The organism is Pseudomonas sp. LBUM1671, from assembly GCF_059695685.1.
Window position 1 is genome coordinate 5,979,254 of sequence record NZ_CP166782.1, and the last position, 57,310, is coordinate 6,036,563.

At 59.7% G+C, this 57,310-nt stretch carries 50 protein-coding genes, 1 other RNA gene and 3 pseudogenes (2 of these 54 cut by a window edge); 17 read left to right on the forward strand and 37 right to left on the reverse strand.

Going from position 1 to position 57,310, the window contains the following annotated elements; all coding sequences use genetic code 11:
• The 7 genes and pseudogenes from ACA060_RS27690 to ACA060_RS27720 form a co-directional block, all read right to left on the reverse strand.
• Positions 1–608: the 5' portion of an ABC transporter permease subunit gene (locus tag ACA060_RS27690; RefSeq protein WP_178082364.1), read on the reverse strand. Its footprint begins 274 nt before the window's first position; only the first 608 of its 882 coding nucleotides appear in the window; it begins with the start codon at positions 606–608; its stop codon lies beyond the left edge, outside the window.
• A 35-nt stretch (positions 609–643) separates the two neighbouring features.
• Positions 644–1,786, reverse strand: coding sequence for an ABC transporter ATP-binding protein (locus ACA060_RS27695; protein ID WP_109635704.1), 1,143 nt, complete (start codon positions 1,784–1,786; stop codon positions 644–646).
• A 73-nt stretch (positions 1,787–1,859) separates the two neighbouring features.
• Entirely contained in the window at positions 1,860–2,957 is a 1,098-nt protein-coding gene (locus ACA060_RS27700; protein WP_497314358.1) for a polyamine ABC transporter substrate-binding protein, read from the reverse strand.
• Positions 2,958–3,193: 236 nt separating this feature from the next.
• Positions 3,194–4,306: a polyamine ABC transporter substrate-binding protein gene (locus ACA060_RS27705; protein WP_497314360.1), complete on the reverse strand. Its 1,113-nt coding sequence runs from the start codon at positions 4,304–4,306 to the stop codon at positions 3,194–3,196.
• A 169-nt stretch (positions 4,307–4,475) separates the two neighbouring features.
• Positions 4,476–5,840, reverse strand: a complete 1,365-nt coding sequence (locus ACA060_RS27710) for an aspartate aminotransferase family protein (protein WP_109635710.1) — start codon at positions 5,838–5,840, stop codon at positions 4,476–4,478.
• A gap of 58 nt (positions 5,841–5,898) precedes the next feature.
• Complete coding sequence (locus ACA060_RS27715) at positions 5,899–7,257, reverse strand: glutamine synthetase family protein (RefSeq protein WP_266009438.1); 1,359 nt, start codon at positions 7,255–7,257, stop codon at positions 5,899–5,901.
• Between the two features lie 103 nt (positions 7,258–7,360).
• Positions 7,361–7,675 (reverse strand): annotated as a pseudogene (locus ACA060_RS27720) (gamma-glutamyl-gamma-aminobutyrate hydrolase family protein); the annotation flags it as partial.
• Between the two features lie 278 nt (positions 7,676–7,953).
• On the opposite strand from ACA060_RS27720, the gene ACA060_RS27725 reads away from it, so the two are divergent.
• Positions 7,954–9,330 (forward strand): glutamine synthetase family protein, encoded by a 1,377-nt coding sequence (locus ACA060_RS27725; RefSeq protein ID WP_109635714.1) that lies wholly within the window; start codon positions 7,954–7,956, stop codon positions 9,328–9,330.
• Between the two features lie 228 nt (positions 9,331–9,558).
• Entirely contained in the window at positions 9,559–10,197 is a 639-nt protein-coding gene (locus ACA060_RS27730; protein ID WP_109635715.1) for a TetR/AcrR family transcriptional regulator, read from the forward strand.
• Between the two features lie 201 nt (positions 10,198–10,398).
• Here the strand turns inward: ACA060_RS27730 and ACA060_RS27735 are convergent, their stop codons facing one another.
• The 9 genes and pseudogenes from ACA060_RS27735 to ACA060_RS27775 all read right to left on the reverse strand — a co-directional run bounded on the left by ACA060_RS27735 (position 10,399) and on the right by ACA060_RS27775 (position 18,676).
• A complete protein-coding gene (locus tag ACA060_RS27735; protein WP_003229256.1) occupies positions 10,399–10,614 on the reverse strand; it encodes a TOBE domain-containing protein in 216 nt (71 codons plus the stop codon).
• 33 nt (positions 10,615–10,647) lie between these two features.
• A complete protein-coding gene (gene ssuB, locus ACA060_RS27740; protein ID WP_109635717.1) occupies positions 10,648–11,454 on the reverse strand; it encodes an aliphatic sulfonates ABC transporter ATP-binding protein in 807 nt (268 codons plus the stop codon).
• Positions 11,451–12,233 (reverse strand): aliphatic sulfonate ABC transporter permease SsuC, encoded by a 783-nt coding sequence (ssuC, locus tag ACA060_RS27745; protein ID WP_497314363.1) that lies wholly within the window; start codon positions 12,231–12,233, stop codon positions 11,451–11,453. Before ssuC ends, ssuB begins: the two co-directional genes overlap by 4 nt.
• An 8-nt stretch (positions 12,234–12,241) precedes the next feature.
• Positions 12,242–12,796, reverse strand: a pseudogene (locus ACA060_RS27750) (LLM class flavin-dependent oxidoreductase); the annotation flags it as partial.
• Positions 12,788–13,747: pseudogene (locus ACA060_RS27755) on the reverse strand (sulfonate ABC transporter substrate-binding protein); the annotation flags it as partial. The pseudogenes ACA060_RS27750 and ACA060_RS27755, both read right to left, overlap by 9 nt.
• 90 nt (positions 13,748–13,837) lie before the next feature.
• Positions 13,838–14,431, reverse strand: a complete 594-nt coding sequence (ssuE, locus tag ACA060_RS27760; protein WP_497314365.1) for an NADPH-dependent FMN reductase — start codon at positions 14,429–14,431, stop codon at positions 13,838–13,840.
• A 252-nt stretch (positions 14,432–14,683) separates the two neighbouring features.
• Positions 14,684–15,322, reverse strand: a complete 639-nt coding sequence (locus ACA060_RS27765) for a peroxiredoxin (protein ID WP_497314367.1) — start codon at positions 15,320–15,322, stop codon at positions 14,684–14,686.
• Positions 15,323–15,615: 293 nt separating this feature from the next.
• A complete protein-coding gene (locus ACA060_RS27770; protein ID WP_109635725.1) occupies positions 15,616–16,959 on the reverse strand; it encodes an OprD family porin in 1,344 nt (447 codons plus the stop codon).
• Positions 16,960–17,347: 388 nt separating this feature from the next.
• Positions 17,348–18,676, reverse strand: a complete 1,329-nt coding sequence (locus ACA060_RS27775) for an OprD family porin (protein WP_497314369.1) — start codon at positions 18,674–18,676, stop codon at positions 17,348–17,350.
• A 362-nt stretch (positions 18,677–19,038) separates the two neighbouring features.
• Between ACA060_RS27775 and tauA the strand changes: the two genes are divergently transcribed.
• Positions 19,039–20,028: a taurine ABC transporter substrate-binding protein gene (gene tauA / locus ACA060_RS27780; protein WP_497314371.1), complete on the forward strand. Its 990-nt coding sequence runs from the start codon at positions 19,039–19,041 to the stop codon at positions 20,026–20,028.
• A 110-nt stretch (positions 20,029–20,138) separates the two neighbouring features.
• Here tauA and argA read toward each other — a convergent pair whose 3' ends face one another.
• Positions 20,139–21,437: an amino-acid N-acetyltransferase gene (gene argA / locus ACA060_RS27785; protein ID WP_102594801.1), complete on the reverse strand. Its 1,299-nt coding sequence runs from the start codon at positions 21,435–21,437 to the stop codon at positions 20,139–20,141.
• 152 nt (positions 21,438–21,589) lie between these two features.
• The gene (argE, locus tag ACA060_RS27790) at positions 21,590–22,768 is read right to left on the reverse strand and encodes an acetylornithine deacetylase (RefSeq protein ID WP_497314374.1); all 1,179 of its coding nucleotides are present in this window, start codon (positions 22,766–22,768) and stop codon (positions 21,590–21,592) included.
• Positions 22,769–22,925: 157 nt separating this feature from the next.
• On the opposite strand from argE, the gene ACA060_RS27795 reads away from it, so the two are divergent.
• The gene (locus tag ACA060_RS27795) at positions 22,926–24,293 is read left to right on the forward strand and encodes a CYTH domain-containing protein (protein WP_497314376.1); all 1,368 of its coding nucleotides are present in this window, start codon (positions 22,926–22,928) and stop codon (positions 24,291–24,293) included.
• 121 nt (positions 24,294–24,414) lie between these two features.
• Here the strand turns inward: ACA060_RS27795 and ACA060_RS27800 are convergent, their stop codons facing one another.
• On the reverse strand, positions 24,415–24,879 hold the full coding sequence (locus tag ACA060_RS27800) for an Lrp/AsnC family transcriptional regulator (protein WP_109635733.1): 465 nt from the start codon (positions 24,877–24,879) through the stop codon (positions 24,415–24,417).
• Positions 24,880–25,004: 125 nt separating this feature from the next.
• Between ACA060_RS27800 and ACA060_RS27805 the strand changes: the two genes are divergently transcribed.
• From ACA060_RS27805 to ACA060_RS27815, 3 genes are all read left to right on the forward strand, one after another.
• Complete coding sequence (locus ACA060_RS27805; protein ID WP_497314378.1) at positions 25,005–25,343, forward strand: ACT-like domain-containing protein; 339 nt, start codon at positions 25,005–25,007, stop codon at positions 25,341–25,343.
• 90 nt (positions 25,344–25,433) lie between these two features.
• The gene (tfpB, locus tag ACA060_RS27810; RefSeq protein ID WP_497314380.1) at positions 25,434–27,218 is read left to right on the forward strand and encodes a type IV pilus assembly ATPase TfpB; all 1,785 of its coding nucleotides are present in this window, start codon (positions 25,434–25,436) and stop codon (positions 27,216–27,218) included.
• A 69-nt stretch (positions 27,219–27,287) separates the two neighbouring features.
• Positions 27,288–27,608: a DUF2388 domain-containing protein gene (locus tag ACA060_RS27815; protein WP_169857239.1), complete on the forward strand. Its 321-nt coding sequence runs from the start codon at positions 27,288–27,290 to the stop codon at positions 27,606–27,608.
• Between the two features lie 174 nt (positions 27,609–27,782).
• Here the strand turns inward: ACA060_RS27815 and gcvP are convergent, their stop codons facing one another.
• The 10 genes from gcvP to ACA060_RS27865 all read right to left on the reverse strand — a co-directional run bounded on the left by gcvP (position 27,783) and on the right by ACA060_RS27865 (position 40,362).
• Positions 27,783–30,656, reverse strand: coding sequence for an aminomethyl-transferring glycine dehydrogenase (gene gcvP, locus ACA060_RS27820; protein WP_497314382.1), 2,874 nt, complete (start codon positions 30,654–30,656; stop codon positions 27,783–27,785).
• A 233-nt stretch (positions 30,657–30,889) separates the two neighbouring features.
• Entirely contained in the window at positions 30,890–31,273 is a 384-nt protein-coding gene (gene gcvH / locus ACA060_RS27825) for a glycine cleavage system protein GcvH (protein ID WP_497314383.1), read from the reverse strand.
• Between the two features lie 49 nt (positions 31,274–31,322).
• Positions 31,323–32,405, reverse strand: coding sequence for a glycine cleavage system aminomethyltransferase GcvT (gcvT, locus tag ACA060_RS27830; protein ID WP_109635741.1), 1,083 nt, complete (start codon positions 32,403–32,405; stop codon positions 31,323–31,325).
• Positions 32,406–32,560: 155 nt separating this feature from the next.
• On the reverse strand, positions 32,561–34,177 hold the full coding sequence (locus tag ACA060_RS27835) for an ABC transporter permease (protein WP_497314385.1): 1,617 nt from the start codon (positions 34,175–34,177) through the stop codon (positions 32,561–32,563).
• A 208-nt stretch (positions 34,178–34,385) separates the two neighbouring features.
• A complete protein-coding gene (locus tag ACA060_RS27840; protein ID WP_109635745.1) occupies positions 34,386–35,390 on the reverse strand; it encodes an extracellular solute-binding protein in 1,005 nt (334 codons plus the stop codon).
• A 160-nt stretch (positions 35,391–35,550) separates the two neighbouring features.
• Positions 35,551–36,768, reverse strand: a complete 1,218-nt coding sequence (locus tag ACA060_RS27845; RefSeq protein ID WP_497318367.1) for a 2-octaprenyl-3-methyl-6-methoxy-1,4-benzoquinol hydroxylase — start codon at positions 36,766–36,768, stop codon at positions 35,551–35,553.
• 9 nt (positions 36,769–36,777) lie between these two features.
• Positions 36,778–37,263, reverse strand: coding sequence for a DUF4442 domain-containing protein (locus ACA060_RS27850; protein ID WP_497314387.1), 486 nt, complete (start codon positions 37,261–37,263; stop codon positions 36,778–36,780).
• Positions 37,256–38,443 (reverse strand): 2-octaprenyl-6-methoxyphenyl hydroxylase, encoded by a 1,188-nt coding sequence (gene ubiH / locus ACA060_RS27855; protein WP_497314389.1) that lies wholly within the window; start codon positions 38,441–38,443, stop codon positions 37,256–37,258. Before ubiH ends, ACA060_RS27850 begins: the two co-directional genes overlap by 8 nt.
• Positions 38,440–39,774, reverse strand: a complete 1,335-nt coding sequence (gene pepP / locus ACA060_RS27860; RefSeq protein ID WP_109635752.1) for a Xaa-Pro aminopeptidase — start codon at positions 39,772–39,774, stop codon at positions 38,440–38,442. The genes ubiH and pepP overlap by 4 nt, the downstream gene beginning before the upstream one ends.
• 27 nt (positions 39,775–39,801) lie before the next feature.
• A complete protein-coding gene (locus ACA060_RS27865) occupies positions 39,802–40,362 on the reverse strand; it encodes a YecA/YgfB family protein (RefSeq protein WP_109635753.1) in 561 nt (186 codons plus the stop codon).
• Positions 40,363–40,489: 127 nt separating this feature from the next.
• Between ACA060_RS27865 and ACA060_RS27870 the strand changes: the two genes are divergently transcribed.
• The 4 genes from ACA060_RS27870 (at position 40,490) to ACA060_RS27885 (ending at position 41,914) form a co-directional block, all read left to right on the forward strand.
• Positions 40,490–40,699 (forward strand): TIGR02449 family protein, encoded by a 210-nt coding sequence (locus tag ACA060_RS27870; RefSeq protein ID WP_003213954.1) that lies wholly within the window; start codon positions 40,490–40,492, stop codon positions 40,697–40,699.
• Positions 40,696–41,013: a cell division protein ZapA gene (locus ACA060_RS27875; protein WP_007942435.1), complete on the forward strand. Its 318-nt coding sequence runs from the start codon at positions 40,696–40,698 to the stop codon at positions 41,011–41,013. The genes ACA060_RS27870 and ACA060_RS27875 overlap by 4 nt, the downstream gene beginning before the upstream one ends.
• 30 nt (positions 41,014–41,043) lie before the next feature.
• Positions 41,044–41,222: non-coding RNA, 6S RNA (gene ssrS, locus ACA060_RS27880), on the forward strand.
• An 86-nt stretch (positions 41,223–41,308) separates the two neighbouring features.
• Entirely contained in the window at positions 41,309–41,914 is a 606-nt protein-coding gene (locus tag ACA060_RS27885) for a 5-formyltetrahydrofolate cyclo-ligase (protein WP_010465002.1), read from the forward strand.
• Between the two features lie 32 nt (positions 41,915–41,946).
• Here ACA060_RS27885 and ACA060_RS27890 read toward each other — a convergent pair whose 3' ends face one another.
• A complete protein-coding gene (locus tag ACA060_RS27890; RefSeq protein ID WP_178082330.1) occupies positions 41,947–42,099 on the reverse strand; it encodes a hypothetical protein in 153 nt (50 codons plus the stop codon).
• A 201-nt stretch (positions 42,100–42,300) separates the two neighbouring features.
• Here ACA060_RS27890 and ACA060_RS27895 point away from each other — a divergent pair, with 201 nt between their 5' ends.
• The 4 genes from ACA060_RS27895 to ACA060_RS27910 all read left to right on the forward strand — a co-directional run bounded on the left by ACA060_RS27895 (position 42,301) and on the right by ACA060_RS27910 (position 47,676).
• A complete protein-coding gene (locus ACA060_RS27895) occupies positions 42,301–42,750 on the forward strand; it encodes an EVE domain-containing protein (protein ID WP_497314393.1) in 450 nt (149 codons plus the stop codon).
• Between the two features lie 122 nt (positions 42,751–42,872).
• Positions 42,873–43,838 (forward strand): HlyD family secretion protein, encoded by a 966-nt coding sequence (locus ACA060_RS27900; protein ID WP_497314395.1) that lies wholly within the window; start codon positions 42,873–42,875, stop codon positions 43,836–43,838.
• A complete protein-coding gene (rbbA, locus tag ACA060_RS27905) occupies positions 43,835–46,558 on the forward strand; it encodes a ribosome-associated ATPase/putative transporter RbbA (RefSeq protein WP_497314397.1) in 2,724 nt (907 codons plus the stop codon). The genes ACA060_RS27900 and rbbA overlap by 4 nt, the downstream gene beginning before the upstream one ends.
• Positions 46,558–47,676, forward strand: a complete 1,119-nt coding sequence (locus tag ACA060_RS27910) for an ABC transporter permease (protein ID WP_109635760.1) — start codon at positions 46,558–46,560, stop codon at positions 47,674–47,676. The genes rbbA and ACA060_RS27910 overlap by 1 nt, the downstream gene beginning before the upstream one ends.
• 90 nt (positions 47,677–47,766) lie before the next feature.
• Here the strand turns inward: ACA060_RS27910 and ACA060_RS27915 are convergent, their stop codons facing one another.
• Positions 47,767–48,174: a flagellar basal body-associated protein FliL gene (locus tag ACA060_RS27915; RefSeq protein WP_109635761.1), complete on the reverse strand. Its 408-nt coding sequence runs from the start codon at positions 48,172–48,174 to the stop codon at positions 47,767–47,769.
• Positions 48,175–48,324: 150 nt separating this feature from the next.
• On the opposite strand from ACA060_RS27915, the gene ACA060_RS27920 reads away from it, so the two are divergent.
• Entirely contained in the window at positions 48,325–49,302 is a 978-nt protein-coding gene (locus tag ACA060_RS27920) for an NADPH:quinone oxidoreductase family protein (protein WP_497314399.1), read from the forward strand.
• A 52-nt stretch (positions 49,303–49,354) separates the two neighbouring features.
• Here the strand turns inward: ACA060_RS27920 and ACA060_RS27925 are convergent, their stop codons facing one another.
• Positions 49,355–49,969, reverse strand: coding sequence for an energy transducer TonB (locus tag ACA060_RS27925; RefSeq protein ID WP_497314401.1), 615 nt, complete (start codon positions 49,967–49,969; stop codon positions 49,355–49,357).
• A gap of 327 nt (positions 49,970–50,296) precedes the next feature.
• Here ACA060_RS27925 and glpT point away from each other — a divergent pair, with 327 nt between their 5' ends.
• Complete coding sequence (glpT, locus tag ACA060_RS27930) at positions 50,297–51,646, forward strand: glycerol-3-phosphate transporter (protein ID WP_109635765.1); 1,350 nt, start codon at positions 50,297–50,299, stop codon at positions 51,644–51,646.
• On the opposite strand, the gene ACA060_RS27935 is transcribed toward glpT, so the two are convergent.
• The 5 genes from ACA060_RS27935 to rho form a co-directional block, all read right to left on the reverse strand.
• Positions 51,622–52,290 (reverse strand): gamma-glutamylcyclotransferase, encoded by a 669-nt coding sequence (locus tag ACA060_RS27935; RefSeq protein ID WP_109635766.1) that lies wholly within the window; start codon positions 52,288–52,290, stop codon positions 51,622–51,624. The two genes, glpT and ACA060_RS27935, sit on opposite strands and share 25 nt — an antisense overlap.
• A 195-nt stretch (positions 52,291–52,485) precedes the next feature.
• Positions 52,486–53,454, reverse strand: coding sequence for a CDP-6-deoxy-delta-3,4-glucoseen reductase (locus ACA060_RS27940; protein ID WP_109635768.1), 969 nt, complete (start codon positions 53,452–53,454; stop codon positions 52,486–52,488).
• Positions 53,454–54,920, reverse strand: a complete 1,467-nt coding sequence (ubiD, locus tag ACA060_RS27945) for a 4-hydroxy-3-polyprenylbenzoate decarboxylase (RefSeq protein WP_007942423.1) — start codon at positions 54,918–54,920, stop codon at positions 53,454–53,456. The genes ACA060_RS27940 and ubiD overlap by 1 nt, the downstream gene beginning before the upstream one ends.
• Positions 54,921–54,989: 69 nt before the next feature.
• A complete protein-coding gene (locus tag ACA060_RS27950) occupies positions 54,990–56,990 on the reverse strand; it encodes an acyltransferase family protein (RefSeq protein WP_497314404.1) in 2,001 nt (666 codons plus the stop codon).
• 142 nt (positions 56,991–57,132) lie between these two features.
• Positions 57,133–57,310 carry the final stretch of a transcription termination factor Rho gene (rho, locus tag ACA060_RS27955; RefSeq protein ID WP_007942421.1) on the reverse strand. Its footprint extends 1,082 nt past the window's final position, so only the last 178 of its 1,260 coding nucleotides appear in the window; the start codon falls outside the window, past its right edge; it ends in the stop codon at positions 57,133–57,135.

Below are 57,310 nucleotides of genomic sequence, written 5' to 3' on the forward strand. Positions count from 1 at the left end.
TTGAACGTGCTCGAACCCAGGTCCGAGGCGGCTTCCAGCAGGCTGTTGTCGTGCTTCACCAGGTTGGCGTAGAGCGGCAGGATCATGAACGGCAGGTAGGAATAAACCACGCCGATGTACACCGCCAGGTTGGTATTGAGGATCTGCAGCGGCTCGTCGATCCAGCCCATGGTCATCAGGAAACCGTTGAGCAGACCGTTGTTGCTGAGGATGCCCATCCACGCATACACGCGGATCAGGATCGCGGTCCAGGTCGGCATCATGATCAGCAGCACCAGCACCGTTTGCATCTCTTTACGGGCACTGGCAATGGCGTAGGCCATCGGGTAGCCGATAAGCAGACAGAGGACGGTGCTGATCAGCGCCATCTTCAGCGAGCCAAGGTAGGCGGCGATGTACAACTCGTCGCCGGCCAGCATCGCGTAGTTGCCCAGGTTCAACAGCACCTGGAGCTTCTGGTCGATGAAGCTGTAGATCTCGGTGTACGGCGGGATGGCGACGTCGGCTTCGGCGAAGCTGATCTTCAGGACGATGAAGAACGGCAACATGAAGAACAGGAACAGCCAAATGAACGGAACCCCGATGACCAGTTGGCGGCCACCGGGAATTATTCGATTGAGGCGGCGTTTGAATTTGCGCATGTTCATGAGCGAAGTACCACGCCGCTGTCGTCTTCCCACCACACATAAACCTGGTCACCCCAGGTTGGGCGCTGGCCGCGGCGCTCGGCGTTGGCGACGAACGACTGGACGATCTTGCCGCTCGGCAGTTCGACGTAGAACACCGAGTGCCCGCCGAGGTAGGCGATGTCGTGGACCTTGCCGCTGGACCAGTTGTATTCGCAGGTCGGCATGGTCGGCGTCACCAGCAGTTTTTCCGGACGGATCGCGTAGGTCACGGATTTGTCCTGCACCGAGGTGCTGATGCCGTGGCCGACGTAGATCTGGCGGTCCAGGTCCTTGCAGGTGATGGTCGCGTAGCCTTCGGCGTCGTCGATCACTTCACCGTCGAAGATGTTGACGTTGCCGATAAATTCACAGACCAGGCGGCTGGTCGGGGTTTCGTAGATGTCGATCGGGCTGCCGATCTGGGCGATCCAGCCCAGGTGCATGATCGCGATGCGCTCGGCCATGGTCATGGCCTCTTCCTGATCGTGGGTCACCATGACGCAGGTTACGCCGACGCGCTCGATGATCTCGACCAGCTCCAGCTGCATTTGCGAACGCAGCTTCTTGTCCAGCGCACCCATCGGTTCGTCGAGCAGCAACAGCTTCGGCCGCTTGGCCAGCGAGCGCGCCAAGGCCACACGCTGACGCTGACCACCGGACAACTGATGCGGTTTGCGCTTGGCGTATTGCGTCATCTGAACCAGCTTGAGCATGTCCGCGACACGGGCATCGACTTCAGCTGCGGGGATTTTGTCCTGCTTGAGACCGAAGGCGATGTTCTGCGCCACAGTCATGTGCGGGAACAAGGCGTAGGACTGGAACATCATGTTGATCGGCCGCTCGTATGGCGGCATGTCGGTGATGTCTACGCCATCGAGGAAAATGCGCCCCTCCGTGGGCCGTTCGAAGCCTGCGAGCATGCGCAGCAACGTCGATTTGCCCGATCCCGAACCGCCGAGCAAGGCGAAAATCTCGCCTTTCTTGATTTCCAGGGACACATCGTCCACGGCAATCGTCTCGTCGAACTTCTTCGTGACCCGGTCGATTTTGACCAACACCTGTTTAGGTGTCTGGTCGCCCTCGAGGGCTTTCTTATAGGCGCCGGAGGCAACTGCCATTTACGAAACTCCCAGAAAAAAAGAGTGCAGTTCGCTCAAGGTGAGCCAACCTTGGATAGTTTGAGCCTTGTCGCTATTTACCCGACTTGACCTTGGTCCAGCTGCGGGTCATCAAACGTTGAATGTTTGGTGGTAATTCGACGGACACGTAGGTCTTGTCGAGTACGGCTTGCGGTGGATAAACCGACTCGTCGGTACGGATGGACTGCTCCATCAACTTGTCCGAGCCAGGGTTGGGGTTCGCATAGCCAACAGAATCACTGACTTGTGCGATCACCTCGGGTTTCAACAAATAGTTGATGAAGGCGTGGGCCTCTTTGACGTTGGTCGCATCCTTGGGAATCGCCAGCATGTCGAACCAGAGCGCGCCGCCCTCTTTCGGAATCGAGTAGGCGATGTTCATGCCCTTGCCGGCTTCTTCCGCGCGGGCCTTGGCCTGGAACATGTCACCGGAGAAACCGATGGCGATGCAGATGTCGCCGTTGGCGAGGTCCGCGATGTATTTGGAGGAGTGGAAGTACGTCACGTAAGGCCGCACCGCCAGCAACTTGGCTTCGGCCTTTTTGTAATCTTCGGGGTTGGTACTGTTAGCGTTGAGGCCCATGTAGTTGAGGACGGTGGGCATCATTTCATCGGCGGAATCGAGGAACGCCACGCCGCAACTGTGCAGCTTCTTGATGTTCTCCGGTTCGAACACCGCGCTCCAGGAATCGATCTTGTCGACGCCGAGCACAGCCTTGATCTTGTCGACGTTGTAACCGATGCCGTTGGTGCCCCACAGGTACGGTACGGCGTACTGGTTACCCGGATCGTTTTGCTCAAGACGCTTGAGCAATACTGGATCGAGGTTGGAATAGTTAGTCAGCAGCTTCTTGTCGAGCTTCTGGAAAGCGCCCGCCTTGATCTGCTTGCCGAGGAAGTGGTTGGACGGCACGACCACGTCATAACCGGTACGCCCGGCCAGCAACTTGCCTTCCAGGGTTTCGTTGGAATCGAAGACGTCGTAGACCGGTTTGATGCCGGTCTCTTTCTGGAAGTCGGCCAGGGTGGTCGCACCGATGTAGTCCGACCAGTTATAAATATGCACAGTGCCGGCGGCCTGGACACTGACAGCGAGTGTCAGCCCGGCTCCGGCGAGCAATGCATTGCGCAACAAAGAAAAAATAGGCAAGTGGAGGTCCTCTAAAATTAGTTGGGCCCAAGTTGCCCCGCGTTACATGACAGGCATGGCTGCCCAGCAACAAAACCGGCGCGCAACTTACCCTCGAAAAACCGTTCCAGCAAACTTTATGAAGATCTGTAGCAGCTGCCGCAGGCTGCGTTCAACTGCGGAGCAGTTGTGCTGTTGAAAAAGCGGAGGTCCTTCGGACCTCAACGCAGCCTTCGGCAGCTGCTACAGGGTTTTACTTATTTACCCGATTTAATCTTGGTCCAGCTGCGGGTCATGATCCGCTGGGTCGCGGCCGGCAAGTCGGCAATCGCGTACAGCTTGGCCAGCACGTCAGCCGGCGGGTAGATGCCCGGGTCGGCGGTGATTTCTTTATCAACCAATGCCGTGGCGGCCGCGTTACCGTTCGGGAAGCGTACAGCGTTGGTGATTTCAGCCATGATTTCCGGCTTCTGCAGGAAGGTCATGAACTTGTAGGCGCCTTCGACGTTTTCGGCATCTTTAGGGATGGCGACCATGTCGTAGAAGCTGCCGGCACCTTCTTTCGGAATGTTGTAACTGACTTTCACCTTGTCACCGGCTTCAGCCGCGCGGGACTTGGCCTGGTAGATGTCACCCGAGTAACCCACGGCCACGCAGATGTTGCCGTTGGCCAGGTCGGAGATGTACTTGGACGAGTGGAAGTAACCCACCGAAGGACGAATCTTCAGGAACAGTGCTTCGGCTTCGGCCAGTTGTTTTTTGTCCTGGCTGTCGGTTGGATAGCCCAGGTAGTGCAACGCCACCGGAATCATCTCGGTTGGCGAATCGAGGAAACTGATACCGCACGACTTCAACTTCGCAGCGTTTTCAGGTTTGAACAGCAGGTCCCAGGAATTGGTTGGCGCATCGGCACCCAGTGCAGCCTTGACCTTCTCGGCGTTGAAGCCGATACCGATCGAACCCCACATGTACGGGAAAGCATGTTCGTTACCCGGGTCGCTCACCGACACCGCCTTGAGCAGGTCAGTGTTCAGGTTTTTCCAGTTAGGCAGCTTGGACTTGTCCAGCTTCTGGTAAACGCCGGCCTTGATCTGCTTGGCCAGGAAGTTGTTCGACGGCACGACGATGTCGTAGCCGGACTTGCCTGCCAGCAACTTGGCTTCCAGGGTTTCGTTACTGTCGAATACGTCGTAGACGACTTTGATGCCGGACTCGGTTTCGAACTTCTTGATGGTGTCCGGAGCGATGTAGTCGGACCAGTTATAGACGTGCAACACCTTGTCGTCCGCCTGGACCGCACTCGCCATTATGCCCATCAGGGACAGGGCGAGGAGTGTCTTGCCAGCAAGCTTTTTTCCTAATGCCTTCATGCGTAATGCTCCAAATTTTTCTTTTTTGAACCACTTTGTTCAGCGGCCGAACCCGGACAACTGGAACCGCGGCTAGTCTGGCAAGATCCGAGGCGGACTTTCAAGGAAAGGCCACCCTTCAGAACTGCTCTGAGCGAAAGTTTCATGACTCCCGCCCAGAGCCTAGCACTTAGCCCTGCAACGCACTCAGGGTCAGGTCCAGGCACTTGCGTGCCTTGGTCACCAGCTCATCGATTTCAGCCTTGGTAATCACCAGCGGCGGAGCAATGATCATGGTGTCCCCCACGGCACGCATGATCAGGCCGTTGTCGAAGCAGAACGTGCGGCAGATCATGCCGACGCCCTTGCCTTCGTAACGCTTGCGAGTGGCCTTGTCCTGAACCAGTTCAATGGCCCCCAACAGACCGACACCACGCACTTCCCCCACCAACGGGTGATCGTTCAGTTCCCGCAAGCGTTTCTGCAAATACGGTGCCGTTTCGGCATGGACGCGCTCGATAATTTTTTCTTCGCGCAGGATGCGGATGTTTTCCAGCGCCACCGCAGCGGCCACCGGGTGACCGGAATAAGTGAAGCCGTGGTTGAAATCGCCACCTTCGTTGAGCACCGCGACCACTTCGTCACGCACAATCAGGCCACCCATCGGGATGTAGCCGGAAGTGAGGCCTTTGGCTATGGTCATCATGTCGGGCTTGAGGTCGTAGAAATCTGAACCGAACCACTCACCGGTGCGGCCGAAACCACAGATCACTTCGTCTGCCACGAACAGAATGTCGTACTTGGCGAGGATTTCCTTGATGCGCGGCCAGTAGGTCTCTGGCGGAATGATCACGCCGCCGGCGCCCTGGATCGGTTCGGCAATAAAGGCACCGACGTTGTCCACGCCGATTTCCAGAATCTTCTCTTCCAGCTGATTGGCCGCCCACACACCGAACTCTTCCGGTGTCATGTCGCCGCCTTCACTGAACCAGTAAGGCTGGGCGATGTGGACGATGCCCGGGATCGGCAAGTCGCCCTGTTCGTGCATGTAGGTCATGCCACCCAGGCTCGCGCCGGCCACGGTGGAACCGTGATAGCCGTTCTTGCGGCTGATGATGACTTTCTTCTTCGGCTGGCCCTTGATCGCCCAATAGTGGCGAACCATACGCAGCATGGTGTCGTTGCCTTCGGACCCGGAACCGGTGAAGAACACATGGTTCATGCCTTCCGGTGCGATGTCGGCGATGGCCTTGGCCAATTCGAGCACCGGCGGGTGGGCGGTCTGGAAGAACAGGTTGTAGTAAGGCAGTTCGCGCATTTGCTTGCTGGCGGCATCCGCCAGCTCATCGCGACCGTAGCCGATCGCTACGCACCACAGGCCGGCCATGCCGTCGAGGATCTTGTTGCCTTCGCTGTCCCAGAGGTAAACGCCCTTGGCGTTGGTGATGATCCGCGGGCCTTTCTCTTTCAGCTGCTTGAAGTCGCTGAACGGGGCCAGGTGGTGATCGTTGCTCAGGGTTTGCCATTCACGGGTTTGCGGGTTGTTGCTGGTCATGCGAATTCTCCTAAGATTTCGGTGAAGGGCGCCGCCAAGTGCAGCGGCGCCCGGCGCATCAGACGGCGAAGAGCAGGAATTCCCGCTCCCACGAACTGATCACGCGCTTGAAGTTTTCATGCTCGGCCCGCTTGACCGCGACGTAGCCAGTGATGAATTTCTTGCCCAGGTACTTCTCGATGGTCGCGCTGTTTTCCATGCGTTCCAGCGCGTCTTCGATGGTCAGTGGCAGGCGCAGGTTGCGGCGTTCATAGCCACGACCCACCACCGGCGCACTCGGGTTCAAGCCTTCGACCATTCCGATGTAACCGCAGAGCAGGCTCGCGGCAATCGCCAGGTACGGGTTGGCGTCGGCGCCCGGCAAGCGGTTTTCCACCCGACGGTTCTGCGGCCCGGCATCCGGAACCCGCAGGCCCACGGTACGGTTCTCTTCGCCCCACTCCACGTTAACCGGCGCCGAGGTGTCCGGCAGGAAGCGGCGGAACGAGTTGACGTTCGGCGCGAACAGCGGCAACAACTCGGGAATCAGCTTCTGCAAACCACCGATGTGGTGCAGGAACAGTTGGCTCATGGTCCCGTCTTCATTGGAGAAGACGTTCTTGCCGGTTTCGATGTCGATGATGCTCTGGTGCAAGTGCATCGCGCTGCCCGGCTCGCCGGTCATGGGCTTGGCCATGAAGGTGGCGGCCACGTCGTGCTTGAGCGCGGCTTCGCGCATGGTGCGTTTGAAGATCAGGATCTGGTCGGCCAGGGACAGGGCATCGCCATGACGGAAGTTGATTTCCATCTGCGCGGTGCCGTCCTCGTGGATCAACGTGTCGAGGTCCAGGTCCTGCAGTTCGCACCAGTCGTAGACGTCTTCGAACAGCGGGTCGAATTCGTTGGCCGCTTCAATGGAGAACGACTGACGGCCGGTTTCCGGGCGCCCGGAACGGCCAATCGGCGGTTGCAACGGGTAGTCCGGGTCGTCGCTGCGCTTGGTCAGGTAAAACTCCATTTCCGGCGCCACGATTGGCTGCCAGCCCTTGTCGGCATAGAGTTTCAACACTTTCTTGAGCACATTGCGCGGCGACAGCTCGATCGGGTTGCCTTGCTTGTCGTAGGTGTCGTGGATCACCTGAGCGGTCGGCTCGATGGACCACGGCACCACATACACCGCGTTCTGGTCGGGCCGGCAGATCATGTCGATGTCGGCCGGGTCGAGCAGTTCGTAATAGATGTCGTCTTCGACATAGTCGCCGGTCACGGTCTGTAACAGAACGCTCTCGGGCAGGCGCATGCCTTTTTCAGCAATGAACTTGTTGGTCGGCGAAATCTTGCCCCGGGTGATCCCGGTCAAGTCGGCGATCATGCATTCGACTTCTGTGATCTTGTGGTCTTTCAACCAATCGGTGAGCTGGTCGAGGTTGTTACTCATAAATGCCTCTTAGGCTGAGTTTCCTGACTCTTATAAGTCAGGCGTTGTTTGACGCATGGGCGTCGCGTGATACAGATTGCCACTGCAGTGGTCGCGCGCAACTACCCACTCGGGTAATGGCGCGGGTCAGCGAGAGCGTAGTGGAACGTGCAGAATCATGGGCAGAAGCCGACGCGTTGGTCGGGCTGCCAGGGCGAAACGGTTCTATATTGGAAAGAGAGCCAGTAAAGAGAATGTCGTGCAGACCGTCCAGAATATCGGACGGGGACAGCAGAATCGCCGGGGAAGGAAGAGTCGACACCACGCCTTTGGCAACGCTTGCCTTGGCGTGAACGCAACGATCGCCACTGATGTGATAAGCATGCAGACCGATCTGCCTTGAGCAGATGGCGACGCCGATTAACGGCAGGCGAGACATGAAGCACCCCGGTATTATTGCTGTTATGGGTTTGAATCGAGCTTAGCCTTGTTCATTTTTTTACACAACACCCCCGTAAAAAATACAACACGGCCCGCTCAAGCCTGCGGGCGCTAAAGCGCTCAAAGGCATAAAAACGCCCCAAACTGCCTCAAAAAAGCCCTACGGGCGCTTTTTTAGGGCAAAAAAGGCCTCGCTTGACTTCGGCATGCCGTTCGGGTTGACTGAAACCCGAAGAGATCAATGATTGATATTTTTAACAACAAAGGTGTTGCATCATGTCGGTACCCCCGCGTGCCGTTCAGCTTAACGAAGCGAACGCGTTCCTTAAGGAACATCCTGAGGTTCTGTACGTTGACCTTCTGATTGCGGATATGAATGGTGTGGTGCGCGGCAAGCGCATTGAACGCACCAGCCTCCACAAGGTTTACGAGAAAGGCATCAACCTGCCGGCCTCTCTATTTGCTCTGGATATCAATGGCTCGACGGTGGAAAGCACCGGCCTGGGCCTGGACATCGGCGATGCTGACCGAATCTGCTATCCAATCCCAGACACCCTGTGCAATGAACCCTGGCAGAAGCGCCCTACCGCGCAACTGTTGATGACCATGCACGAACTCGAAGGCCAGCCGTTCTTTGCCGACCCGCGAGAAGTGCTGGCCAATGTAGTTCGCAAGTTCGACGAGATGGGCCTGACCATCTGTGCCGCGTTCGAACTGGAGTTCTACCTGATCGACCAGGAGAACGTGAACGGTCGTCCGCAACCGCCACGCTCGCCGGTATCCGGCAAACGCCCGCATTCGACCCAGGTTTACCTGATCGACGACCTCGACGAATACGTCGACTGCCTCCAGGACATTCTGGAAGGTGCGAAGGAGCAAGGCATCCCTGCCGATGCAATCGTCAAGGAAAGTGCCCCGGCGCAGTTCGAAGTGAACCTGCACCACGTGGCCGACCCGATCAAGGCCTGCGACTACGCGGTCCTGCTCAAGCGCCTGATCAAGAACATCGCCTACGACCATGAGATGGACACCACCTTCATGGCCAAGCCTTATCCAGGCCAGGCGGGTAATGGTCTGCATGTGCACATTTCGATTCTTGATAAAGAAGGCAAAAACATTTTTGCCAGCGAGGATCCCGAGCAGAACGCCGCACTGCGTCACGCGATCGGCGGTGTGCTCGAGACCCTACCGGCGCAGATGGCTTTCCTCTGCCCGAACGTCAACTCCTACCGTCGTTTCGGCGCACAGTTCTACGTGCCGAACTCGCCGTGCTGGGGCCTGGACAACCGTACCGTAGCGATCCGCGTGCCGACCGGTGCCGCCGATGCCGTGCGCATCGAACACCGTGTGGCCGGCGCCGATGCCAACCCGTATCTGTTGATGGCTTCGGTCCTGGCGGGCGTGCACCACGGCCTGACCAACAAGATCGAGCCGGGCGCGCCCGTGGAAGGCAACTCCTACGAGCAGAACGAGCAGAGCCTGCCGAACAACCTGCGCGATGCACTGCGCGAGCTGGACGACAGCGAAGTCATGGCCAAGTACATCGATCCGAAATACATCGATATCTTTGTGGCTTGTAAGGAAAGCGAGCTGGAGGAGTTTGAACACTCCATCTCCGACCTTGAGTACAACTGGTACCTGCATACCGTTTAAGCGGTTGCAGTAAAAACAAACGCCGCAGGCTGATAAGGCATGCGGCGTTTTTTTATGGCCGCCTTCGGCGGATCGCTAGCAGGCTAGCTCCCACAGTTGATCTCCAGTGAACATAAATTCTGTGTACACCGAAAATCTCTGTGGGAGCTAGCCTGCTAGCGATGGCGGCCGGGCAGACAACATAGATGCCTGCTCGTACAATGCCCCCTGCCCCGCAGGAGGACTCCAATGACGCGCACCGCCACCGTTCGCAAACCCCGCGCCCGCAGCCAGGCCCGGATCGATTCGATACTCGATGCCGCCCGCACGCTGCTGGCGGCCGAAGGCGTGGCCAGTCTGTCGATCTACAGCGTCGCCGAGCGCGCGGAGATCCCGCCCTCCTCCGTCTACCATTTCTTCGCCAGCGTCCCGGCGCTGCTCGAAGCCCTGACGGCCGACGTCCACGCCGCGTTCCGCGCCTGCCTGCAAGCACCCATCGACCACAACGCCCTCAGCGGCTGGCGCGACCTGTCGCGAATCGTCGAGCAGCGCATGCTCGACATCTACGGCGAAGATGCTGCCGCCCGCCAACTGATCCTCGCCCAGCACGGGCTGACCGAAGTCACCCAGGCCGACCGCCAGCACGACATCGAACTCGGCGACCTGATGCACAAGCTGTTCGATCATCACTTCGAACTGCCGAAGTTGCCAAGCGATGTCGATGTGTTCGCGCTGGCGATGGAGCTTGGAGATCGGGTGTATGCGCGCTCGGTGCAGCAGCATGGGCAGATTACGCCGCGCATGGCTGAGGAAGGGATGCGGGTGTTTGATGCGTATCTGGGGCTTTATCTGCCGCCGTATTTGCCCAAGCGCAGTATCCCAGCCTGAGATCTTTGTTGACCTTACTGGCCTCTTCGCGGGCAAGCCCGCTCCCACAGGTTTATTTGTCGCTCACAAAATCTGCGTTCCCTGGAGATCCTTGTGGGAGCGGGCTTGCTCGCGAAGGCCGCACCGCCAAATTCACTGATTCACACGCATAAAAAACCCCGAAGGACTCACGTCCTCCGGGGTTGTTCGCAGTCCACGCCCTTACAACTTGGCGATCGACACTTCGGTGGATTTCACAAACGCAATCACTTCGCTGCCGACCACCAGTTCCAGCTCTTTCACTGAACGGGTGGTGATCACCGAAGTGACGATGCCGGAAGCGGTCTGAACATCGATTTCCGACAGCACGTCGCCCAATACGATTTCCTTGATCGAGCCTTTGAACTGGTTACGAACGTTGATGGCCTTGATAGTCATGATGTTGATTCCTGTCGTTGGATAAAACTTGAGTTATTGAGCCCAGCGCAACTGCGTAGGCAAGGGTGAAACAGGTTCCGGTTCCGGCGGTTGGCCGGGCAGTGCGAGCACGCGATTGAGTACTTCGGTTTCCAGCGCCGCCAGCCGATGGGAGCCGCGGACCCGAGGGCGTGGCAACTCAACATGCAGGTCGAGGCCGACTTCGCCCTCTTCGATCAGGATCACCCGATCGGCAATCGCCACCGCTTCACTGACGTCATGCGTCACCAGCAACACGGTGAAACCGTGCTTCTGCCAGAGGCGTTCGATCAGTTGCTGCATTTCAATTCGGGTCAGGGCATCCAGCGCGCCCAGGGGTTCGTCGAGCAACAGCAAGCGCGGTTGATGGATCAGCGCGCGGGCCAGGGCCACCCGTTGCTTCTGGCCACCGGACAATGCGGCGGGCCACTCATTGGCGCGATCCGCCAGGCCGACCGATTCCAAGGCTTCCAGCGCTTGCGGCCGCCAGTTGCCCTTGAGCCCGAGACCGACGTTATCGATGACCTTTTTCCACGGCAGCAGACGCGCTTCCTGGAACATCAATCGAGTGTCTTCCCGGGCATCGCTCAGCGGCGCAGAGCCAGCGAGCAATTCACCGCCAGTGGGTTTGTCGAGGCCGGCGAGCAGTCGCAGCAAGGTACTTTTGCCACAGCCACTGCGACCGACCACGGCGACAAACTGACCCGCCGGAATGTGCAGGTCGATCTCACGCAACACCTGCCGCGAACCAAAGGTCTTTTGCAGCTTGCGCACCACCAACGGAATTCCGCGCAGCAGGCGTGGAGGTTGTTGAGCGGTCATGCGGCACCTCCTTTGGCAACCTGATACGCCGGATGCCAGCGCAGCCACACACGTTCAAGTCCACGGGCCGCGAGGTCGGCGAGTTTGCCGAGCACGGCGTACATCAGGATCGCCAGCACCACCACGTCCGTCTGCAAAAACTCCCGGGCATTCATCGCCAGGTAGCCAATGCCGGAGCTGGCGGAAATGGTTTCCGCGACGATCAGCGTCAGCCACATGAAGCCCAATGCGAAACGCACGCCGACCAGAATCGAAGGCAGCGCACCCGGCAGAATCACCTGACGAAACAGGCTGAAACCGGACAAGCCATAGCTGCGCGACATTTCCACCAACGCCGGATCGACGCTGCGGATGCCGTGATAGGTGTTGAGGTAAATCGGGAACAGCGTGCCCAGCGCCACCAGGAAAATCTTCGCCGACTCATCGATGCCGAACCACAGGATCACCAGGGGAATCAGCGCCAGATGCGGCACGTTGCGGATCATCTGCACCGAACTGTCGAGCAAGCGTTCGCCCCATTTCGACAGGCCGGTGATGAAGCCCAAGGCCAGGCCGACGCTGCCACCGATGGTGAAGCCCAGCGCGGCACGCCAGCCGCTGATTGCCAGGTGCGTCCAGATTTCACCGCTGCGCACCAGGCTCACGCCGGCCTCAAAGACCGCGATCGGCGCCGGCAGAATCCGTGTCGACAACCAGCCCGCCGACACCGACAACTGCCACACCGCCAGCAGCAACACCGGCAACGCCCAGGGCGCGAGGTTGTGGATAATTCTCTTCATGGCGCGCCTCAGCTCCGGGACGCGGCTTTGGGAAGAATGTCGTTGGCGACCATCTCGCCAAACGGGCTGACGTAGTTGGCGCCTTGGGGCAATTGCGGACGTTCGATGTCGAGGTGCGGGAACAGCAATTGCGCAACGCGGTACGACTCTTCCAGGTTTGGATAACCGGAGAAGATGAACGTATCGATGCCCAGGTCTGCGTATTCCTTCACGCGAGCCGCCTCGGTCGGACCATCGCCCACCAGCGCCGTACCGGCACCGCCACGCCGCACCAGGTCGACACCGGCCCACAGGTTGGGGCTGACTTCCAGGTTGTCGCGGCTGCCGCCATGCAGCGCGGCCATGCGTTGCTGGCCGACCGAATCGAAGCGCGCCAGAGAGGCCTGGGCACGGGCGATGGTTTCGTCGTCCAGATGGGAGATCAGCCGATCCGCCGCTTGCCAGGCTTCGGCATTGGTTTCGCGGACGATCACGTGCAAGCGAATACCGAAGCGCACGGTGCGATCGAGCTTCGCCGCTTTGGCGCGTACTTGTTCAATTTTCTCGGCAACGGCGGCCGGTGGCGTCCAGATCACGTCTTTGATGCTCAACTGCTTCGGAATCAGCTTGAGCTGATAGAAGCTGTCGGCGATTTTCTGTTGGGCGGCGACCACTTCAGGCGTGAGGAACAACGCGCCGTAACCCTGGCGTTTCATCGAGATCAGGGTGATGTCCGCCGGCAAGCCGAGCAGTGGCGAAACCTGTTTGGTCACGTCTTCGGGATTGGCCTTGGACCACTCGCCGACGGCGCGCACTTCTTCCACGAGGGTCTTGATCACCTCAGGATTTTTCAGTGCGTAAGGCTTGGTCGCAAGGTAGAACTGGTGGTTGTCGACGATGCCCTGGCCATCGCGCAGGGTGCGCGCTTGCAGTTGCTGTTCGGCGGCAGCCTGGTACGGGTCCCAGATGACCCAGGCATCGACGCTGCCCCGTTCGAACGCGGCGCGGGCATCGGCCGGCGGCAGGAATACGGTCTGGATGTCGGTGTATTTGAGGCCGGCGTCTTCCAGTGCACGCACCAGCAAGTAGTGAACGTTGGAGCCTTTGTTCAGGACGACTTTCTTGCCCTTGAGGCCCTGCACCGTTTTGATCGGCGAGTTCTTCGGCACCAGGATCGCTTCGCTGTGGGGCGCTGGCGGTTCGTAGGCGACGTAGAGCAAATCGGCGCCAGCGGCTTGAGCAAATACCGGCGGGGTTTCGCCGGTGACGCCGAAGTCGATGGAGCCGACGTTCAAGCCTTCAAGCAGCTGCGGGCCGCCGGGGAATTCAGTCCATTGCACGTCCACGCCTTGGGCGGCGAGGCGTTTTTCCAACGTGCCTTTGGCTTTGAGCAGCACCAGGGTGCCGTACTTCTGATAACCGATTCGCAGGACGCCTTCATGGGAAGAAAGCGCTTGAGCTTGAGTAATGGCGCCGAAGGTGACAGCCGCTGCAAACAGAGCGACCAGACCACGACGCAAAATGACAGTGCGCATGGCGCTCTCCTTTTTGCAGTTGGGTTTTGGCTGCACCTGCTTGGCCGTTGGCGGCTGAGTAAGGTGGAGTGAAGCAAATGCGGGTAAGGCTTAAATGCTCCAGCGAGCGCTCAACAAACGTTCGTTCAACAGGTTCGGATCGAGCGGCTTGGGCCGTCGGGCCATGGCGCTGAAAAACAGTTCCAGCGATTCATTCAGTCGTTGTTCCAGCTCTGGCGCCAGCTGCGCCTGGGCGCTGCCTTCGGCGTAAGCGATCTGGCTGTCTACCGCGAAAATTCCGTGCAACATCTCTTGGGCTTTCAGCGCCGACAACACCGGCTTGAGCGCGTAATCCACTGCCAGCATGTGGGCGATGCTACCGCCGGTGGCCATGGGCAAAACCACCTTGTGGTCCAGCGCACGCTCGGGCAGCAGGTCCAGCACGGTTTTCAGCGCGCCGGAGAACGATGCCTTGTACACCGGGGTGGCGATCAGCAGGCCGTCGGCATTTTCAATCTGTTGCAGCAGGTCGATCACCTTCGGGCTGTTGAAGCGGGCATGCAGCAAGTCTTCGGCCGGGAAGTCCCGCACCTGGTAACTCACCACTTCCACGCCTTGCGCTTGCAACCAGCGTTGGGAGCGCTCCAGCAGCACCCCGGAACGGGAGCGTTGGCTGGGACTGCCACCGAGTGAGACGACCAGCATTCAGATGATTCCTTGAACGGTGTTGGCGATTCGCGGTTTGCGATCTCGCGTTGATGGAGGTGACCTTAGCAGGTGATTGTTATATCCATAAATCATATTTATTCATTTGGTTATTCATTTAAGGTCTATGCGAAAAGCCTTTTTCCAGACAAAAAAACAGGCCGTAAAAACGGCCTGAAATCCCCTGCTTTATGGTGATCGTTCCCACGTTCCGCGTGGTAATGCCTCAGGGACGCTCGATAGTTTGTCCAGTTATCGGTTGGGTTGTGGCGTCAGGCGCAGGTACGGCTTCACTGCGCGATAACCCTTGGGAAAGCGCTTCTTGATTTCGTCTTCGTCCTTGAGCGACGGCACGATCACCACCTCATCACCGTCCTGCCAGTTGGCCGGGGTGGCCACTTTGTAGTTGTCGGTGAGTTGCAGCGAGTCGATCACCCGCAGGATCTCGTGGAAATTGCGCCCGGTACTCGCCGGGTAGGTGATGGTCAGCCGCACCTTTTTGTTCGGGTCGATCACGAACAGCGAGCGCACGGTCAGGGTGTCATTGGCGTTCGGGTGGATCAGGTCGTAGAGGTCTGAGACCTTGCGGTCCGCGTCGGCCAGGATCGGGAAATTGACGACCGCGTTCTGGGTTTCATTGATGTCCTCGATCCATTTGTGGTGCGAGTCCACCGGGTCCACGGACAGGGCGATGGCTTTCACACCGCGACTGGCGAATTCATCCTTGAGCTTTGCCGTGAAGCCCAATTCAGTGGTGCACACCGGCGTGAAGTCCGCCGGATGGGAAAACAACACGCCCCAGCTATCGCCCAGCCATTCGTGGAAACGGAGGGGGCCGGCGCTGGAATCCTGCTCGAAGTCGGGGGCGATATCGCCCAGTCTGAGGCTCATGGTGCTGCTCCTGGTGAGTGCTGGTTGAGCTCAACTGTGCCTGCGTTCCTTATGGATTAAAAAGAATAAATATCGATTTGTTTAGACCGTAAACGAATATTAAATATCTGTTCACTGGACCTTCGTCAGCATCAGGAAGAACATCGCCAACAAGGTTCGAGAAGGCCTTGAGTTGCTGCAAAGAGGGGCGTTTTTGAGGCGGGATTACGGGGGTGACCTCGCCTTGAAAACGCAAAAGCCCCGCCCGGCGAGATGCCGGGCGGGGCTTTTTTACATCAGTTACGCGAGCGCTATTACAACAGCGGGATCGAGTAGCTGAGGATCAGGCGGTTTTCATCCTGGGAGCGAACGCCCGGGATGTTGGTGCGCCAGGTAGCGTTCTTCCACATGAAGCCAACGTTTTTCAACGGGCCTTCCGGTACGACGTAACCGACAGTCAGGTCGCGTTCCCACTCGGTGCTGTTGTTACCGGCTGCAGCAGTAGAGGTGCGGTTGGTGTCGATATCGTCGCCACGCAGATAAACCATACCGGCGGTCAAGCCAGGCACGCCGACTTTGGCGAAGTCGAACGAGTAGCGAGCTTGCCAGGTACGTTCGCCTGCACGGCCGAACTTCTGGATCTGCATGTCGGTGATGGTGTAGTTCGACGAGCCGTCGCCCTGGTTCAACCAAGGGAAATCACTGCTGCCGTTGCTGACCTGATAGCCGCCACCGAAGGTGTGACCGGCAACGGTGTACAGGAACAGGCCGCTGTACAGGTTGTTGTCGACCTTGCCTTTACCACTGGACGTGCTGCTGTAGTTGCCGGAGCTGTAGTACAGCGGATCGTGCCCGTTGGCGCCGTCATCAGAGCTGTTGAAGTAGCGCAAGTCGGACTTCAACACGCCCGGACCGATTGCCCAGTTGTGCACCAGACCCAGGAAGTGTTGCTTGTAGAAGTCTTCCAGGTTGCCGTAGTAGTACTGCGCGGTCAGGTCTTTGGTGATTTTGTAATCACCACCGGCATAGATGAACTTGTTGCTGTCGCGGCCACTCACGGTACGTGAGTTGGCACCACCGATGCTCAGCTGTTCGTTGTTGCTGGAGTTACGCCCTTTCACGGATTCGATCTGGCCGCCGACCAGAGTCAGGTCCTTGATCTCGCCAGAAGTGATCTGGCCACCCTGCCAGGTTTGTGGCAACAGACGACCGTCGTTGGTCACGATCACCGGGTTTTTTGGCTGCAGCGTGCCCAGTTTCAGTTCGGTCTGGGAGATTTTGGCTTTTGCAGTCAGGCCCAGGCTGGAGAAGTTATCAACCGCTTCGCCGTTGGACTTGCTTGGGAAAACCGTGCCGCCATACGAGTTATTGCTGGCACCGTTGGTACCACCGCCCGAATCCAGACGCACGCCCAACAGGCCGATCGCATCGATACCGAAACCGACAGTGCCTTGGGTGTAACCGGAGATGAAACGCAGATCGAAGCCTTGGCCCCACTCTTCGTTTTTGTTCGCGCCCGGACCATCACGGTTATCGGTGTTGATGTAGAAGTTACGCAGACCCAGAGTGGCCTTGCTGTCTTCGATGAAACCGGCGGCGCTTGCCTGCTGCGCCAAAACCCCTACGGCCACGGCCAGGGCCAAAGTGGACTTGTTCATTTGTTTCGCTCCTATCGTTTCTAATTTCTAATTTCTTATGTTTCTGGTCCTGGGTCGTTTGCCCTGGATCCTGAAATGCGCGGTTAGCGCCAGACCGCATGTGAACGTAACCATGCACGTCTACGGTCGTCGGCTACCCGCTGTGATTTGGGGCGCGCATGGTAAAACCGAAAAATATTTATTTCATTATTTTTCATGCCATTTCGCTATATAGCTTCGTGCTACTACTCGCGCCGGGACACAGGGTATCGGCGAGTAGGCGAGCCACTTTAGGCGTCCGGATTAAAAACCAAAAAGAATAATAAATTACTATCTAAGCTCTGATTGGAATATCAAAAAACGCGCAAAAAAAACCTCGCCAGCAGGCGAGGTTTTTTGGGTTTCTGGCTTACAGGAACTGGTAGGTGTAGTTGAAGATCAGACGGGTCTGATCTTGAGCAGAGATGTTGGTATCGCCACGGTAGGTACCGTGACGCAACGTCGTGCCGAATCCTTTTAGCGCGCCTGTCTGGATCACGTAATCCACACGCAGGTCGCGTTCCCACTCGGTCTGGTCTTTACCCACGCCGTTGGTAGCTTTGATGTTATCGCCGCGCAGGTAGGCGGCCGAGGCTTTCAGGCCAGGAACACCCAGAGAGGCGAAGTCGTAGGTGTACTGACCGAAGGTGGTGTTCTCACCGGCACGGACGAAGCCGTTAACCATGGCGTCGGTGAACAGGTAGAAGCTCGTGCCCCCTGCGCCTTCGTTGCGACCGTTGCTGTCGACCACGTTGCCCTGGTTCAGATAGACGAAGCCACCGTCATCGCTGACACGCTGATGGCCGAGCAGGAAGGCGTTGGCCCCCAGGGTATAGGTGAACATGGCGCTCCAGGTCGTGTTATCGACCTCGCCCGGGTTCTTGGCGTAACCACCGTTGTTATTGAATCGATAGCCTGCGTCGCCGTTCTTGCCGTCGGAGCTGCTGTCGAAATAGCGCAGGTCAGTCTTGAAGGACTGGTTGGCGCTGATCGGGAAGACGTGCACCAGGCCGAAGAAGTTCTGCTTGTAGTAGTCTTCCAGGTTCGCGTGGTAGTACTGCAGGGTCAGGTCTTTGGTGACCTTCCAGTCAGCACCGGCGTACTGGAATTTGTTGCTTTCCTCGGTACCGCCCGCCACTGCCAGACCGGTAGTGTTTGACGAAGCGCGACCCTCGGCGTGTTCAAGCTGGCCGACGTTGAAGGTCACGTTGTCGATTTCCTTCGAGGTAATGGTGCCACCTTCAAAGGTCTGTGGCAGCAGACGGCTGTCGTTCGCGACCAGAATCGGCATGTTCGGTTGCAGAGCGCCACCCAGGTGAGCCTCGGTCTTCGAGAAGCGGGCCTTGACGTTGCCCGCTACGCGGCTCCATGTGTCTGATGCGGAACCATCGGAATCGCTTGGGAAGAATGTGTTGTTGTCCGGGTGATGACCACGGCCACCATCCAGATGGATGCCGACGAGTGCCTGGGCGTCAAAACCAAAGCCCACAGTGCCTTGGGTGAAACCGGACAGGAAATCGAACTTGAGACCTTCAGCAGTTTCTCGCTGATCGTTTGCAGTCCCTTCGCGGGTGTCCGCGTTGTAATACATGGTTCGGGAACTGACGGAAGCCTTGCTGTCTTCGATGAAACCGGCGGCGCCTGCCTGCTGCGCCAAAACCCCTACGGCCACGGCCAGGGCCAAGGTGGACTTGTTCATTGTTTAGCTCCTCTCGTTTCTAATTCTTGTGTTCCTGGCCCTGGGTCGAACGCCCCGGATCCTAAGATGCGCGATTAGCGCCAGACCGTGACCCACAAGTCAATCGTAACTATGTGTGTCTACGACCATGGTCTAATCCCCGGTGTTTTGGTCCTTGCAGGGTCATGAGCTCGTCATAAACCCAAAAAGAATTTGTCAGTTCTTTTTTCATACCTTTTAGGAATTTAGCTCACCGCCATTCAGGGTCCCGTGCCAGAGCGGTCGACTCATAAGCTAATTCCTAAAAGGTATTTTTTAGCCTTTTTTTAGATCGATTAGCTTTGACGCAATTCGGAGACAATCCCCTACCGAAAGGCGATGCCATGACGACCAAACGCGCACTATCCAGACCAATTGTTACAGTTTGTGTATCGGTTTTATTTTCGCTCAGCGCGCAAGCGGCGAACCTCACGGTCGGTTATCAAACCGGCATCGACCCCAGTAAAGTCCCCCAGGCCGACGGTGTTTACGAGAAGACCATCGGCGAGAAAATCGACTGGCGTCGATTCAACAGCGGCCCGGAAGTGGTGACGGCCATTGCGTCTGGCGACGTACAGATTGGCAACCTCGGCTCGAGTCCGCTGGCAGCGGCCGCTTCGCGCAATCTGCCGATCGTGGCGTTCATTGTTTCCGCGCAGATCAACGCTGCCGAAGCACTGGTGGTGCGCAACGGCAGCGGCATCAATAAACCGGAAGATCTGATCGGCAAGACGATCGCCACACCCTTCGTTTCAACCTCCCACTACAGCTTGCTCAGCGCGCTGAAGCACTGGGGCCTGGACGCCTCGAAAGTCAAAGTGGTGAACCTGCAACCAGCGGAAATCGCTGCTGCCTGGAAGCGTGGTGACATCGACGGTGCGTTTGTCTGGTCGCCGGCACTTGGGGAAATACGCAAGACCGGCAAGACATTGACCGACGCAGCACAGGTGGGTCAGTGGGGCGCGCCGACGTTCGAGGTGTGGGTGGCGCGCAAGGATTACGCCGAGAAGCACCCCGACGTCGTGGCGAAATTCGCCAAGGTCACCCTGGACTCGTTCGCCGACTATGCGGCGCATAAAGACAGCTGGACGGCGAACTCGGTGCCGGTGCAGAAAATCGCCAAATTGACCGGTGCCAATGCCGCTGATGTGCCGGAGTTGCTGGCCGGTTCGGCGTTTCCGGATGCCAAGGCACAACAGACCACCGCGCTGCTGGACGGCGGCACGGCCAAGGCGATTGGCGAGACGGCGAAGTTTTTGAAGGAGCAAGGGAAGGTAGAGACGGTGCTGCCGGATTATTCGCCTTATGTCAGCGCGAAATTCGTGCAGGAGTAACACACTACCCTGTAGGAGCGAGGCGCCCGCGAAGGCGTCGTCACAGCCACCATCAGTGTTGGATGTGATGGCCTCTTCGCGGGCAAGCCTCGCTCCTACAGAGGATTTGGTTACAGGGCTTTTTCGAAGATCTTCGAATTACGCTGATAGTTGTACAGCGACGCCCGCGCCGACGGCAGCCGTTCAACGCTGCTCGGCACAAACCCACGCTCACGGAACCAGTGAGCGGTCCGGGTCGTCAGCACGAACAAGGTTTTCAGGCCCTGAGCCCGGGCGCGGGTCTCGATGCGCTCCAGCAACTCATCACCGCGACCGCCATGGCGATACTCCGGGTTCACCGCCAGACAGGCCAGCTCGCCAGCGTCCGAATCGGCAATCTGATACAACGCCGCACAGGCGATGATCATGCCTTCGCGTTCAACCACGCTGAACTGCTCGATCTCACGCTCCAGCACCTCGCGGGAACGACGCACCAGAATCCCCTGCTCTTCCAGCGGGCTGATCAGGTCCAGCAAACCACCGACGTCTTCGATGGCCGCTTCGCGCACAATCTCGAATTGCTCCTGCGCCACCAGCGTACCGCCACCGTCGCGGGTGAACAGCTCGGTCAGCAGCGCGCCGTCTTCGGCGTAGCTGACGATATGGCTACGCGCCACACCGCCCCGGCACGCTTCAGCCGCCGCATCCAGCAGTTCCGCCTGATAGTTGCTGCCCAAGCGCTGCAAATGCGCCGGGACTTGTTGCGGACGCAGCTCACGCACCAGCCGACCGTTTTCATCGATCAAGCCAAGGTCGGCACCAAACAACAGCAGTTTGTCCGCACCCAGATCGATGGCCGCGCGCGTGGCGACGTCTTCGCAGGCGAGGTTGAAAATCTCCCCGGTCGGCGAGTAGCCCAACGGCGACAGCAGCACGATGGAGCGCTCGTCCAGCAGGCGATTGATGCCCTTGCGGTCGACCCGGCGGACTTCGCCAGTGTGGTGATAGTCGACGCCTTCCAGCACGCCGATCGGCCGCGCCGTCACCAGGTTGCCGCTGGCTACCCGCAGGCGCGAGCCCTGCATCGGCGACGAGGCCATGTCCATCGACAGCCGCGCTTCGATGGCGATGCGCAACTGACCGACCGCATCGATCACACATTCCAGGGTCGCGGCATCGGTGATGCGCATCCCGTGGTGGTAATGCGGGGTCAGGCCGCGTGCGGCGAGGCGGGTTTCGATTTGCGGACGGGAACCGTGAACCAGCACCAACCGCACGCCCAGGCTGTGCAGCAGCACGAGGTCGTGGACGATGTTGCCGAAGTTCGGATGCTCAACGCCGTCGCCGGGCAGCATGACGACGAAGGTGCAGTCGCGGTGGGCATTGATGTAAGGCGAAGCGTGACGAAGCCAATTAACGTATTCGGGCATGAACCTGGGCCTGTAATAAATAGCAGCCAAAAAATGGGCGAAACTGAAAACGCACAGCGGGCTGATGGTTATCGTCGGAACAGGCTTGGCGACACGCGAGCTCTCCTCATGAATACGGGTTGGGACACTGGCAATTTAAACCGTTTAGTCAGTCAAGACATAGAACCTGTGGGAGCGGGCGATTTGGCCGGTGTCAGGCAGTAATGTTCAATCAATTGTCGTAATAGATGCACGGTAGGCTGCAAACGTGACATTTCGAGGTATTCCCCCGGTTGGTGCGCACAGGCGATGTCGCCCGGGCCCAGCACCAGTGTTTCGCAGCCAAGACGCTGAAGATAAGGCGCTTCGGTGCCGAACGCCACTGCTTCGGCGAGATGGCCGGTCAGCTTTTCAGCCACCCGGACCAATTCCGCGTCTTCGTCTTGCTCGAACGGCGGCACTTCAGGGAACAGCGGCGCGTAGCTGATCTTCACCTGATGGCGTTCGGCAATCGGGTTGAGCCTCTGCAGAATGGCCGAACGCAGCGCTGCAGGGTCCATGCCTGGCAATGGCCGCAAGTCGAACTCCAGCGAGCATTGGCCACAGATTCGGTTGGGGTTGTCGCCGCCATGGATGCAGCCGAAATTCATGGTCGGCGTCGGCACACCAAACTGTGGATTACGGAATTCACGCTGCCACAACAGGCGCAGGCCACGTAGTTCGCCGATGGCATCGTGCATGGCTTCGAGGGCGCTGTGGCCCAGGCGCGGGTCCGAGGAATGACCGCTCTGACCGAGGATGTCGATGCGTTCCATCATGATGCCTTTGTGCATGCGGATCGGCTTCAGCCCGGTCGGCTCGCCTATTACCGCCGCACGCCCCAGCGGACGGCCGGCCTCAGCCAGGGCGCGAGCACCGGACATCGAGCTTTCTTCATCGCAGGTGGCGAGGATCAGCAGCGGCTGCTTGAACGGTTGATCGAGCAGCGGAATCACCGCTTCGATAGCCAGAGCAAAAAAGCCTTTCATGTCGCAACTGCCCAGGCCCACCCAACGGCCATCGACTTCGGTCAGCTTCAGCGGATCGGTCTGCCACAACGCGCCATCGAACGGCACCGTATCGCTATGCCCGGCAAGCACCAGGCCACCGGGGCCGGAACCGAAACTGGCGAGCAAGTTGAATTTGCCGGGGCTGACCTGCTGGATGTCACAGGCAAAACCCAAGTCACCGAGCCACGTCGCCAGCAAGTCGATGACCGGACGATTGGATTGATCAAGGCTGGGCTGGGTACAGCTGACCGACGGCGCGGCAATCAGCGCAGCGAACTGATCTTTCATGGACGGCAAAGTCATCGCTGACTCCCACTCGCGAATTGAAGACCATCATAGAACCATCTGGCGACAGGAATAAACCGCCGCGGCGCGCAGTGTCGGTCAGTCCTGTACACTGCACGGCCTTGGCAGCCACACATTTCCCCCGGCTGCGCTCCCGATCCTGGATTTTCCGGCCATGCAGAAAGAAACCGAAATCAAACTCCGCGTCAGCCGCGAAACCCTCGCTGCCCTGCGCGAGCACCCGCTCCTGAAAAAACGCAACAAAAGTGGCTGGGAACGCCGTGAGTTGATGAACCAGTACTTCGACACGCCTGAGCGCGACCTGGCCCGCGCCAAGGTTGCCCTGCGCTTGCGCAAGGATGGCGAAGAAGTGATTCAAACCCTCAAGACCCGCGGCCAGAGCGTCGCCGGCCTGTCCGAGCGTAACGAATACGACTGGAACCTGCCCAAAGCCAAGCTCGACGTGAAAAAACTCGACGGCGAATGCTGGCCAGAAGAATTGGCCGAGCTGGACAAGAAAACCCTGAAACCGATCTTCACCACCGATTTCGTTCGCGAACGCGCTGAAATCGCCTGGGGCCGTGGCAAGACCAAAGTGGTCATCGAAGCCGCGCTGGACCTGGGCCACGTGGTGGTCGGCAAGCAGAAAGAAGAAATCTGTGAGCTGGAACTGGAACTGCGCGAAGGCGAGCCGGCTGCCCTGCTGGAACTGGCCGCCGAACTGGCTGCGACCCTGGCCCTGATGCCGTGTGACATCAGCAAGGCCGAGCGTGGTTATCGCTTGTACGACGCCAACAGTTACTCATTGAGCCTGCCTGCGCCGCAAATCACCGCTGAAACGCCGCTGGATGATGCATTCGCCGCGCTGAGCTGGCACTTGCTGAGCAGCAGCCAGCGTCTGGCCGAACAGTATCGCTTCAACGGCCACTGGCGCCTGTTGCAGGACTGGGTCGAGAACCTCGCTGAGTTGCGCGCCTTGCTCAGCAGCCTGGGCCAGGCCGCACCGCGTCAGTCGACTCATGATCTACGCGTTGCTCTGGATGCCTTGCTCGAAGACTGGCGCCCGCTGGTTCAGGCAGGTATCGACGACGAAGACGTGCGCAAAGCTGCGCCGGAGCAGTTCCTCGAAGAACTGGAAGACCCGCGCTGGGGCCTGTTCTCGCTGAACACTTCACGTTGGTTGCTGGCCCGCACCTGGGCGGCTGATCGCAACGTCCGTGGCAATCGCCAGGGCGCTGCGCAGTTGGGTAGCTGGTTGCCGCGCTTGCTCGGTGAAGAAGCGACGTCGCTGCAATTGCAGCGTTATCAGCAACAGCCGGAAGATTTGGCCGAGCAACTGCCGCGCATCGAGCGCATCCAGGCCTGGCTGCACCATGCCCGTGGCGTGCTGGACATCCCGGAAATGGATCGCCTGTACGGTGAGCTCAAACTACTGGCGCAACTGGCCAACGAGCCGATCACCGATGAATCGCTGGATGCACGCAAGCAGCAGGCGATTGCGGTTTATCAGAATCGTGCCTGGAAAATGCTGCTGCGTATGTAATGACGCCTTCGCGGGCAAGCCTCGCTCCTACAGTATTTTCGTTGACCCCAATTCGGCGGCCGACTCAAACCTGTAGGAGCGAGGCTTGCCCGCGAAGAGGCCAGCACATTCACCGCATACCCTAGACCGGCAAGCTCGTTGTCGACTTGATCTCCGACAACGCCACAATCGAGTTCACTTCCTGAATTCCCGGCACCATCGACAGCTTCTCAAAGAAAAACCGCTCATACGCCTCGATGTCCGCCGTGACAATCCGCAACAAGAAATCCACCGACCCCATCAGCACATAGCACTCCAGCACTTCGGGAAAACCACGAATCGCCTCGGTGAACTCGGTGAAATTCGAACGCCCGTGCGCGTTGAGTTTGATCTCGGCAAAGATCTGCGTGTTAAGGCCGATTTTCTTCCGGTCGAGCAACGTCACCTGCCCGCGAATGATCCCCTCCTCCTTCATCCGCTGAATCCGCCGCCAGCACGGCGACTGGGAGAGCCCCACCTGTTCGGCGATCTGCGCGCTGGAGAGCGAAGCGTCTTCCTGCAGCAACGCGAGAATCTTGCGATCGTAGCTATCCAGCTCGCTATGCATAAATAAACCCGTAATTGATAGCCAGCCGAATCAAACAATTCGAAAAATAGCCAATAGACTCAATCATAGATAAGAAATGTCCGGCAGCGAATGTAAAAATTTCTCCATTGATTTGGAGACCGACCATGCCGCACCTGGAAGCCGTGAACACCTCGCCCGCCCGCGCCGATGTCTGGAACGCCGGCAACGCGCACTGCCGCGTTCATTACCAACTGTTGGCCGAAGCCGAGCCGGACCTGCTGTGCCGGACGCTCAACCTGTTCGCCTTACAGTTACTGACGCCGCAGCAGGTCAGCGCGCAACGGATGGACGATCTGATGTCGATCGACATCGTCATGGACGGGCTGAGCTGGCATCGGGCCGAAGTGATTGCGGACAAATTACGTAACCTGATCAGCGTTTTTTCCGTAGAGCTGCAAGCCGCTGATTCGGCGTGGAATGAGCCGGCTCAGGCGGCAGGCTGACAAACCTCGACACGGCTTCGTCGGGTAGTGGCCCAACGGTCGGTGGGTCCGCGACTATCCTTTGCGAACTGTTGTTCATGAGGAGCCCGCATGTCCGTTCAACTTGCCATTCAGGACCGCTGGCTGGATCTCAATGATTTGCTGCGTGAACTGGTCGCCCAGGGCTTTATCAGCCAGGACTCGGCCGAACACGCGCTCAATGCCCGCCGCCGGCATGCCGCCAATGGCCAGATGCATCCCCTGGAATTCATCGCCAGCCAGCACCTCGACGACCTTAGTCGTCCCGGCAAACATCTGGATCTGGAAAGCCTGACCCTGTGGCTGTCGCAGCAGGCCGGCCAGCCTTACTTGCGCATCGATCCGCTGAAGATCAACGTCGCGGCCATCACGCCGCTGATGTCCTACGCCTTCGCCCAGCGCCACAAGATCCTGGCGGTGTCCATCGACCGCGACGCGGTGACCGTGGCCAGCGCCCAACCTTATGTCAACGGCTGGGAAGCTGACCTGACTCACGTGTTGAAGCTGCCAATCAAACGCGTCGTCGCCAACCCGGTGGACATCCAGCGCTTCAGCGTCGAGTTTTTCCGCCTGGCCAAATCGGTCAGCGGGGCGACCAACGCCGATCAGCAAACCAGCTCCCTGGGCAACTTCGAGCAACTGCTCAACCTCGGCGCCAGCGATCAGGAGCCAGATGCCAACGACGCGCACATCGTCAACATCGTCGACTGGTTGTTCCAGTACGCCTTCCAGCAGCGAGCCAGTGATATCCACATCGAACCCCGGCGCGAACAGGGCACGGTGCGCTTTCGCATCGATGGCGTGCTGCACAACGTCTATCAATTCCCGCCGCAGGTGACGATGGCGATCGTCAGCCGCCTGAAAAGCCTCGGGCGGATGAACGTCGCGGAAAAGCGCAAACCCCAGGATGGCCGGGTAAAGACCAAGACCCCGGACGGCGGCGAAGTCGAGTTGCGGCTGTCGACCTTGCCGACGGCGTTCGGCGAAAAAATGGTCATGCGGATCTTCGACCCGGAAGTGCTGCTCAAGGACTTCGATCAGCTGGGCTTCTCCGCCGAAGACCTGCGCCGCTGGCAGGACATGACCCGCCAGCCCAACGGCATCATTCTGGTGACCGGGCCCACGGGGTCGGGCAAAACAACCACGCTGTACACCACGCTAAAGAAACTGGCGACCCCGGAGGTCAACCTCTGCACCATCGAAGACCCGATCGAGATGGTCGAACCGGCGTTCAACCAGATGCAGGTCCAGCACAACATCGACCTGACCTTCGCCGCTGGCGTGCGCGCGCTGATGCGGCAGGATCCAGACATCATCATGATCGGCGAGATCCGCGACCTCGAAACCGCGGAAATGGCCATTCAGGCCGCGCTCACCGGTCACTTGGTACTCTCGACCTTGCACACCAACGATGCGCCCAGCGCCATCAGCCGCCTGCTGGAACTCGGCGTGCCGCATTACCTGATCAAGGCCACAGTGCTCGGCGTCATGGCCCAGCGCCTGGTCCGCACATTGTGCCCTCACTGCAAGGCACCGCTGACGTTGAGCGAAGAAGATTGGCAAACCCTGACCAAACCCTGGCAAGCGCCGCTGCCGACCAACGCCCAGCGCGCCATCGGCTGTCTGGAATGTCGCGACACTGGCTATCGCGGCCGCGCCGGGGTCTACGAAATCATGCAGCTGACCGATGGCGTAAAAGCGCTGATCAATCCCGACACTGATTTGCTGGCGGTGCGGCGTCAGGCGTTCAAGGAAGGCATGCGCAGTTTGCGTTTGTCGGGGGCGCAGAAAGTGGCCGCCGGGTTGACGACGATCGAGGAAGTATTGCGAGTGACGCCGCAGAGCGAACAAAAGTAGGCGCGGCCATCACGGAACTGGATTGGGGGAATGGCGATCCAACCCCGTAGTTAACCAGTGGAGTCACCCATTATGCGTCTCAAACTTGCTGTCGCTACCATCGCCTTGTTGTCCCTTCCAGTCGGTTCGGCGATGGCCGATAGCTTTTGGCGTAACGTCATTTCGTCCGGTGCCACCACCGGTTCGACTTACCTGACCTTCAAGGATCACAAGCTGATCGTTGCCGCGCAGGACGATGCCGGCAGCTTTGTCGCCAGTGACGGCGGCATTCGCGGTCCTTATCTGGAAGCCGCGATGCAGAAAGTCCGCGCCGACAATCCGGGCCTGCAGGCGACGGATATGGAACTGGCGAACGCGATCCTGGCGAAGAATGCCGTGGCTTCGGAATAAGCTTTACCTAAACAAAAATGCCGCTCTAACGAGCGGCATTTTTTTGCCCAATACAAAACCCTGTGGGAGCCAGCCTGCTCGCGATAGCGGTGGATCAGTCGACATCTTCAGCGACTGTTACACCGTTATCGCGAGCAGGCTCGCTCCCACATTGGATTTGCGTAGTGCGGGAGATCAGCGGTAATCATCGACCGGTACGCACGCGCAGAACAAATTGCGGTCGCCATAGACGTTATCCACCCGATTCACCACCGGCCAGTATTTATGCGCCTTGGTGTGCGCATCCGGCGTCACCGCTTGCTCGATGCTGTAAGGCCGCTCCCAAATGCCGGTGATGTCGGCCAGGGTATGCGGCGCTCGCTTCAGCGGATTGTCCTCGGCTGGCCAGTTACCGTTCTGTACCTCGGTGATTTCCGCACGAATGCTCAGCATCGCGCCGATAAACCGGTCCAGCTCGGCCTTTGACTCACTTTCGGTCGGCTCGACCATCAGCGTCCCCGGCACCGGGAACGACATGGTCGGCGCATGGAAACCGTAATCCATCAGGCGCTTGGCCACGTCCTCTTCGCTGATCCCGGTCAGCGCCTTCAGTGGTCGCAAATCCAGGATGCATTCGTGCGCCACACGCTCGTTGCGCCCGGTGTAGAGCACGGGGAACGCCCCGGACAAATGCTGCGCCAGGTAATTTGCGGCAAGGATCGCCACCTCGCTGGCATCCGCTAACTGCGGCCCCATCATGGCGATGTACATCCAGCTGATCGGCAAAATGCTCGCACTGCCCCAAGGCGCGGCGCTGACCGCGCCGTTCTGCGGCAGCGGTCCTTCAATCGGCACCACCGGGTGATTGGCGACGAACGGCGCCAGGTGCGCGCGCGCACCAATCGGGCCCATGCCCGGCCCACCGCCGCCGTGGGGAATGCAGAAGGTCTTGTGCAGGTTCATGTGGGACACGTCGGCGCCAATGTCCGCCGGCCGCGTCAATCCCACCTGGGCGTTGAGGTTGGCGCCATCCATGTACACCTGGCCGCCGTGGCTGTGGATAACTTCGCAGATTTCGCTGATGCCTTCTTCATACACGCCGTGAGTCGACGGATACGTCGCCATCAGGCAGGCAAGTTTGTCGCCCGCGTCCGCAGCCTTGCTTTTGAGGTCATCCAGATCGACGTTGCCCGCCTCGTCGCACTCGACGATCACCACGCGCATCCCGGCCATCTGCGCCGACGCCGGGTTGGTGCCGTGGGCGGAGGACGGGATCAGGCAGATGTCTCGTGCCCCTTCATGACGGCTCTCGTGGTATTTGCGGATCGCCAGCAGCCCGGCGTACTCGCCCTGGGCGCCGGAGTTGGGTTGCATGCAGATCGCGTCGAAACCGGTGATCGCGCAGAGCCAGCGCTCCAGCTCCTCGATCATCAACGAATAACCCACCGCCTGCTCTTTCGGCACAAACGGGTGCAAGTGGGCGAATTGCGGCCAGGTGATGGGGATCATCTCGCTGGTGGCATTGAGTTTCATGGTGCAGGAGCCCAGCGGAATCATCGACTGGTTGAGCGCCAGGTCTTTGTTTTCCAGTTGCTTGAGGTAGCGCAGCATCTCGGTTTCGCTGTGATGGGCGCTGAATACGGGATGGCGCAGATAAGGCGAGGTGCGCAGCAATCCTGCGGGAATGCCGGATGCAAGGGATTCACCGTCCAGTTCGTCGACGTTCAGCCCATGATCGGAACCGAGGAACACATCGAACAGTTTCGCCACCGTGGTTTCGTCAGAGGTTTCGTCAAGGCTCAGCCCCAACTGCCCGCGCCCGAGAATGCGCAAATTGATCTGTGCGGCCTGGGCACTTTCGATGATTGCCGTCTGAGTGCCACCGACCTCCAGCGTCAGTGTGTCGAAAAAGTGGGTGTTGAGGCGGGTGATGCCGTGGCGCTCAAGGCCGGCGGCAAGGATGCAGGTCAACCGGTGGACACGCTGGGCAATTTGCTTCAACCCTTCCGGGCCGTGGTAAACCGCGTAGAAACTGGCGATGTTGGCCAGCAATACCTGAGCGGTGCAGATGTTCGAATTGGCCTTCTCCCGCCGAATATGTTGCTCGCGAGTTTGCAGGGCCATGCGCAACGCGGTATTGCCGCGAGCATCTTTCGAGACGCCGATGATCCGCCCGGGAATCGCTCGCTTGTACTCTTCGCGGCTGGCAAAAAATGCCGCGTGTGGTCCGCCGTACCCCATCGGTACACCGAAACGCTGGGACGAGCCGAACACCACGTCGGCGCCCAGCTCACCCGGCGGGGTCAGTAACAGCAGGCTCAGCAGATCCGTCGCTACACAGGCCAGCGCCTGCTGGGCATGCAAGTGATCGATCAATGGCCGCAGATCGCGGATCTCGCCATGGGTGTCCGGATATTGCAGCAGCGCGCCAAACACCTCGTACTGCTTCAAGTTATCCACAGCATCGATGATCAGCTCGAAACCGAAGCCTTCGGCGCGGGTTTGCACCACGGAGATGGTTTGTGGATGGCAGTTCTCATCGACGAAGAACAGATTGCTTTTGGACTTGGCGACCCGCTTGGCCAGCGCCATGGCTTCCGCCGCCGCGGTGGCTTCATCGAGCAACGACGCGTTCGCCAGCTCGAGACCTGTCAAGTCGATGGTCAATTGCTGGAAATTCAGCAGCGCTTCGAGCCGGCCTTGGGCAATCTCAGGCTGATAAGGCGTGTAGGCGGTGTACCAACCGGGATTTTCCAGCACGTTGCGCAGAATCACGGTGGGCGTGAGGGTGCCGTGGTAGCCCATGCCGATCAGGCTGGTCCAGACCTGGTTCTGCTCGGCGTACCCACGCAGCTTGGCCAGCGCGGCTTCTTCGTCGAGGGCGGGCGGTAAATCGAGCGCCCGATTCAGGCGGATTCCCGGCGGCACCGTTTGCTCGATCAGCTCGACCCGACTGCCGAGGCCGAGGCTGTCGAGCATCGCCTGTTGCTCGGCGGCATCGGGGCCGAGGTGGCGGCGAAGAAAAGCATTGGGGTCGCGTAACTGGCTCAAGGACGGCAATTGGGACATGACGGGCTCTCTCTTGACTGGCGCTCAACGTCGATGCAACACGGTCAAACCAGCATAGCAGCCAGTACAAACGGCGGACCTTGTGGGAGCGGGCTTGCTCGCAAAGGGCCGTGTCAGTCGATGTAGATGTCAGCTGAAAGACCGCCTTCGCGAGCAAGCCCGCTCCCACAGGGAAAATCCGTCAGGCGAAAAAAAGCCCCGACGGGTCGGGGCTTTGGGATGACGCTCAAGGCTTACTCGCCGATGGCGGCCTTGTAACCAGCTGCATCGAGCAGCTTGTCCAGCTCAGCCTTGTCGCTAGGCTTCAGTTTGAAGATCCAGGCACTGTACGGTTGGGAGTTGAGCAGTTCCGGGTTAGCGCTCAGTTCTTCGTTGATCGCAATCACTTCACCGGATACCGGGGAGTAAATGTCGGAGGCGGCTTTAACCGACTCAACGACACCGGATTGATCACCGGCAGCGAAGACTTTTCCGACTTCGGTCAGCTCAACGAACACCACATCGCCCAAGGCTTCCTGAGCGTGATCGCTGATGCCCACGGTGACGGAGCCATCAGCTTCCAGGCGGGCCCATTCGTGACTTTCGGCAAAACGCAGGTCGGCAGGGATATCGCTCATGTTCTGTGTCCTCAAGAGAATTGTCAGCGGTCGTTGCCCGCCAAAAAGGTTAGATCAAGGTTTTGCCATGGCGTACGAAGGTCGGTTTGACCACTCGGACCGGGTACCACTTGCCACGGATTTCCACTTCTGCGCGGTCGGCAGTTGCCATCGGCACGCGCGCCAGTGCTATCGACTTGCTAAGCGTAGGAGAGAAACTACCACTGGTGATCTCTCCTTCGCCAACATTGGCGATACGGACCACTTGATGAGCGCGCAAAACCCCACGTTCCTCAAGGACCAGACCGACCAGTTTGTGCTGCACACCACCCGCCCGCTCGGCTTCCAGGGCGCTGCGACCGATGAACTGGCGAGTGGCCGGTTCCCAGGCAATGCTCCAGGCCATGTTCGAGGCCAGTGGTGAAACGTCCTGATGAATGTCCTGGCCGTACAGGTTCATGCCGGCTTCGACACGCAAGGTATCCCGGGCGCCCAGACCGATAGGAGAAATGCCCGCGCCCACCAGATCGTTGAAAAACCCTGGAGCCTGATTGGCCGGCAGCACGATCTCCAGACCGTCTTCACCGGTATAGCCGGTGCGCGCGATGAACCAGTCGCCATCAGGCTGGCCTTCGAAGGGCTTGAGCATCTGGATCAGGTTGCCGCGGGACTGGGTGACCAGTTCGGAGATCTTGTGCCGGGCATGGGGGCCTTGAATCGCCAGCATCGCCAGTTCGGAGCGCTCGTTGAGCTGCACGTCGAAACCATCGATGTGGGCCTGCATCCAGGCGAGGTCCTGATTGCGGGTGGAGGCGTTGACCACCAGCCGATAACCGTCCTCGAGACGGTAGACGATCATGTCGTCGACGATGCCGCCGCGCTCGTTGAGCATGGTGCTGTACAAGGCACGGCCGGGGCTGTGCAGGCGCTCGACGTCATTGGCCAGCAAATGCTGGAGCCAGGCCTTGGCCTGAGGGCCGGCGACATCGATCACGGTCATGTGGGATACATCGAAAACCCCGCAATCGCGGCGCACCTGATGGTGTTCCTCGACCTGCGAGCCGTAATGCAGAGGCATATCCCAACCGCCAAAATCGACCATCTTCGCGCCGAGGGCGAGATGAAGGTCATACAGAGGCGTACGCTGTCCCATGGGTTTCTCCTTCCGGGCGTGGCGAAGGTGCGGGCAAGTGCTTAACGGGCGAAAGCCTTGAAATAGAAGGCTTTCAGCCGATATCAGCTACCGAGTCCGTAGGACGGACCGCACCGAATGCCGCGCATTGTAGCCTCAAGGTGTAGGACTGACACCTAGGCGTTTCGATGCGCCGAACGTCGAATCAATCCGATGACCGGTAACAGCCCGACCAAAACGAGAGTCAGGGCCGGCAACGAAGCCCTCGCCCACTCGCCTTCGCTGGTCATTTCAAAGATCCGTACGGCCAGCGTGTCCCAGCCAAACGGGCGCATCAGCAGGGTCGCGGGCATTTCCTTGAGCACATCGACGAACACCAGCAACGCGGCGCTCAATGTGCCGGGCAGCAATAACGGCAGATACACTTTGAAAAACAGTCGTGGCCCACTGACGCCAAGGCTACGTGCCGCTTCGGGCAAAGAAGGCCGTATTCGCGCCAGGCTGCTGTCCAGCGGCCCATAAGCCACCGCGATGAAACGCACCAGATAGGCCAGCAGTAGCGCCGACAGACTGCCCAGCAGCAATGGCTTGCCGGCCCCGCCGAGCCAGCCTGACAACGGGATGACCAGTTCGCGATCCAGGTAACTGAACGCCAGCATGATCGACACCGCCAACACCGATCCCGGCAGGGCGTAGCCGAGATTGGCCAGGCTGACACCGGAACGGATCGCCCGGGTCGGCGCCAGCCTTCGGGCAAATGCCAGCACCAGCGCAACGCTGACGGTAATCAACGCTGCCATGCCGCCCAGGTACAGGGTGTGGACAATCAGCCCGGCGTAACGCTCATCCAGATCGAAACGTCCACGCTGCCAGAACCACACCACCAGTTGCAGCATTGGAATGACGAACGCACAGGCGAACACCAGGCCACACCAACTCATGGCCGCCAACGCCTTGAAACCCCGCAGGTGGTACAGCGCCTTGACCCGGGGTCGCTCATTGCTCATGCGGCTGGCCCCGCGCGCACGACGTTCGCCGTACAACACAATCATCACCACCAGCAGCAACAGGCTGGCCAGTTGCGCGGCGGTGGAGAGGCTGAAGAATCCGTACCAGGTTTTGTAGATGGCCGTGGTGAACGTGTCGAAGTTGAACACCGACACCGCACCGAAGTCCGCCAGGGTTTCCATCAACGCCAACGCCACGCCGGCACCAATCGCCGGCCGCGCCATCGGCAGGGCCACGCGCCAGAACGCCTGCCACGGCGATTGCCCGAGCACGCGTGCCGCTTCCATCAGGCCTTTGCCCTGGGCCAGGAATGCAGTGCGCGCCAGCAGGTAAACGTAGGGGTAGAACACCAGCACCAGAACGAGGATGACGCCGCCGGTGGAGCGTACGCGCGGCAATCGCAGCCCGGTACCGAACCATTCCCGCAGCAAGGTTTGCACCGGGCCGGCGAAATCCAGCAGGCCGACGAAGACGAAGGCCAGCACATAAGCCGGAATCGCAAAAGGCAGCATCAGCGCCCAGTCCAGCCAGCGCCGGCCGGGGAATTCGCAGAGGCTGGTCAGCCAGGCGAGGCTGACGCCCAGGAGCGTGACACCGATTCCGACGCCGAGCACCAACGTCAGCGTATTGCCCAGCAGGCGCGGCATCTGGGTGTCCCAGAGGTGCGACCAGATTTGCTGATCGATGGTTTGCCAGGAGAAAAACAGCACGCTCAGGGGCAGCAGGACCAGCGCGGCGATGGCGAAGACCAGGGGATACCAGCGGCGTTGGGCGGGGTGAGCCAAGGGAATTCTCTAGAAAATATTCGTCCGACTCTAACTTGAAGCCGGCTCCATTTTGTGGCGAGGGAGCTTGCTCCCGGGTGCGAAGCAGCCGCAGGAGGTTATCAGATCATCTCGATCCTGACCTATAGACGCCAACGGGGCCGCTTCGCAGCCCAGCGGGAGCAAGCTCCCTCGCCACAGGTAGCCGCACGCCACAATAACGGTGAGGTCAGTTCCAGCCCGCCCGATCCATCATCCGAATCGCTTCAGCCTGACGCTTGCCGGCAATTTCCACCGGCAGTGTGTCGGCCACAAACTTGCCCCAGCTCGCTACTTCAGCAGATGGCTGAACCGCAGGGTTGGCCGGGAATTCCTGGTTCACGTCGGCGAAGATCTTCTGCGCTTCAGGGGTGGTCATCCATTCAACCAGGGCCTTGGCCGCTTCCGGGTGCGGTGCATGCTTGGTCAAGCCGATGCCCGACAGGTTCACGTGAACGCCGCGATCACCCTGGTTGGGCCAGAACAGTTTTACCGGCAGGTCCGGCTTCTGCTTGTGCAGACGGCCGTAGTAGTACGTGTTAACGATGCCGACGTCGCACTGACCGGCGTTGATCGCCTCGAGCACGGCGATGTCGTCGGAGAACACGTCGGTGGACAGGTTGTTGACCCAGCCTTTGAGGATCTTCTCGGTTTTGTCGGCACCGTGCACTTCGATCATGGTGGCGGTCAGGGACTGGTTGTAGACCTTCTTCGCCGTGCGCAGGCACAGGCGACCTTCCCACTGTTTGTCAGCCAGTGCCTCGTAGGTGGTCAGCTCACCGGGTTTCACCCGATCGGTGGAGTAGGCAATGGTTCGCGCCCGCAGGCTCAGGCCGGTCCAGGCATGGGAGGACGCGCGGTACTGCAGCGGAATGTTGGCGTCGATCACCTTGGAGGTGAACGGTTGCAGGATGCCCATCTGCTCGGCCTGCCAGAGGTTGCCGGCATCGACGGTCAGCAGCAGGTCGGCGGTGGCGTTCTCGCCCTCGGCCTTGATCCGCTGCATCAACGGCGCTTCCTTGTCGGTGATGAACTTCACCTGCACGCCGGTTTTCGCGGTGTAGGCATCGAACACCGGCTTGATCAGCTCGTCGATACGCGAGGAGTAGACCACCACTTCGTCGGCGGCCTGTGCAGCAGTGCTGCCGATCAGGGTCAGGGCGAGTGCGGTCAGTAGACGCTTCGGTGCCAACATGGGAGCGGTCTCTCGATTGGAAAATTGAGAGCAAATGATAAGGACTCACATTTAGCTTCTCAATCGAACAGTTTACGGAGGAGTTACCAGATGTTGCATAGCCAGAGTGGCTGACCTGTGGCGAGGGGATTTATCCCCTCACCACAGGACTCTGTCTACTTCAGGCCTTGGCCAGCGCCGGTAAATCCCCGATCAGCCCCAGCGCTTCGCGCACGAACAACGCCTTGGCTTCCGGCATCTGGTCAACCATCTTCAACCCGGCATTACGCAACCAGCGAACCGGCAACGGATCGGCCTGGAACAAACGCTCGAAACCTTCCATCGCCGCCATCAACGCCAGGTTGTGCGGCATACGCCGACGCTCGTAACGACTGAGCACCTTCACGTCCGCCAACCGCTCGCCGCGCTCCGCCGCTTGCAACAGCACTTCGGCCAGCACGGCAGCATCGAGGAAACCGAGGTTCACGCCCTGCCCGGCCAGCGGGTGAATGGTGTGCGCCGCATCGCCGATCAGTGCCAGGCCTTCCGCCACATAACGCTTGGCATGCCGCTGACGCAGTGGCACACACACACGAGGATCGGCGCTGAGCACTGTGCCGAGCCGGCCCTCAAAGGCGCGTTCCAATTCGAGACAAAAACCCGCGTCGTCCAGCGCCATCAGCCGTTCGGCTTCACTGGGCGTGGTCGACCAGACGATCGAACACCAATCCTGCTGGCCGTCCCGTTCCAACGGCAAGAACGCCAGCGGACCATTGTCGGTGAAGCGCTGCCAAGCGGTCATTTGATGCGGTTTGGCGCTGCGCACGCTGGTGACGATCGCGTGGTGCAGATAATCCCACTCACGCGTAGCCACGCCGGTCAGGCGCCGTACCGCCGAGTTGGCACCATCCGCCGCAATCACCAGCGGCGCGCGCAAGGTGCGGCCATCGGCCAGGGTCAGCAGCCAGTCATCGCCGGAGCGGCGCATCTGCTCCAGGCGCGCATTGGCCAGCATTCCGAGGTCGCAGTCGTGCAGACGATCGAGCAAAGCATCCTGAACCACGCGGTTCTCGACGATATGCCCCAGCACATCGGCATGCACGCTGGCGGCCGAGAAATGGATCTGCCCGGTGCCGCTGCCGTCCCAGACCTGCATTTCGGTGTAAGGGCTGCTGCGCCGATTGGCGATGCCGTCCCACACGCCGAGGCGTTCAAGAATTCGCTTGCTAGCGGCGGACAAGGCGCTCACCCGCGGTTCGAACGGCGCCTGGCCATCGAAGGGCTTGACGCTCATCGGGCTGCCGTCCAGCAGCAAAACTTCCAGCCCGCTGTCCTGCAACGCCAGCGCTAGGGCGCTGCCGACCATTCCGGCCCCGACAATCAGCAGATCTGCGCGCATTTCCATGCTTTAAGCCTGTCTCGCTTGCGGCTTGAGCCGCACGTAAAGGGTTTTCTGCACCCGCGCCACCAGGGCGCCGGCGCCGTCATGAATATCGACCTGCAATTGCGGCAGGTATTTTTCGCCATTCGCCGTCTGCCGGCGGATCTCGTCGAGCAAGGTCTCGTCGATCGTGAAACGGGCGAACACCGGGCCTTTGCCCGGCGCGATGAAATCGATGTCAGCAGCTTTGTCCCAGACGATGTATTGACGTCCGAGGTTTTCCATCAGCATCAGCATGTAGAAGGGGTCGACCATCGAATACAGGCTGCCGCCAAACTGGGTGCCGACGTAATTGCGGTTGTACCAGCTCAGGCCCATGGACACCTGGATGTCCCGGAAGTCATCGCTGATGTGCCGCACCCGAACCCCGGCGCCGAAGTACGGCGGATAGAACGACATGAACCAACGCATCAACCGCGCTTTGCCGAACGTGCCAACCAGCCACTTAAGCATCAGGACGCGTACCCAATCCCATGGCCTGCCGGGCGAACCAGCGCTTGGCCGGCGGCAGCAGATCGAGGCCGAGCAGGCCGATGTTGCGGCCCAGCGAAACCAGTGGCTGGGTGCTGCCAAACAAACGGGTCACCTGATCGGAGAAGCCCACGGTCAGGTTCTGATCCATGCGCTGACGTTCGCGGTAAGCCTGCAATGTCGCGAAATCGCCGGGCGAGGTCTCACTCGCCAGCAGTGCATCGGCCAGAGCCTGTGCATCACGCAACGACAGGTTGAAACCCTGACCGGCGATCGGGTGCAGGCTGTGGGCGGCGTTGCCGAGGATTGCCAGATGCGGGCGCACTTGCTCTTCGGCTTCGATCAGCGTCAACGGGTAAAGATGCCGCGCGCCCACCTGTTTCAAGGTGCCAAGGCGATAACCGAACACGCCCTGCAACTCGCTGAGGAAGCTGCGCTCATCCAGCGCCGCCAGTCGTTGCGCGTCCATCCCCAATCGGGTCCAGACCAAGGCGCAACGGTTTTCCGGCAGCGGCAACAACGCCATCGGGCCGTCATCGGTGAAGCGCTCGAAGGCCATGCCGTTGTGCGCTTCGCTCGGAGTGATGTTGGCAATCAAGGCGCTTTGGTTATACGGACGCTTTTTGATGCCGATTCCCAATTGCTCGCGCAGGCCGGATCGGCCGCCATCGGCGAGCACCGCGAGGTCGCATTCCAGGGTGGTTTCATCATTGAGGGTCAGGCGATAGCCATCGGTCAGCGGCTCCATGCGCGTGACTTCCGCCGGGCAACGCCACGTGACCACGTCCTTATCCAGACCTTGCCAGAGGCACTGGCCGAGCCAAGCGTTTTCCACCACATAGCCCAGCGCCGGAACGCCCTCTTCCATCGCCGACAAACGCGCGGTGGAGAAACGTCCACGGTCGGAGACATGAATCTGCTTGATCGGCTCGGCGCGGCGGGAGATTTCCTGCCACACGCCCAACCGTTGATAAATCTGTTTGGCCCCGTAGGACAACGCCGAAGAACGGGCGTCGTAACTCGGTTGATAGGTGTGGCCGGGGGCAAAGGGTTCAATCAGCACGATCTTCCAGCCGCGGGCCTTGGCCCCGGCCTGCAACGCCAACGCCAGGCTGGCACCGACCAGACCGCCACCGATGATTGCCAGATTGACTCGACTCATGCGGCTTGTGTCCGCGCGGCAGCCATCAAGGCCTCGATCTCGGCGACCGTTTTCGGCACGCCCTGGGTCAGGATTTCACAACCGTTTTTGGTGACCACCACGTCGTCCTCGATGCGCACGCCTATGCCGCGCCATTTCTTCGCTACGTTCTGGTTGTCCGGGGAAATGTAGATACCCGGCTCCACGGTCAGCGCCATGCCGACTTCCAGCACCCGCCATTCGCCGCCGACCTTGTACTCGCCGACATCATGCACATCCATGCCCAGCCAGTGGCCGGCGCGGTGCATGTAAAACGCTTTATAGGCTTCGCTGGCGATCAACTCGTCAACGTCGCCCTGCAACAGGCCCAACTTCACCAAACCGGCGGTAATCACCCGGACCGTGGCTTCGTGCGCCTGATTCCAGTGTTTGTTCGGGGCGATTTCGGCGAATGCAGCTTCTTGCGACGCCAGCACCAACTCGTAAATCGCTTTCTGCTCCGCTGAATACTTGCCGTTGACCGGCCAGGTGCGGGTGATGTCGCTGGCGTAGCAGTCGATCTCGCAACCGGCATCGATCAACACCAGGTCGCCGTCCTTGAGCACCGCGTCATTCTGCTGGTAATGCAGGATGCAGCTGTTGCGTCCGGCGGCGACGATCGAACCGTAAGCCGGCATCTTCGCTCCACCCTTGCGGAACTCGTAGTCGAGCTCGGCTTCAAGGCTGAATTCGTGCAGTCCGGCCCGGCTGGCCTGCATCGCGCGGATGTGCGCCTGGGCGGAAATCCGTGCGGCTTCGCGCATCACCTTCACTTCTGCCGCCGATTTATACAGGCGCATGTCGTGCAGCAGATGATCCAGGGCAACGTATTCGTTCGGCGGCTGGGCGCCGAGGTGCGCTTTAGAGCGGATCACGTTGATCCACTCCATCAGGTGCCGGTCGAATTCCGGGTTGCTGCCCATGGCCGAATACACCCGGTCCCGACCTTCGATCAGGCCCGGCAGGATGTCGTCGATGTCGGTGATGGGAAACGCATCGTCGGCGCCGAAGTCGCGGATCGCGCCTTCCTGGCCGGCGCGCAGGCCGTCCCACAACTCGCGCTCGGCGTTGCGTTCACGGCAGAACAGAATGTATTCGCCATGTTCGCGACCAGGCATCAGCACGATGACAGCCTGCGGCTCGGGGAAGCCGCTCAGGTACTGGAAATCGCTGTCCTGGCGGTAGACGTGCTCGACGTCGCGGTTGCGAATGGCCACCGCGGCGGCGGGCAGGATCGCGATACTGTTGGGTTCCATCTGCGCCATCAAGGCCTTGCGGCGACGGCTGTATTCCGATTTCGGGATATGAATCATGGGCAGATGGCTTTCCCTGGCAAACGATTAATGCAACGACGGCTTGGCGGCTGGCGGCACATCGGCTTTTTTGGTTTCCGAGAACAGCAGCAGCGGCGCAACGCGCAGGTATTCCATCACTTCCATGTAGTCGCTTTCGCCGTCTTCGGACTCTTCCAGGGCGTCTTGCACTTGGGAAATGGCGGCCAGATCCTGCAACACTTCAGTGGCTTCAGTACTCAGCATGCTGCTGTCACGGCAGTTCAGGCCGAAACCGCTGAGGAAGCCCTGGCACCATTGGCCCAGTGCCGCGGCACGCTCAGCCAGCGGTTCGTCATCGGTCGGCAGCAGCAGAACGACCGTCACGTCGTCGCCGGTGAGCTCGCCCTTGACCATCTCCTGCAAGCCGATCAAGGCATTGCGGACATTATCCTGGGGCTCGGTTTCGAGCAGCTCGGCGGCATCGATCAACCACTCTTCTGCATTGAAGCCCGCACCGGCGCAGCTGCGGCCGAGCAGCAGGCCATGCAGTTCGGCAGGCGAGACGTTATGACCGCTGGAAGTCAGCAGTGTGGCGAAGGCTTGGTACGGGGAATTCTGAATGGGCATGGGCAGCTAGGCGCCAGACGGCGCTATGTCTAGAATGAAGGCCTTGTATCCTACATCGACAGACTCGCCAAGACTATTAAAGGCTGTCCGCCATCTACCATCCATCAGACCTAATTCAGTGGACACAATGGAAGACACCGACCTGCAAGCGCTGATGGCCAGACTCGAACTGCTAATTAATCGGGTCGAGCAACTTAAGAGTCAAAACGGACTCCTATTAGCTCAGGAAAAAACCTGGCGCGAGGAACGCGCTCACCTCATTGAAAAGAACGAAATCGCCCGGCGTAAGGTCGAATCAATGATTTCGCGCCTCAAGGCCCTGGAGCAAGACTCATGAGTTCAAGCAATAGCGTTACCGTGCAGATCCTCGATAAAGAATATTCGATCATCTGCCCCCAGGAAGAGCGCAGCAACCTGGTGAGCGCCGCCCGTTACCTGGACGGCAAGATGCGCGAAATCCGCAGCAGCGGCAAAGTCATCGGTGCCGACCGCATCGCCGTGATGGCCGCGCTGAACATCACCCACGATCTTTTGCACAAGGAAGAGCGCCCGGATGTGCAGGCCAGCGGCTCGACGCGAGAGCAGGTTCGCGACCTGCTGGATCGCGTCGATCTGGTGCTCGCCACCGATCCGGACGTCACCAAGGGCTGAAACACGAAACCGCTTGGGGTATACTCGCAACACTCCCTGGGGTGCTTGCCAGTTGACCACGTCCCTGAGCCGATTCGCACTACCCTGGAGGCTGCACGTTGGGCTGGTGTGCATGTCCGCTAGACGGAAAGCCTTAAAGCCTACTGCATCTTCCACCTTGAACTTTCGGGTTCAAGGGCTAAGTCAGCAGCGGTTCATCCGGGGAGCCTGATTCCAGTCCGATGCCGGTTTAAATACCGGCATCGGCTTTTTTACGGGTACGCTTTATGTATCCGTCCTGTCGAAGCCTGAATCCATGACCGAACCTGCGCTGCTGCCCCGCCCGCAACTTCGACGCATGCTGCGCAAGGCCCGCCGCGCACTGACACCCAGTCAACAGCGCCAGGCTGCTCGCGGGCTGTACAAGCAATTAGCCCAGCAGCCGCTGTTTCGCCGGGCAAAACACATCTCCCTGTATCTGCCCACCGACGGTGAAATCGACCCGCGCTTGCTGCTGCGCGCTGCGCAGCGTCGGGGCAAGGCGACTTATCTACCGGTGCTCAGTGCCTGGCCGCGAACCAAAATGGTGTTCCAGCGGATTCGTCCCGGTGAAAAGCTGAAGCCCAACCGCTTTCGCATTCTCGAACCCCGGCACAACCTCGCCCGTCAGCGCAAAGTCTGGGCGCTGGACCTGGTCCTATTGCCGTTGGTGGGATTTGACGACGTCGGCGGACGCCTGGGAATGGGCGGCGGTTTCTACGATCGAAGCCTCGCCTATCTGGCGCGCAGGAAAAACTGGCGCAAGCCGACACTGCTGGGGCTGGCCCATGAATGTCAGAAGGTAGAACGATTGGCTCAGGCGAGCTGGGATGTGCCGTTGCAAGGAACGGTAACCGACAAGGCGTGGTATTTCGCAGGTTAGACGCCAGGATCAGCGGCGTCCGAAAGACAGTCTCAGCGCTTGAAGGCCGACGATTGTTGTTGCTGCGCGATTTCGATCGGTGCGTCGGTCTTGTTATTCCACAGGCTTTGGGCATAGCCAGTGGTCACGACGCCGAGGCCGAACAAAATAACCAAAATCCATAGTAAATCCGGTTTGCGTTTCATCGATTGCCCCCCAAAGGCACATCAACACGATGACAGCAGCGGTTTCCGTTGTAGGTGTAGGCCGTGCAGCAGCGTCAAGCTTAGAAGGCCGGCATTTTGCGACAACGTGAACTGACACGCAAACGCTGGCGTCAACCGACCGTCGGTTTGTCATAAAATTGCCCGACAACTTGCCCACTCACCTCGCAAGGAGCAAAAACCATGGCCTATTGGCTGATGAAATCCGAGCCCGATGAACTCTCGATCAAAGATCTTGCGAAGCTTGGAAAAGCGCGCTGGGACGGGGTTCGCAACTATCAGGCGCGTAACTTTTTGCGGGCGATGGCAGTGGGCGACGAGTTTTTCTTCTATCACTCCAGCTGCCCCGAGCCCGGGATTGCCGGGATCGGAAAGATTGTTGAAGCGGCGTATCCGGACCCGACGGCGCTGGAGCCGGAAAGTCATTACTACGATCCCAAGGCCACGGCAGAGAAAAACGCCTGGAGCGCGATTGATGTGGCGCATGTCGAGACGTTTGCCAAAGTGTTAAAGCTGGATTACTTGAAGCAGCAGACGGCGTTGGCGCAGATGCCGTTGGTGCAGAAAGGTTCGCGGCTTTCGGTGATGCCCGTCACCGCCGAGCAATGGGCAGCGGTGTTGGGCCTGCGCTGAAAAACGCTGCACTGCCCGCCGCTCTGATCTGGATCGATCAGGCGTGGCACCCAGTTGACAGATATCAAGTCGCCCCACCGCTTGCCTGTCAGACTACGACGCTACATACGCAGGATGCCGATATGTCGATGCACAGCCGCTCTTCACTTTTCTTTGCCTTTTTGCTGGGAGCTTTGCTGCTGGCTGCCGGGGGGTTTGGTTATTGGAAGTCGACGCTTAACCGACTGCCCGAAGGGTTGTATGTCGGTAATGGTCGGCTTGAAGCCACTGAAGTACAGATCGCCAGCAAAACACCCGGCCGGCTGGCCGAAGTCCTGGTCGATGAAGGCGACAAGGTGACCAAGGGCCAACTGCTGGCACGCATGGACACCCGGACCCTCGAAGCCCAGCGCAGGCAGGCTGAAGCCGAAGTGATACGCGCCCGGGAGAACCTCAATGCCGCCCAGGCTAATGTGCAACTGCGCCAGAGCGAGCAACGGCTTGCGCAGCAAGAGCTCAACCGCTCCCAGGAATTGTTCAAACGCGGTTTCGCCAGCGGCCAGATCATCGACCAACAGCAATCGCGCTTCGACACCGGCAACGCGGCCGTCACCGCAGCCCGCGCTCAGGTGTCCGCTGTCGGCGCAGCCATTGGCGCGGCACAGGCACAAGTCGCTCAGCTGACCAGCGAAATTGACGACAGCAGCCTGCGGGCGCCCATTGACGGGGTGATTCAGCTGCGTATGGCCGAACCCGGTGAAGTCCTCGGCGCCGGTGGGCGGGTATTGCTGCTGATCGATCCGAATGACCAGTACATGAACCTCTATCTCGCTGCATCCGTCGTCGGACGCCTGGCGGTCGGTGATGAAGCGCGGATCCTGCTGGACGCCCTGCCCGGTCAGCCGTTGCCGGCGAAAATCAGCTTCGTGGCGGCCAAATCGCAGTTCACACCCAAAGAAGTCGAGACTCGCGACGAACGTCAGAAACTGGTGTTTCGGGTCAAGCTACGCCTGACCCAACCCAGCAGCGTGCCCCAAGCCAAACCGGGGATGCCCGGTAACGGTTACGTGCGCACGGCGCCCATTGCCTGGCCGGCCAATCTTCAATGACCGCCCTGGCGCTGCGTGCCGCCGGCCTTCAGCACCGTTACGGCCAACAGCAAGTGCTAACCGACATCACGTTCAGCCTGCCCGCCGGTACCCGATGCGGCTTGATCGGTCCGGATGGCGCCGGAAAATCCAGTCTGTTGGGTTTGATCGCTGGCGTGAAGACGTTACAAGACGGCCAACTGGACGTGCTCAGTGGCTCGATCCAGGACCGACGGCACCGAAACAGCCTCTATTCGCGAATCGCGTTCATGCCTCAAGGCCTGGGCGGCAACCTGTATCCCGAACTGTCGATCAGCGAGAACATTCACTTCTTCGCCACCTTGTTCGGGCTGTCCGGAACCGAATGTGATCAGCGCATGCAAAGTCTGTTGCTGGCCACCGACCTGCTGCGGTTCGCCGAGCGCCCGGCGGGCAAGTTGTCGGGCGGAATGAAACAGAAGCTCGGCCTGTGCTGTGCGCTTATTCATGAGCCCGACCTGCTAATCCTCGACGAGCCGACCACCGGGGTCGATCCCTTGTCCCGGCGGCGTTTCTGGGAGTTGATTGATGACGTTCGGCGCCAGCGCCCGCAACTGACGCTGCTGGTCGCCACCGCGTACATGGAAGAGGCCGAGCAATTCGAACACTGCCTGATGCTCGATGGCGGCAAACTGATCGCCGCCGGCCTGAGCCGAGACCTCGGGGCGGTGACTCCCAGCGGCAAGCTCGATGACGCCTTTACCCACTTTCAGGGCGACACCGGCCGTGACAACCAGCCGCTGGTGATCCCTGCCCGAACCAACGCCACCGCCGACATCGCCATCCAGGCCCACGACCTGACCCTGCGCTTCGGCGACTTCACGGCGGTGGACAAGGTCAGCTTCGCCATCGGCCGCGGCGAGATCTTCGGGTTTCTGGGCTCCAATGGCTGCGGCAAAACCACCACCATGAAAGTGCTCACCGGGCTGATCCCGGCCAGCGAAGGCAGCGCCACGCTGCTGGGCAATCCGGTGAATGCCAAGGATCTGGCCACCCGCAAGCGCGTCGGCTTCATGTCCCAGAGCTTCTCGCTCTATGGCGAACTCAGCGTGCGGCAGAATCTGGATTTGCACGCGCGGCTGTTCGATTTGCCCAAGGCCGAGAGCGCGCAACGCATCGACGAGCTGATCCAGCGCTTCAATCTTGGCAGCGTCGCTCATCAACCGTCTGGAGCACTGCCCCTTGGCCTGCGCCAACGGTTATCCCTGGCGGTGGCGGTGCTGCATCGCCCGGAAGTGCTGATCCTCGATGAGCCGACGTCCGGCGTCGATCCGGCTGCCCGGGATGATTTCTGGCGGTTGCTGATCGAACTGTCTCGCGAACAGGGCGTGACGATTTTCCTGTCCACGCACTTCATGAATGAAGCCCAGCGCTGCGACCGCATCTCGCTGATGCACGCTGGCAAAGTCCTGGCCTGCGACACCCCGGCAGCCCTGCAACAGCAGTTCAATGGCCAGACACTGGAGGCGGCGTTCGTCACTTGCCTGGAACAGGCCCAAGGCCCGATCGCAACGTCGACGCCGCCAACGCCCGTCGACACGACGCCCGTACCAGCCACACCGATGCAAGATAGCCGCTTCAGCTTTGGACGGTTACGGGCGTTGGCGAGTCGTGAAGGCAAGGAGTTGCTGCGCGATAAGGTGCGCATGGCCTTTGCCCTGCTCGGGGCAATGTTCATGATGGTCATCTTCGGCTACGGCATTTCCCTGGACGTGGAAAAACTCGCCTTCGCGGTTTACGACCAGGACCAGACCCCACAAAGCCGGGCGTACCTGGAGGCTTTCCGCAGCTCCCGTTATTTCGACGAACAACCGCCCATCAGCGACGCGGCGCAATTGCATCGACGATTACAGCGCTCGGAAATCAAACTGGCCCTGGAGATCCCGTCGGGATTTGGCCGAGATCTGTTCGCTGGTCGCCAACCCGCGGTGGCAGCCTGGTTCGATGGCGGCATGCCGTTTCGCGCCGAAACCAGCCGCAATTACGTGGAAGCGGTACACCAGGCCAACCTGATGCAATTGGCCGAGCAGTCCAGCCCCGCACTGAACCGGCAAACGGCAGCCAAACTGGAAACCCGCTTCCGTTACAACCAGGATGTCGTCAGCGTCAACGCCATCGGTCCCGGAGTGATGGCGCTGATCCTGGCGTTCATTCCGGCCATGCTGACGGCACTGGGCATCGTGCGGGAGAAAGAACTGGGTTCGATCACCAACTTCTACGCCACACCGCTCACACGACTGGAGTTCCTGTTAGGTAAACAAGCGCCGTATCTGGCCATCAGCCTAATCAACCTCGCCGTCCTGACCGCCATGAACCGCTGGCTGTTCGGCGTGCCATTCAAGGGCAGCGCCCTGACCCTGGCCTTCGGCGGACTGCTCTACGTGCTGGCAACCACTAGCATGGGCCTGTTGATTTCGGCGTTCACCCGAACCCAGATCGCCGCCATTCTCGGCACCATGATCATTACCAGTTTGCCGACCATTCAGTTTTCCGGCTTGATCGTGCCGCGGTCGTCCCTTGATGGCGCGGCTGCTGTCATGGGGATGCTGTTTCCAGCGGGCTATTTCCTCGATATCGCCGTTGGCACATTTACCAAGGCACTGGATATCCGGCAGCTGTGGCCGCAATGCCTGGCACTGTTCGGGTTTTTTCTGGGTTTCACCGGCCTTAGCCTGGCCATGCTGAAAAAGCAGGAGGCCTGATGCACAAGCTTGCGCACATCCTGCGTCTTGGCCTCAAGGAACTCACCAGCCTGCGACACGACAGCGTGTTGCTGCTGTTCCTGTTCTATGCCTTCACCGTCGCGATCTACATGCCGGCTGCGGGCTCGGTGATCGGCGTGCACAACGCCAGCGTGGCCATCGTCGATGAAGATCACAGCCACCTGTCACGACAATTGGCGCAAGCCCTGCAACCGCCGGAATTCCAGCCTCCGGTGGCGCTGCCCTACGAACAACTGGACGAAGTACTCGACAGCGGGCGATTCACGTTCGTCATCAATGTCCCGGCCAATTTCCAGGCGGATCTGTTGGCTGGCCGCCAGCCAGCCGTGCAGGTCAACGTCGACGCCACCGCCATGAGCCAAGCGTTCATGGGCGCGGGGTACATCGGACGGATTTTCCAGCGCGAATTGCTGACCTACAGTGGCCAGGGCGATGCGGCGAGCAAAGCCCCCGTGCTGCTGACCACGAGAGCGCTGTTCAATACCAACCTGGAGGGTGGCTGGTTCCTGGCAGTGATTCAAATCGTCAACAACATCACCATCCTCGCCATCATCCTGACCGGCACAGCGCTGCTGCGTGAACGCGAACACGGCACCCTCGACCATTTGCTGGTGCTGCCCCTGACGGCGCTTGAAATCATGCTGGCGAAAATCTGGAGCAACATGCTGGTGGTGGTGCTATGCACCTGGGTCTCGCTGGAGGTGATCGTCAAAGGTGCACTCGGCGTGCCTCTGGCCGGCTCCATGACCCTGTTCTTGCTGGTGACGGCCATTTATCTGTTCGCCAGCACAGCGCTGGGGATATTCCTCGCGACCCTCGCCCGCTCGACACCGCAATTCGGCCTGCTGGCAATTCCGGTGATCATCCCGATGTTGCTGCTCTCCGGGGGCAGTACGCCGCTCGACAGCATGCCGCAATGGCTGCAATGGGTGATGCAAGGCTCGCCCTCGACGCACTTCGTCAGCCTCAGTGCGGCGATACTGTTTCGCGATGCGGGCATCGGTGTGGTCTGGCCGGACTTGCTGGCATTAAGCGCCATTGGCCTGCTGTTCTTCATCATTGCGCTGATGCGGTTTCGCAAAAGCCTGGCGTCCTGAATCGCGGCCAAGCCGGCGCCCACAGGGTTCTGCGCAGGTCCTGTGGGAGCGGGCTTGCTCGCGAAGAGGCCGGCCCGGGCAGCGAGAGACTTACTGAATGATGAGGTTGTTGAACAACAAATCCTCAACCACCGGCTTGCCGGTTTCGTCATTCATCACTTGCTGAGTCTGCTTCAAAGCTTCCTGACGCAGCTTTTCCTTGGCTTCAACGTTGCTCATCGCTTCGGTCGTCTGCTGCGCAAACAACGCCACCAGCTGATTGCGGATCAACGGCTCGTTGGCCTTCACCGCTTTTGTCGCCTCGTCACCGGTCACGCGCAAGGCCACATCGGCCTTGTAGACCTTGAGCTTCGGCGTACCGTCCAGCCCGTAGTTGCCCACGAACGGCGGGCTCAGGGTGATGTAATTGACCTTCGGAGCTTCACCTTCTTTGGCTTCTTCGGCCATCGCTGCCACGGGCAGAGACAGGGCCAGCAACAACATGATCCACGCTTTCACAATTCGCTCCTTATCCGGTTTGCGGCCTAGCATAACGACCCGCCGCTCAAGCACAAGCTTATGGCTGGCTATCAGGGTCGGGCATGCTCGTTGACCCATCGACTCACACACCTACACTTATCGGCCATCACTCCCAAAGGAATAGCCCTGATGAAAGCCGTGCTGTGCAAAGCCTTCGGCCCCGCCGAATCGCTGGTGCTGGAAGACGTCGCCAGTCCTGTCGCGAAGAAGAATGAAATCCTGCTGGACGTGCATGCCGCCGGGGTGAATTTCCCGGACACGCTGATCATCGAGGGTAAATACCAGTTCAAACCGCCCTTCCCGTTTTCCCCGGGTGGCGAAGCGGCCGGAGTGGTCAGTGCGGTGGGTGAAAAGGTCAGCCACCTCAAGGTCGGTGACCGGGTCATGGCCCTGACCGGCTGGGGCAGCTTTGCCGAACAAGTCGCGGTGCCGGGCTACAACGTGCTGCCGATCCCGCCATCGATGGACTTCAACACCGCCGCCGCGTTCAGCATGACCTACGGCACGTCGATGCACGCACTCACGCAACGGGGCAACCTGCAACCGGGTGAAACCCTGCTGGTGCTCGGCGCTTCCGGCGGTGTCGGCCTGGCCGCCGTGGAAATCGGCAAAGCCATGGGCGCCCGCGTGATCGCCGCTGCCAGCAGCGCCGAAAAACTTGCGGTGGCCAAGGCGGCCGGTGCCGATGAACTGATCAACTACAGCGAAACCAGCCTCAAGGACGAGATCAAACGCCTGACCGACGGCCAGGGTGCCGACGTGATCTACGATCCGGTCGGTGGTGACCTGTTCGACCAGGCCATCCGTGCCATCGCCTGGAACGGCCGGCTACTGGTCGTCGGATTCGCCAGCGGCCGCATTCCGGAACTGCCGGTGAACCTGGCGCTGCTCAAGGGTGCGGCGGTGGTCGGCGTGTTCTGGGGTTCGTTTGCCCAACGTCAGCCGCAGGACAACGCGGCAAACTTCCAGCAATTGTTTGGCTGGTTTGCCGAGGGCAAGTTGAAACCACTGGTGTCGCAGGTGTATCCGCTGAGCAATGCGGCGCAGGCGATCAATGATCTTGGCCAGCGCAAGGCGGTCGGGAAAGTGGTGGTTCAGGTTCGCTGAGCCTGAAAAAAAGCGGTCTGGATTATCCAGGCCGCTTTTTTATTGTCAGAGGCTAAAGCAACTTCCGGATATCTTCCGGCAGCAAGCTCATGTATTTGCGAACCGGGCTGTTCCGGCACTCCCGAACGATTTTCGGCACCCGCTTGTTCAACTTGGCAATCAATGCCAGACGCTCCTCATTCTGTAGCTGCGTCGTATAAATCACGTTCGACAAATAAGCACGCGTGTAATCAAACACGGCGGAATCAACCCACGCGTACTCCGGAAAATCGACCAGCGCCTCATTGATGTCACGGCATCTCAACTGCTTGAGCCACTGGTTAGTGTGAATGGGCGTGTCCAGATCCAGTCGGAAAACCATTGGGGCCGTCACTTCCTGCTCGGCAGGTATGTCGCCTTCGACCGCCCACGGCTTGAAACGCCACTGCGTAATCGCCTTCCTGGCCGCTTCAGCCAGATCGGGATGGTCGCTTTGCAAAATGCTCAATTTGTTGACCGAGCCGTCGGCATACACCATGAATCTGACCCTGACTTCACCCGTGACCCCGGCTCGGAAAAGATCTCTAGGGTAAATCGGCTTCGGATTGTTTTCAGGGATCAAAAACACCTCCCCAGCCCAAACACCCACGGGCCCAACCAACAAAAGCAAAAACACCAACCACCGCATAACCCCTCCCCTTCACCACTGAAATGCCAATCCCGGCACCAGCACAAAGGTTAAGACTCGGTGATCAGAAACAGAACGCCGCGACTTCCTGTTCAGTCGCAGGACATTTCCCAAAGCCCCGTCCTACCCCGGACCGAAATGCCTCATCAATGACCACTCGGGACGTTTCCCACAACGCCCTTCACTTATACCTGTGCGACATGTTCATAAAGGAACACGCGATCCCCCACATTTCCGCTGTTTGGTCGATGCGAACCGGTGCTATTTTCGGTAACGAAACTGTAACATTCGCATCCGCAGTCAAAACAAGAAATCTGGAGCTCTTGAATGTTTGCTTTCTTTCGTCCTGCCGCACATCAGGCTCCATTGCCTGAAGAAAAAATAGACGACACCTATAAACGCCTCCGCTGGCAGATCTTCGCCGGGATTTTCATTGGGTATGCGGGTTATTACCTGCTGCGCAAAAACTTCTCCCTGGCCATGCCCTACCTGATCGAAGAGGGCTATACCCGTGGCGAGCTGGGTCTGGCGTTGTCGGCGATTGCCATCGCCTACGGTTTGTCCAAGTTCCTGATGGGCATTGTTTCCGACCGCTCCAACCCGCGCTTCTTCCTGCCATTCGGCCTGCTGGTATCGGCTGGCGTGATGTTCATTTTCGGATTTGCGCCTTGGGCGACGTCCAGCGTGACCATCATGTTCATCCTGCTGTTTATCAACGGCTGGGCCCAGGGCATGGGTTGGCCGCCAAGTGGGCGGACCATGGTTCACTGGTGGTCGCAAAAGGAACGCGGCGGCGTAGTGTCCCTGTGGAACGTCGCACATAACGTCGGCGGTGGCCTGATCGGCCCGCTGTTCCTGCTGGGCATGGGCTTGTTCAATGACTGGCACGCGGCGTTCTATGTGCCGGCGGCCGTTGCCATGGCGGTGGCGGTGTTTGCCTTCGTCACCATGCGCGACACACCGCAATCGGTTGGCCTGCCGCCGATCGAGAAGTACAAAAACGACTACCCGGAAGGCTATGACGCCAGTCACGAAGAAGAATTCAGCGCCAAGGAAATCTTCGTCAAATACGTGCTGCGCAACAAAATGCTCTGGTACATCGCAATGGCCAATGTCTTTGTCTACCTGCTGCGCTACGGCGTGCTGGACTGGGCACCGACCTACCTCAAAGAAGCCAAAGGCTTCAGCGTGGACAAAACGTCGTGGGCGTATTTCCTCTACGAGTGGGCAGGTATTCCCGGGACACTGTTGTGCGGCTGGATGTCGGACAAGATCTTCCGTGGCAACCGCGGCCTGACCGGCATGGTGTTCATGGCGTTGGTGACCGTGGCGACGCTGGTCTATTGGCTCAACCCGGCCGGCAACCCGACTGTCGACATGATCGCGCTGATCTCGATTGGCTTCCTGATCTACGGTCCGGTGATGCTGATCGGCCTGCAAGCGCTGGAACTGGCACCGAAAAAAGCCGCCGGTACGGCAGCGGGTTTCACGGGTCTGTTCGGGTATCTGGGTGGCTCGGTCGCAGCCAGTGCAGCGATGGGCTACACCGTGGACCACTTTGGCTGGGACGGCGGTTTTGTCCTACTGATCGGCGCGTGCCTGTTGGCGATGGCCTTCCTTGCACCGACGCTGTGGCACAAGCAAGTCGCCAGTCAGAGCCGCGAAGCGATCGCCTGATCGGCTTTTGATTTACAGCGCTTGAGCCGCGCCTCCAGATTCCGGTCTGGCATGGCGTGGCTGCGCAGGGCGTTGGCGGTCTGCTCGACATAATCGCGAGTGGTGCCGTAACGCCCGCAAGCGTTTTCGAACACGTGGCTCAGCACATGATCCGGCAAGTTGCCGGCGTAGCTGGGCAAGTGCCGCTCCAAGACAAATCCCAATGCCTGAACCTGGCTTCCGTCTTCGAGACGGCAGTTGAGCCAGTGTGGGCGATAGGACGGGAACGGCATTTCGCGCTGCCAAAGCGCATAAAGCGAGGCTTCCAGTTGTTCTTCGGGCAAACGATAAGCGAAGCCGCTGCAAGAACCGCCGCGATCCAGACCAAAGACCAGACCGGGGACTTCCGGCGTACCGCGATGTTCGTGGGACCACAGGTACAAGCCACGATGGTAGCCATGCACTCGGCCGCGCACTCGCTCCACCGCCGCGCACTCAGGGCGCCAGATCAGCGAACCATAAGCGAACAGCCAGACCGGCCCGCCCTTGTGACGCGCCATGGTCGACTGCATCGAGCTGAGCAATTGTTCGTGCGTAAGCTGCGGCCCCAGATCGAGCCGCGGAGGGTAAGCCAGATTCAAAAATGAAGATTCAATGGCGCTCATGGCGAATAGCGTTCAGCTCCCCGCGAGTGAAGAATTACTTAATAGAACGCACCGCTGTAACAATAAGGCACATATGTTTTAAGGCAATTTAAGTGCCATGGCACAATTTTTAAATAATTGCCTCGCTGAGATATAACCTACCGGCATTTATATAAATCCATAAATACCGATCGGCTATATGGGAAGTTATAACGCTTAAGACCGTGGCGCGTACGCAAACACATCCGCGCGCATCTGATGAGCATCCATCCCCGCTTCAACCAACGCATCCAGTGTGCCGTAGACCATGGCCGGTGAGCCGCTGGCATACACGTGCAAGGATTTCAGATCAGGGAAATCCTCACACACCGCCTCATGCAGCATCCCGCAACGCCCCTGCCAGCCGCATTGATCGCTGACGACTTTATGCAGAAACAGGTTCGGGAGTTTCAGCCATTCGTCCCAATGTTCGATTTCGTAAAAGTCTTCGGGACGACGCACACCCCAATACAGATGCACCGGATGTTTAAACCCCGCGGCCCGGCAATGTTCGATCAGGCTGTGGATCTGGCCCATGCCGGTGCCGGCGGCGATCAGCACCAGCGGACCGTCCGGCAATTCCGCCAGATGGGTATCGCCGAACGGCATCTCGATCCGCACCATCGGATTGCGCTGCAGTTGTTCGATCAGGTTTTGCGCACTGCTTTCGCGCGCCAGTACATGGATTTCCAGGTCTCGCCCGCCATGCGGGGCCGAGGCCAGGGAGAAGGCGGATTTCTCGCCGTTCTCACGCTCGATCATCAAATACTGGCCAGCGTGATAACGCGGCGGCTTGCCCGCCGGCGCTCGCAGATGCACGCGAAAGGTATCGCCGCCCACATCCCTGCATTCAATGACCTGACACGACAAGCTGCGCACCGGCAATTCTCCCAGCGCGAGCACGCCATCCCACAGCACGATGCAGTCTTCCAGCGGCTCTGCTATGCAAGTGTAGAACTCGCCATGGTCACGCACATCGCCGGCCTGTTCGACCCGCCCTTCCACCAGCAACGCCGCGCACACGTGGCAGTTACCGTTGCGGCAGCTTTGCGGGCATTCATAGCCCAGGCGCCGCGCGCCATCGAGAATCCGCTCGCCGGGCAGAATCTGTAGCACTGCTCCGGAGGGCTGCAAGGTTACACGCATCAATCTATTCCTAACTGATTCCAGATGGCATCGATCCGCTGGGTCACGGCGTCGTCCTTGACGATCACCCGGCCCCACTCGCGAGTGGTTTCGCCCGGCCATTTGTGCGTGGCATCGAGCCCCATCTTCGAGCCCAGGCCGGAGACCGGCGAGGCGAAGTCGAGGTAGTCGATCGGCGTGTTGTCGATCATCACCGTGTCGCGCTTGGGGTCCATGCGCGTGGTAATGGCCCAGATCACGTCGTTCCAGTCCCGGGCGTTGATATCGTCGTCTGTGACGATAACGAACTTGGTGTACATGAACTGTCGCAAAAACGACCAGACACCGAGCATTACCCGCTTGGCGTGGCCCGGATACGACTTCTTCATGGTCACGATGGCCATGCGGTACGAGCAACCTTCCGGCGGCAGGTAGAAGTCGGTGATTTCCGGGAACTGCTTCTGCAGGATCGGCACGAACACTTCGTTCAGCGCCACGCCCAGAATCGCCGGCTCATCCGGCGGACGGCCGGTGTAGGTGCTGTGGTAGATCGGTTTGATCCGGTGGGTGATGCGCTCGACGGTGAACACCGGGAAGCTGTCGACTTCGTTGTAGTAACCGGTGTGGTCGCCGTACGGGCCTTCGTCGGCCATTTCGCCCGGATGGATCACGCCTTCAAGGATGATTTCCGCAGTGGCTGGAACTTGCAGGTCATTGCCGCGGCATTTCACCAACTCGGTGCGGTTGCCGCGCAGCAGACCGGCGAAAGCGTATTCGGACAGGCTGTCCGGCACCGGCGTCACGGCGCCGAGGATGGTCGCCGGATCAGCGCCCAGCGCCACGGAGACCGGGAACGGCTGGCCGGGATGCTTCTCGCACCACTCGCGATAATCCAGTGCGCCGCCACGGTGGCTCAGCCAGCGCATGATGACTTTGTTGCGGCCAATGACCTGCTGACGGTAGATGCCGAGGTTCTGGCGGTCCTTGTTCGGACCTTTTGTGACGGTCAGGCCCCAAGTGATCAGCGGGCCGACATCGCCCGGCCAGCAGGTCTGCACCGGCAGCATCGCCAGGTCGACGTCGTCGCCTTCGATGACCACTTCCTGGCACACCGCATCCTTGACGACTTTCGGCGCCATCGCAATGATCTTGCGGAAGATCGGCAGCTTGGACCAGGCGTCTTTCAAGCCCTTCGGCGGCTCAGGCTCTTTGAGGAAGGCCAGCAGCTTGCCGATCTCGCGCAGTTCGCTGACCGCCTCGGCGCCCATGCCCATGGCCACCCGCTCGGGGGTGCCGAACAGGTTGCCGAGCACTGGAATGTCGTAGCCGGTCGGGTTCTCGAACAACAGCGCCGGGCCTTTTGCCCGCAGCGTGCGATCACAGACCTCGGTCATCTCCAGCACTGGAGAGACGGGGATCTGGATGCGTTTCAACTCTCCGCGCTGCTCAAGCTGCTGCACGAAATCCCGAAGATCCTTGAATTTCATTGACGATGGCACCCCTAAAATAGGCGTACATCCTACCTGCTCTGCCGTCCGCTGGCAGCTTATCGCTGATTACTTGGCCGCATTTGCGTTGCCATTGCCCAGTGTCGTCCGGGCTTGCAAGCGGTTGAACAGCGGATCAAGCACCGGCGCGATGAAGCGCGCACCGACCTCTGACAGGTGATTGTCGTCGGTATACAGCGAATGGCCGTCGAGCTCGGCGCGGCACAGACCCGCTTGATCACACAACAACGGCGCCGGATCGACCACGGTTACGCCGGGGTTGGCCGCCGCCACTTGCGCAAACAGTTGGCTGATGAACGCCTGACGCTTGAAGTGCTCGGCCACAGCCAACCCGACGTCATCGGTCGGACGGTGCAACATGGCCAGGCGGCTGAGGCGGTACGGCGGACTGAAGGGTTGCAGCGGCGCCTCCTTGATCAGCCAGACGCGGTGCCCGCCATTGCGCAATTGCCGGACGGTCGCCTGTAATCCTTCGGCGAGTCGCTGCTCGGCATGGGTCCGGTCGTAACGACCTTGGGAATCTTTCAGAGCATGCCCGAGGTCGCCCTTCGCATCGCCATAGAGATACAGGCTCCAGCGCGCGACCAGCACCACGTCGCCCACCGTTTGTGGTTTCAAGGCCTGCTCGACCCGACGATTGAAACGAGCGCAGCGCTGATCATGCTCAAGCCCTTCCACCGGGATGCAGCCCGCGGAGCTGGTGAGAATCACGTTGATGCCATGTTTTTGCGCGCCCTCATCGAACACCGGAATCAGGGCGGTGGCGTGACTGTCGCCCCAGACCAGCACCTGTGACGACAGTGCTGGCGCCCCGTAATGACAGAAAAGCTTGTCGTCAGGGGTCTTGTCGTCGGCCAGGCAACGCATCAGTTCCGGTCGCCATTCCTTCGCCTCGGCGTACTGCAACGCTTGATCGGACAGGCGCGACGGCAAGCCATCGGTCCAGCGCAGCGATTGGCCGGCCAGGCCCAACACCAGAATGCCGAAACCGGCCGCCACCAGCACCTGCCGACGCCCCGCCAACAGCCGCCGCTCGCGGAACGGCGTCTCGACGAATTTCCACGACAAGTAACCCAGCACCAGGGTGAGCAGAATCAGGCCGGCAATATCAAACGGGCCGGGCTCATCGACACTGGCATAGCTGGCAAAGACAAACACCGGCCAGTGCCACAAGTACCAGGAATAGGAAATCAGCCCGAGGCCGACCAGCACACGACTGGCCAGCAATCCACCGACCAGAGTCTGCCGGTGGCCGTTGGCCCAGATCAGCGCAACCACACCCAGGGTCGGCAGCAACGCTGCGGCACCGGGAAATGGCGTGCTTCTGTCGTAGCCCACGACCGCCAGCAGAATCATCCCGAACCCGGTCAGGCTGACCACTTGAGCGCCAGCGGTAGTCAGGCGCCATTGGCTTCTGGGCGCAACAGCCAGCATCGCGCCAGCCAACAGCTCCCACGCACGCATCGGCAACAGGAAAAACGCTTTCTCGGGATGATGCGCAACGGCCCAGACACTGAGCCCGAACGACACCAGCAACACCGCGAACAGCGCCAGTCGCCAATGCTTGAGACGGCTCGACAACAGCGTCAGCAACAGCGGGAAGACGATATAGAACTGCTCTTCAACCGCCAGTGACCAGGTATGCAGCAACGGTTTGAGGTCGGAAGCGACATCAAAATAGCCGTGCTGACGCATGAACAGGATGTTGGAAACAAACATCACCTGGTAACGCACCGAGCGCCCCAGCTCTTCATAGTCCTTGGGCGCCAGCAGGAACCAGCCCACCGCCAGCACGGCAATGATCATCGCAAACAACGCAGGGAGGATTCGTCGGGCACGTCGGGCCCAGAAATCGACAAAGCTGAAACGCCCGGCCTGACGCTGGTTCCAGATGATCGAGGTGATCAGGTAGCCGGATATGACAAAGAAGATGTCCACGCCGACGAATCCGCCGGTAAACCCTGGAACACCAAAGTGGAACAGCACCACAGCAATCACGGCGATTGCGCGTAAGCCGTCGATGTCCCTTCGATAAGCAAGCGTGCTCATAAACAGTAAGGCCAGTCAGTTGATTGTTTTTACGATCGTTTTTAGTTTTCTAACTGACCGGAGTTAATCACAAACCTCCCATTTTTCGCGCAAAAAAAATGGCGCCCCGAAGGACGCCATTTTTAGCGGATGTAAAACCGCCTTACTTACGCTTCATCGACAAGAAGAACTCGTCGTTGGTCTTGGTCGTTTTCAGCTTGTCGACCAGGAACTCGATGGCAGCGATTTCGTCCATCGGGTGCAGCAGCTTGCGCAGGATCCACATACGCTGCAACTCGTCGTCGGCCGTCAGCAACTCTTCGCGGCGGGTGCCGGAACGG

Coding starts and splice junctions, on each gene's coding strand:
- ACA060_RS27695 (WP_109635704.1), bottom strand. CDS start 1,786: ATGGCAGTTGCCTCCGGCGCCTATAAGAAAGCCCTCGAGGGCGACCAG.
- ACA060_RS27705 (WP_497314360.1), bottom strand. CDS start 4,306: ATGAAGGCATTAGGAAAAAAGCTTGCTGGCAAGACACTCCTCGCCCTG.
- ACA060_RS27710 (WP_109635710.1), bottom strand. CDS start 5,840: ATGACCAGCAACAACCCGCAAACCCGTGAATGGCAAACCCTGAGCAAC.
- ACA060_RS27715 (WP_266009438.1), bottom strand. CDS start 7,257: ATGAGTAACAACCTCGACCAGCTCACCGATTGGTTGAAAGACCACAAG.
- ACA060_RS27725 (WP_109635714.1), top strand. CDS start 7,954: ATGTCGGTACCCCCGCGTGCCGTTCAGCTTAACGAAGCGAACGCGTTC.
- ACA060_RS27730 (WP_109635715.1), top strand. CDS start 9,559: ATGACGCGCACCGCCACCGTTCGCAAACCCCGCGCCCGCAGCCAGGCC.
- ACA060_RS27735 (WP_003229256.1), bottom strand. CDS start 10,614: ATGACTATCAAGGCCATCAACGTTCGTAACCAGTTCAAAGGCTCGATC.
- ssuB (WP_109635717.1), bottom strand. CDS start 11,454: ATGACCGCTCAACAACCTCCACGCCTGCTGCGCGGAATTCCGTTGGTG.
- ssuC (WP_497314363.1), bottom strand. CDS start 12,233: ATGAAGAGAATTATCCACAACCTCGCGCCCTGGGCGTTGCCGGTGTTG.
- ssuE (WP_497314365.1), bottom strand. CDS start 14,431: ATGCTGGTCGTCTCACTCGGTGGCAGTCCCAGCCAACGCTCCCGTTCC.
- ACA060_RS27765 (WP_497314367.1), bottom strand. CDS start 15,322: ATGAGCCTCAGACTGGGCGATATCGCCCCCGACTTCGAGCAGGATTCC.
- ACA060_RS27770 (WP_109635725.1), bottom strand. CDS start 16,959: ATGAACAAGTCCACTTTGGCCCTGGCCGTGGCCGTAGGGGTTTTGGCG.
- ACA060_RS27775 (WP_497314369.1), bottom strand. CDS start 18,676: ATGAACAAGTCCACCTTGGCCCTGGCCGTGGCCGTAGGGGTTTTGGCG.
- tauA (WP_497314371.1), top strand. CDS start 19,039: ATGACGACCAAACGCGCACTATCCAGACCAATTGTTACAGTTTGTGTA.
- argA (WP_102594801.1), bottom strand. CDS start 21,437: ATGCCCGAATACGTTAATTGGCTTCGTCACGCTTCGCCTTACATCAAT.
- argE (WP_497314374.1), bottom strand. CDS start 22,768: ATGACTTTGCCGTCCATGAAAGATCAGTTCGCTGCGCTGATTGCCGCG.
- ACA060_RS27795 (WP_497314376.1), top strand. CDS start 22,926: ATGCAGAAAGAAACCGAAATCAAACTCCGCGTCAGCCGCGAAACCCTC.
- ACA060_RS27800 (WP_109635733.1), bottom strand. CDS start 24,879: ATGCATAGCGAGCTGGATAGCTACGATCGCAAGATTCTCGCGTTGCTG.
- ACA060_RS27805 (WP_497314378.1), top strand. CDS start 25,005: ATGCCGCACCTGGAAGCCGTGAACACCTCGCCCGCCCGCGCCGATGTC.
- tfpB (WP_497314380.1), top strand. CDS start 25,434: ATGTCCGTTCAACTTGCCATTCAGGACCGCTGGCTGGATCTCAATGAT.
- gcvP (WP_497314382.1), bottom strand. CDS start 30,656: ATGTCCCAATTGCCGTCCTTGAGCCAGTTACGCGACCCCAATGCTTTT.
- gcvH (WP_497314383.1), bottom strand. CDS start 31,273: ATGAGCGATATCCCTGCCGACCTGCGTTTTGCCGAAAGTCACGAATGG.
- gcvT (WP_109635741.1), bottom strand. CDS start 32,405: ATGGGACAGCGTACGCCTCTGTATGACCTTCATCTCGCCCTCGGCGCG.
- ACA060_RS27840 (WP_109635745.1), bottom strand. CDS start 35,390: ATGTTGGCACCGAAGCGTCTACTGACCGCACTCGCCCTGACCCTGATC.
- ACA060_RS27845 (WP_497318367.1), bottom strand. CDS start 36,768: ATGCGCGCAGATCTGCTGATTGTCGGGGCCGGAATGGTCGGCAGCGCC.
- ACA060_RS27850 (WP_497314387.1), bottom strand. CDS start 37,263: ATGCTTAAGTGGCTGGTTGGCACGTTCGGCAAAGCGCGGTTGATGCGT.
- ubiH (WP_497314389.1), bottom strand. CDS start 38,443: ATGAGTCGAGTCAATCTGGCAATCATCGGTGGCGGTCTGGTCGGTGCC.
- pepP (WP_109635752.1), bottom strand. CDS start 39,774: ATGATTCATATCCCGAAATCGGAATACAGCCGTCGCCGCAAGGCCTTG.
- ACA060_RS27865 (WP_109635753.1), bottom strand. CDS start 40,362: ATGCCCATTCAGAATTCCCCGTACCAAGCCTTCGCCACACTGCTGACT.
- ACA060_RS27870 (WP_003213954.1), top strand. CDS start 40,490: ATGGAAGACACCGACCTGCAAGCGCTGATGGCCAGACTCGAACTGCTA.
- ACA060_RS27875 (WP_007942435.1), top strand. CDS start 40,696: ATGAGTTCAAGCAATAGCGTTACCGTGCAGATCCTCGATAAAGAATAT.
- ACA060_RS27885 (WP_010465002.1), top strand. CDS start 41,309: ATGACCGAACCTGCGCTGCTGCCCCGCCCGCAACTTCGACGCATGCTG.
- ACA060_RS27890 (WP_178082330.1), bottom strand. CDS start 42,099: ATGAAACGCAAACCGGATTTACTATGGATTTTGGTTATTTTGTTCGGC.
- ACA060_RS27895 (WP_497314393.1), top strand. CDS start 42,301: ATGGCCTATTGGCTGATGAAATCCGAGCCCGATGAACTCTCGATCAAA.
- ACA060_RS27900 (WP_497314395.1), top strand. CDS start 42,873: ATGTCGATGCACAGCCGCTCTTCACTTTTCTTTGCCTTTTTGCTGGGA.
- rbbA (WP_497314397.1), top strand. CDS start 43,835: ATGACCGCCCTGGCGCTGCGTGCCGCCGGCCTTCAGCACCGTTACGGC.
- ACA060_RS27910 (WP_109635760.1), top strand. CDS start 46,558: ATGCACAAGCTTGCGCACATCCTGCGTCTTGGCCTCAAGGAACTCACC.
- ACA060_RS27920 (WP_497314399.1), top strand. CDS start 48,325: ATGAAAGCCGTGCTGTGCAAAGCCTTCGGCCCCGCCGAATCGCTGGTG.
- ACA060_RS27925 (WP_497314401.1), bottom strand. CDS start 49,969: ATGCGGTGGTTGGTGTTTTTGCTTTTGTTGGTTGGGCCCGTGGGTGTT.
- glpT (WP_109635765.1), top strand. CDS start 50,297: ATGTTTGCTTTCTTTCGTCCTGCCGCACATCAGGCTCCATTGCCTGAA.
- ACA060_RS27935 (WP_109635766.1), bottom strand. CDS start 52,290: ATGAGCGCCATTGAATCTTCATTTTTGAATCTGGCTTACCCTCCGCGG.
- ACA060_RS27940 (WP_109635768.1), bottom strand. CDS start 53,454: ATGCGTGTAACCTTGCAGCCCTCCGGAGCAGTGCTACAGATTCTGCCC.
- ubiD (WP_007942423.1), bottom strand. CDS start 54,920: ATGAAATTCAAGGATCTTCGGGATTTCGTGCAGCAGCTTGAGCAGCGC.
- ACA060_RS27950 (WP_497314404.1), bottom strand. CDS start 56,990: ATGAGCACGCTTGCTTATCGAAGGGACATCGACGGCTTACGCGCAATC.